Source organism: Tenuibacillus multivorans (genome assembly GCF_900103915.1).
GTDB classification, from domain to species: Bacteria; Bacillota; Bacilli; order Bacillales; family Alkalibacillaceae; genus Tenuibacillus; species Tenuibacillus multivorans.
Genome location: NZ_FNIG01000004.1, coordinates 229,282 through 285,630, shown reverse-complemented (window position 1 = coordinate 285,630; position 56,349 = coordinate 229,282). Strand labels below are relative to the sequence as shown.

The window sequence follows — 56,349 nt, the reverse complement described above, 5'->3', positions numbered from 1 at the left end:
AATGGCTGGGCCAGCTGGATTCGAACCAGCGCATGACGGTACCAAAAACCGTTGCCTTACCGCTTGGCTATGGCCCAACGAATGGCGGTCCGGACGGGACTCGAACCCGCGACCTCCTGCGTGACAGGCAGGCATTCTAACCAACTGAACTACCGGACCTTAAATCAAATTTTGACAAAAGAAAAATGACCCGTACGGGACTCGAACCCGTGTTACCGCCGTGAAAGGGCGGTGTCTTAACCGCTTGACCAACGGGCCATGTGGGTAAATGGCGGAGAAGGAGGGATTCGAACCCTCGCGCCGCATAACGACCTACTCCCTTAGCAGGGGAGCCCCTTCAGCCACTTGGGTACTTCTCCATGGCTCCAGCGGCAGGATTCGAACCTGCGACTAACCGGTTAACAGCCGGTGGCTCTACCACTGAGCTACGCTGGAATGTTATTAGATAATGCTTAACTCATAATTAATTTTTGAGAACTTGTCCTTTAACTAGCGACGTTAGATATCATACAATATCTTTTAGATGCTGTCAATTAGTAATTCGAAATTTATTGAATGAAAGTTATTTACTGATTTTAAAGAAAAACTTGGTTTGTCGCATAGTCTTAATGGCGAGATCCTAGCTTTACTTTAAATTAATGCTTTAACAACTTAGATACGAACTAACATCGCGCGAAATAAAATTTAACATGAATTCGTTAATGAAGTCAATATGATATCGCAATTTAATTGATTAATTTTAACTTTCCTCTGCACTTACCACATCGATATTTATTTAAATTGATTCGCCGCTTACGCTGATACTCCGTACCACACGTTTCACACTTGTATTTAATTCGTTTCTTTTGTTCCTCAGAAGGTAACATTCGACAAAACCTAGGTGAACCGGTCTTCCTTAGTAATTCTCTAAACTCCTTACTCCTATGGTTGTATGGTTTCCCGGCTATATGTAGGTGGTAATGACAAAGCTCGTGTTTAATAATACCGATTAGGTCTTCTTCTCCTAACTCATGTAAGTATTTCGGATTGATTTCGATTATATTTTGTGATGGGATATACCGTCCACCAGTCGTTCGAAGACGTCCATTAAACTTAGCATTACCAACAAACGGTTTATTGAAATATTCGAAAGAAATTTTTTCGATTAATGCTTTCAACTTTGAATCGTTCATTTACATTCTCTCCCATCATAATAATATACCTAGCATGAAATATTGAGAGCTCCATGCTAGGTATACCGTGGAATTTATTACTATGAGCAATTTTATCTCCCGTGCATATACTAAAACCAAAATAATCTCAAAAGGTGATTAAAATGCCAAAATGGTTTAAGCGACAAATGTTAAATGCATACGCCAATAAAGATGTTCGTCAAATCAAAATACTAAATCAATGCTGGTTTTTTTACCGTAATAGTAATGTCGATCCATCATAAGTTTAACTTTGTGCAGGAATCATCGTAAGCGCTATTCTTTCACGTTTTATATCAACCTCATCAACCCAAACTGTCACAATGTCCCCAACTGAAACGACATCTAATGGATTTTTAACAAACCGATTAGCAAGTTTAGAAATATGGACTAGACCATCCTGCTTCACACCAACATCAACAAATGCACCGAAATCCACCACATTTCTGACCGTACCTTGTAGTTCCATTCCAGGTTTCAAATCATCCATGGACATAACACTTTTCTTAAGCAATGGTTTTGGTAACTCATCACGTGGGTCTCGGTTTGGTTTTTTCAAGTCAGCCACAATATCTTGTAATGTTAAGTCTCCAACATCTAAACCTTCCGCCAATTGATTGATATCTTCTTGATTTAATCTTTGAATTAATTCGTCTGAGCCGATTTCCTCAGTGGATAAGCCTAGACGTTCTAATAGTTGGCGCGTTATATCATAGCTTTCTGGGTGAATAGAAGTACGGTCTAATGGTTCTTCACCTTCTAATACACGCAAGAAACCAATGGCCTGTTCGTAGGTTTTGGCACCTAAGCGTGAGACATCTTTAATTTGTTTTCGGTTTGTAATTTTGCCGTGATCTTCACGGTATTTTACAATATTGCTTGCTACGGTTTTATTCAACCCTGATATATATTGTAATAGCGAAGTTGAAGCTGTATTTACATTTACCCCAACTTGGTTTACAGCTGTTTCAACGACAAATTGAAGGGAGTCACTTAATTTCTTCTGACTTACATCATGCTGGTATTGACCAACCCCGATTGATTTCGGATCAATCTTGACAAGTTCACTCAATGGGTCTTGAACTCGTCGTGCAATGGAAACAGCACTTCTTTCTTCAACTTGTAGATCCGGAAATTCCTCGCGAGCTATCTTAGAGGCGGAGTATACACTTGCCCCCGCTTCATTAACGATTAGATAGGCTACATCCAGTTCATGCTTTTGAATCAGTTCAGCTATAAATTGTTCCGTTTCTCTCGAAGCTGTTCCATTACCTATAGCAATTAATTCTACAGGATATTGCTTCATCACTTCTAGAACCTTTTTTTCAGCTCCAGTTACATCATTTTTAGGGGCTGTTGGGTAAATGACATCAACATACTTCATATGTCCCGTTTCATCTATAACAGCTAGCTTACACCCGGTCCGAAAAGCTGGGTCAACTCCTAAAATCGTTTTTCCTTTTAAAGGCGGCTGTAATAATAAATTCCGTAAGTTTTTGGCAAAAATATCTATCGCATGGTCTTCTGCATCGTCCGTTAATGTTGATCGGATATCCCGTTCAATTGAAGGCTGAATTAATCGCTTATAGCTATCTTCAATCGCTCGGTTTAAGAAGCTTGTCTCCTCAACATCTCGCCGTTTGATAATGGAACGGTTTAAATAATCTAAAATAGGATCAATTGGCGGTTCAATGGTCACTTTTAATACCTTTTCTTTTTCACCGCGGTTGATTGCTAGCACACGGTGATGTGCCATTTTCGAAACGGGTTCATGATACTCATAATACATTTGATAAATTTGTTTCTCATCTTCTGCATTTGTCTTCTTCTCTGTATTAACTGTTCCTTTTGAGAAAGTTAAAGAACGAATTTTTTCTCTATACTTGGCATCATCAGATATCCATTCCGCGATGATATCGTTCGCACCTGTTAGAACATCATTAACCTCGGTTAATTCATGCTCTTCAGAGAAATATCGTTTAGCTTCTTCAACAAGATTAATACCAGATTGTTCCCATATAAGCTTTGCTAAAGGCTCTAAACCTTTTTCTTTAGCAATCGTTGCTCGTGTACGTCGTTTTTGTTTATATGGACGATATAAATCTTCTACCCTCTGAAGCTTATCAGCACTATGTATATTATGTTTCAATTCATCGGTTAATTTACCTTGCTCATCAATTAAGCGAATAACCTCTTCTTTTCGGTTCTGTAATTGTACTTGATAATCATATGTTTCTTTAATCGCTTGTATTTGGGTTTCATCTAAACCTTTTGTCTGTTCTTTTCGATAACGTGCAATAAAAGGGATCGTATTACCATCTTCAAGCATTTCAACTACTTTAGAAATGATTGAAGATGACAGGCCGACCTCTTTTGCAACAAATTGAATTAAGTCAGTATGTACCTCTGTCAAACCATTTTCCTCCTCGATTCATAATCTCCTACCTATTGTAACAAAAATCCAGCAAATAGAGAAAACACGCCTTAAAGCATGGTTGCATTTTTTAAAAGGGCATAAAAAAACGAGCCGACTATGATAGGGCTCGTCCTCTAAACTATCCTGTATATTTCATTGCGATTAAAGTTGTATCGTCCTTTAACGTCACTTCTTGTCTTAATGCAAACCATTCAATGGTTAAGGGCATCGATTGATTATTATAAAATTCTTTTGTTAGCTGCCTTTCATCAACCCCGTCAGAAAACATAAAAAATACAGTCCCGGGAGTAATGGCCCCACGTTGAACCTTCGTTTGAAACGGAATCCCAGATAAATAGCCCGAGACAGGAATATTTCGCTGTTTTCGACCTTCAGTTGGCATAACAATAATCCCAACGTTTCCTAAAGAAACATATGAATACGACTGTTTATGATAGTCAATCTTTAATATACCTAAAACAGATCCGCGCCTGTCATTCCCTAAAAATTCTTGATTACATTTACTTAGCAAATCGTCTATTGGGGAATAAACATGATCTTTAATAACATCAATAACTACTTCAGATGAAGCTTTCGCGACCTCACCACTTCCTAATCCATCCGCTAGCGCACATATAAAGAAGTCTTCACTCTCAAAATAGAAATAACTATCTCCCGAATAATCATTTCCGTCTTTCGGTTTTTGGAATGTCGAGACTTCCATATGATCATGGTTGTCAATCAAAATAATACCTCCATGTCTTCTTCGGAAATGGTGTCTCTTAACTTACGAAGGGCGCGGCGTTGCAATCTCGAAACATGCATTTGGGATAATCCTAGACACTCACCTGTTTCTTTTTGGCTTAGGTTTTCAAAGAAAATACATTTTAAAATTTGTTGTTCACGTTCTGATATTAATGGCATTAGCTTTTCAACTAATAATTTATAGTCTATTTGTTGATAGCCAGATTCTTGAGCACCAACTAAATCTAAAATCGTCACCGTACTACCATCAGAATCAGCTTCAATTTTTCGATCTGTGGATAGGGCATTATAGCTTTTCCCCATCTCCATAGCTTCTAGTACTTCCTCTTCAGTCACTTCCAGATATTTTGCAATCTGTTCAACTGAAGGTGAATCCTGATGTTCTGTTGTTAATTCCTCGACCGCTTTTTTAATTTTCGGCCCTAATTCTTTGATTCTTCTTGGAACATGTACACTCCATGTTTTATCTCGGATAAAGCGTTTAATCTCACCGATGATTGTGGGTATGGCAAACGATTCAAACGATTTGCCATATGACTCATCATAGCGTCTCACCGCTGCGATTAAACCTAACATACCGACTTGAACTAAATCTTCATGAATGGATGTGCTTTTAGAATACTTTTGAGCAATGGAATGGACCAAGTTTTCATACTTAAGCACAATCTGTTCCTGTATGTCTTCATTATCTGGTGCCTCATGCAGCTGTGCAATAAGTTGATAGATTTCATCATCGTTACTGTGTTGTTGAGATTTGGTCGTCATTTTGCCCCACCTCATTTTCATGCAAATACTTGGTCATCAGCACGACTACTCCGTGATTATTATTAATCTCGACTTTATCCATTAGGGCATCAATTAGAAAAAGACCAAACCCTCCTTCTTTCATGTTGTCTATAGGCATTTCACGATCATAAGGGCCTATGTCTTCCTTTATTTTTTCTAAATCAAAACTATCACCATAATCGGCTACCATCACTTCTAAACGATCTTTATACATACCAAAGCCTATCGTGACTTCACCTTGATCCTCTTCAAAATAAGCATGTTTGACAGCATTAGTAATGGCCTCTGAAACAGCGACCTTTAAGTCCTCAATATCTTCATAGGAAAATCCCAATCTATTAGCTACACCTGAAACGGTTAAACGAAGTACACCGACATACTCTGACTTAGCAGGCAGTTTCATTTCAACAAAATCAAAAGGTTTCCCCATTACTTACCACCTCTAATTGTATTATCGATATCCATAACTTCGTTTAGCCCGGTAATATTAAACAAGCGATAGACATTTTCCTGTAGATTAATTAATTTAAATGAGCGGTTTGTTTCATTTGCTGTTTTTAAAGCGCTAATAAAAACGCCAAGACCCGTACTATCCATATAATTAATTTTCTCCAAATCAACCATGACTCCGATTCCTTCTGTTTTAATTAATTCAAGTAGTTTTTCCTTTAATTGAGGTGCTGTATATGCGTCTATTTCACCAGCCAGTTTTAACACGTAAAGATCCCCATCCTTATAGTCATCGATATGCAAGTTCATATATGTCCCCCTCTACCGATTTAAAGCTATTTATATTTACCCCATCCATATCAAAATAAAACTGTTAATTATTTCTTTTTATGATGATGAGCGTAAAGTCATCTCTCATATTAAAATCCTGAAATCTCTCTAGGCTTTTGTAAACATTCTCAACGATATCGTTTGCGGGTAAATGTTTATTTTGCTTAATGATATCTAATACTTCTTCTCGTTCAATAAAGCGGTCCCCGCTCCGGCATTCTGTAAAGCCGTCTGTTAATAAAACAATCATATCACCATTATGAATATGGTTCACATACTGGCGATATTTCACATCATTCTTAACACCAAGCAAGAGTCCTTTAGCATCTATTTCCTCAAAGTAATCGTCTTCTGCTCGATAAATAAATCCAGGTTCATGACCAGCTGTTGCATAATAAAAATCGTGTCGATATATATCATATAACCCATAAAACATCGTGACAAACATACCCGATTCTACATTTCGTTCAACAACACGGTTTAACAATTCCAAAATGACTTTTGGGTACATTCTGTTTTCAGGAAAACTCTCCATCGCATACTTGATCATCGACATAAAAAAAGCTGCAGGAATTCCTTTTCCAATAACATCTGCAATGGCAACTCCTATATTCCCCTCATCATCTTGAACAAAATGGTAATAATCCCCATTCATTTGTTTAGCCGGTACTGATTTCGCACCGATATCAATATGTTCCACGTTTGGAATAGATGTGTTTAATAACGTGTCTTGCATATTAGCTGCAACATCAATTTCAGCACGAAGTTCAATTTGTTTTTCTCTTAAAACGTGATATTCTTGATAAGCTAAGCCATAACTAATCATCGTTTCAATTAAAAAATAAAATGAATCTTTCACACGCTCATCTAAATCCGGTATTAACTCTAAAATGGCTTGATAGTGTTCATTTATTATCTCATCAGGTGATATATTGTTTTGAATAGAGCTTTTGCTAAATTGCTCTGCTTCATAAAGTACCGCTTCATCCTTTGTTTTAATATATTGTCTTAATAGTTCTTTATAATCTCCGATGTCTGATCTTAATGAGCACAAGTTTTCTCACCCCACAATTACCTCAACCACATAATCACTGTTATCTTTGTTCCATCTCCATTAGATTCAACATCAAATTCATCCATCAAACGTTTTACACCTGGTAATCCAGCTCCTAATCCACCAGAAGTCGAATACCCATCCTCCATTACCCTACTTATATCTTTTATACCAGGCCCTGAGTCAGTTGCTATTATTTTTAATCCAACTTTAGTTTTCTCACAAACTTCCTCAAAAGAGATTTCACCATATTCTGTATATAAATAAATATTCCGAGCTAATTCCGATATCGTAGTAGCTATACGGGCTTGATTTACTGAGCCAAACCCTAGTTCCTTGGCAATGTTCCGTCCAGTTTGCCTAGCACCAACGATGTCCCATTCTTTAGAGATTGGCACTTTTGATAGGGACCCTTTCATCACTTCTCCTCCAATTCTTGTTTCAACTTAATTAATCCTTGTTCAAGATCTAACGCTGTTTTTACATTCTTTAAATGAATGCCAAGATCAATTAAGGTCATGGAAACTGCAGGTTGAATACCTGTTAAAACGACTTTAGCCCCCATTAATTCTGCCATTGAAACAACATCACCTAATACTTTGGCAATAAAAGACTCAATAATTTCAACAGAAGTTAAATCGACGACAACGCCAGTCGCTCCTGTTTCGTGAATTTTATTTAATAAATCTTCTTGAAATTCTATTGCCGTTTGATCGTCTAATTCCACTTGAATGGATACGAGTAAATAATTCTGTAGTTTTAATATTGGGATTCTCATCTCTTTCACTCCTTATCAATTGACTGCACCATATCGTCAATAATATCCGCATCCTTCTCTTTTACGTTAACAATATCTCGATTCGTCATTTCTAGAGCTTTTTCAAACCCTTTTTTCAAAGAGCTTTTAGTTGGGAATCTACTTAAATCAATACCTAAGTTGACAATGGTCTGAGCAATTTCCGGTCTAATCCCAACTAATATACAAGTAGATCCGATCAAACGAACAGCTTCTGCTGCCTGTACAATGTGATGTGCAACCATTGTATCCACCACAGGTACACCGGTTATATCGATTAAAACAACCTCTGCTCGAGATTTAATGACACCATCTAATAAATTCTCCATAATCAATTTCGCGCGATCCGTGTCAATCGTTCCCACTAGTGGCATGACGGTAATGCCTTCCATTACAGGAATTAATGGTACAGAAAGTTCTTGTAATGCTACTTTTTGTAATGAAATGATGTTATTCCAGTTATTTGAATACTCATTAATAAGCTGATTCTTAATTGGGTCTACCCAATTATTAACATCATCCATCACTTCTAGAAAAAAGGCCTCATCCTTATTATCTATTTGTTCTAGAATTGTCCGTATACAAATACTTCTGAAGGATTGCATGCCTTCTGTAAGATAAGCTAACGGCCAGCCTAAATTAACGATTCGTTCAGAGAATTGCTCTAATGATTCGTAGTTCACCCCATCTTTTAGCTTTGAGAAAATGAGATTTACAAATTCTCTGTTTACCTGTTCGATCAATTCATTTGACACCGTGGATTTGTATTCTTTCAGTTTATTGTCCTCTAAGTCGTCCATCCATTTTTTAATAATTTCGTCACTATAATCTAATAGAATATCTTTATATTCCGGATTCACTTTCATAAACCCCCCAATTTTAGTTATATACTTCAAATTTAACACTTCTAAAGAAATAGTGCTACATTTTTCAGAATACTTAAAAGGATTGTAAAAAACTTAGTTGCATCTATAATCTCCTATGAAAGTTGTTGAGCGCCCATCGTAGTGGCTGATTACCCATTGAAACGGATAATTCCCCAATGAACCATGGTGAATGCCCTATGACGGAAAATAATTCCCCCATTATAACCGGTAATTCCCCAATGGAGTTGATTTTTTGCCCAATGAAGAGCTCTAATTCCCCAATGTCCATCGTTAATTCCCCAATAAACCTCATGAATGCGGTTTTTTTAATCTGCATTATGAGTCTTATTTCCAGGTTGGCCCAAGACTCTTGCGGGAAAGTTAGCCATGAAAGACACCACAGAACGTAACGATAGTGGAGTTCGAGGAGGCTAGTTGATCGCCCCGTAGCTAGCGAGGACCTAACATGAGCCTAGTCAATAAGTTATCAGAAAATTGCCACCCCAACAAACATTTTAGAGCCAAATAAAAACACCTAGTGCACATCAAGACACTAGGTGTTAAACTATAAATCCATTAAACCTAAACTGATTTGTAGAGCTTCATCAACTTGTCTCATGAGATGCTCATCCAAAGTTGTAATTTTATCCGTTAAACGTTGCTTGTCTATAGTTCGGATTTGCTCTAATAAGACAACTGAGTCTCTTTCAAACCCATACTTTTTAGAATCAATTTCAACATGAGTAGGCAGTTTAGCCTTCTGGATTTGAGCCGTGATAGCACCTACAATTACTGTAGGGCTGAAACGGTTTCCGATATTATTTTGTATGATAAGCACTGGGCGAACACCGCCTTGTTCAGAACCTACCACAGGGGTTAGATCTGCATAGTAGACGTCGCCACGTTTTACGTACAAGTTAATTACACCCCACTCACTAAGCGCTCAAGAGTGGTTTCAGCCTCCTCTTCGGCTACAAATGCTTCTGATGCAATCCCTAAGTTGATATTTCTCATTTCGACATAACCACGGCGCATCTTTTCTTTAATTTTTCGTTTCTTCTCATCTTGAACGTACGCGTTGACCGCTTGCATAATTAGTGTTTCACGATCTAAATCATCTTGGTTTTGTACTAAGCTGTCACATTCGTTTAGTAAAGAAGTTGGTAATTTTACAACGATCTCTTTCGAAGATTCAGACATTCCTTACACCCCCAGCATTTTCACGCAGCAAATCTATACCCCATAATAGCATTATTCTCCACAATTCGTAAAGAAAAAACGGAAAAAAAGTCGTTTATGAAAGAATTTTAAGCCTTATATAGAAAAATGACAAAAAATATGATGTCTAGTTAATATAATAACGTGGAATGCGTTTCCCAAGTATACAAGGGATTTCATAGTTTATGGTTTCAAGATAATCTGCTACATCATCCATCGACACAACTCCCGTTTGGTCAGAACCAATTAATGTCACACTAGTTCCTATTTCATAAGGATGATCAAGACGTATCATACATTGGTCCATACAGATACGTCCAACTATAGGAAGTTTCTTTCCATGGATTAACACTTGAAAGTTTTGCAGTTTACGAATCCAACCATCACCATAACCAATGGGAATCGTCCCTATCCATTCATCTTGGTCTGCAACATACGTTTTTCCGTAGCTAATAGCATCTCCTTTGTTAATTCGTTTGACGTGAATCAGTCGGCTATATAAAGAAAATGCTTGCTTAAGATGAAGAGAGACATTTTCACTAACAAATTTTGAAGGGTATAGACCATACATGCCGATTCCAAAGCGTACGGCATCAAACATATCGTCTGGAAACCGCATAGCTGCAGCAGTATTTCCGATATGTATTACTATATTTTCTTGAAGGTACCGCTTCACTTGAATTAGCCATTGTTTGAATGCTGCGATCTGCTGACTGTAATAGTGATTACCTGGCTCATCAGCCGTTGCAAAATGAGTAAAAACACCCGTAATGAATATATTGGTATGTTTACATGCCTTAATTACATCATATGCCTCTTCAACACTTCTTATACCTATTCGTCCCATACCTGTGTCCACTTTTAGGTGAACGTTTAAATGTTCATCATTTAAATAGGAGCTAGCCTGTTTGATCCAATCCGATTGAAACGTCGTTAAGGTGATGTTGTGTTGAGCTGCCAATGCTACGTATTTGGGATCCGTCCATCCCATCACTAAAATAGGTATATCAGGGAACTTTTGACGCAAGCGTAACCCTTCATCAAGTACCGCAACTGCTAACCTTGTAGCACCCGATTCAAGCGCGGCTTCAGCCACTTCAATTTCACCGTGACCATATGCATCAGCCTTCACAACGGCCATAACCTCTTTATCCTTTAAATGATGGTTCATTGTTTTAACGTTATGTCTTATTGCGTCTAAATCTACCTCTACCCAAGTATCGCGATGATAAGCTGATTTATCCATGTCAAGACCCTCTTCTATTAAACATTTATTGTTGTTTATTATTATCCTAGGACAACTCTTGTATTGTCAATATAGCGATTATTGGAAATGGTCTAGACAAAAAAATTACCCATAATATCTTAAATATTACGGGTAATTTAGTCAGATTATGTTTCATTTTACTTCATCGCACGATCTTGTACAGATTTTGCTACTACAACCATTTCATCAACGGTTAAAGTGTCACTCGCCAACACGAAATTCATACCATCTTGTTGCCATTCTAGGGTGTTATTTGATAAATGACCCACTGTAAATCCTAAATCAACCATCTCACCCGAAGCATAGACTGGTACTTCTATATTCGTCGGATGTGATTGATACATCTCTTGAACCAATGTGAAATTTTTGTCACCTTCAAATGATAAGATTGACCGTTCTCCATTTTCAAATGAAACAACTTCTTCACTTGCTAGCTCAGCACCTTCTGGAAGGTTATCCGGGTAATAAACGGCCATAGACTGTTCTTCTAATTCAGCCATGGTTGGAACGCTAACAGTTCCTTCAGCTAAATTTTCTTCTGTATCAAATTCAGTATTTGCAATTTCTGGATTGAATTCAAAATCAGAGAAATCAACGTTAACCATTGGCTCGTTTTGTGAATTCAATACTTTGACAAGCGCTGGTTCTAATGATTTCTTATGGAAGTAAATTTCTTGATACGGTAACTGTTGATTGCCCTTATAATTTGTTTTCACTGTGAAGACGTAATAATTTTCAGTAACCTTAAACTCACGATCGGCATCATTATTAATATCCGATACGAGTGAGGTGAATAAATACGGCTGACTGTGATGTTTTGGCCAATCATTTTGGAACTTGTAACTTTTGTTGATGGAAGGAGTTAATACAAAAACACCTTCGTCATTGCGTAATATAACTTGATTTCCTTTATCATCTAATTGATTCTGCAGTACCACTTTGTAATAGTCATCTTTCTTATGCCAGACTTGTACATCAAATTGCTGTGGTTCTTCTCCTGTTTGGATTTCCATGGTCGCTGTTGTTTTAAAGCTTTCCATGTCTTGTTCTTTTTTGTTTAGTGAATTCACAACATCATCGACCGTATCTTCCCCGCAAGCAGCAAGTAGCCCTACCATTGACAAGAGTAAAATGAAGAGCACTAGTTTACCTTTCATTCAGACAACTCCTTCGCCTCATAATTCAATAGCTTATTCTAAGGAACAAGCAATCTATTCGTGTTGCGGTGACAATGTGCACATTGGATCATTTGTTACCCCGCAATACACTATATGTGACAACTTGTCTGAATATGCAGACTAGCTATCCAAGAAAATTTATTTTTCTATGATAACTTGTGCAATGGCATAAGTCTGACTATGAGAGATCGATAAATGAACGCTAGGATGCTGCTTATCATCTATGTATATTTTAGGTTGTCCCATATCATTCGGCATAATTTCAAATGATTGAAAAGAAAGATGTTGGCCGATCCCTGTTCCGAGTGCTTTACTGTATGCCTCCTTAGCAGCAAAACGACCTGCCAAAAATTCAACCTTTCGTTTATGATTTGATAATTGATTAAACCTTTCCCATTCATTAGTAGAAAGTATGCGACGAGGAAATTTTTTTTGTCTTAAAAGTAATCGTTCAACACGATCTAACTCTACAATATCTATTCCAATTCCTTGGATCATAAATTAGCCCTTCTTTCTCACTTTAATTGAAACTTTAAGCAATCATTAGTATTCTTATAGAAAAGTGTTAAAAGAAACGGTTATACTTTTGATGAAAGAGGCGTCCCATATGTTTTTTATTAGAACGGAAAGCTTTCGGCAATTCTTAAGATGGTATCCTATTATATCAACGATTGTCGCGATTCATCTCATCCTTTACATATTTACAGAATTCATTCCAATACCTTTGTTTATCGATATAAGATTTCTTATGGTCGGACAAAATCTACTCATTGAGTCTGGTGAATATTGGCGATTATTAACGCCTATATTCGTCCATGGTGGATTGATGCATGTCCTATTTAATAGCTTTAGCTTGGTCTTATTCGGACCTGCATTAGAGCACTTATTAGGTAAAGTCAAATTTATTTTAGCATACTTGATAATGGGCATACTTCCAAATGTTGCGTACTTGTTTTTAGGCAATCCTATGGCAGAGTACGTCGGGGCATCAGGAGCCATATACGGATTATTTGGTTTATATGCTTATATGATGTTTGCTAGAAAAGATCTTATTGATTCCCAAAGCAGACAAATTGTAACTGTCTTTATCATTATTGGTTTTTTAACCTCTTTTGGCCCACACATTAATTATATTGCACATATATTTGGTTTTATTAGCGGTGTTGCACTAGGGCCAATTCTGATTGATCGAATACGTATATCTTATTATTAGAGGTGTCTATAAATGGAGCAAAAACAAATCATGCCATACATCGCCGTTATCATTGGTGTCTTAACTGTATCAACATCCGCCATATTTGTCAGACTCGCCGATGCTCCCGCTTCTATCATTGCTAATTACCGCTTAGTATTTGCGGTTATTCTAATGCTGCCTCTCGTGCTAATCAAATACAGAGGTGAGATAGCTCAAATATCCAAAAAGGATTGGCTCTTTTCTATTGCAGCTGGGATATTTCTAGCGTTTCATTTCATTTTATGGTTTGAATCACTCAATCACACATCTGTTGCAAGCTCTGTTGTATTAGTAACGACACAACCAATTTGGGCATTTTTAGGTGGTTACTTTTTCTTTAAAGAAAGGTTTACAAGTGGTGCTGTCATTAGTATGATTATTGCCCTTACAGGTAGTGTGATTATTAGCTGGGGCGATTTTCAAATAAGTGGAATGGCACTCTTCGGTAACTTCCTCGCTTTAATGGGTGCCATTACGATAACAGGATATTTTTTATTTGGGCAAAATGTACGCCAGCGTTTATCATTAATCACTTATACATTTGTCGTTTATGGGATGAGTGCGATAACGTTAATCCTGTATAATCTAATACTTAAGGAACCATTCGTCGGTTACTCGACTGATACGTGGCTCTATTTCTTAGCTTTAGCGATTTTCCCTACTTTCTTTGGCCATACCTTGTTTAATTGGGCTATTAAATGGATTAATGCCTCTACCATCACAATGGGAATATTATTCGAGCCAGTTGGTGCTTCCATTCTAGCCTATTTCATTTTGGATGAATGGGTCACGTGGTCACAGTTCCTGGGTGGAACCATTGTCATTTTTGGGTTGATCCTTTTTATTTTTAGTACATCGAAGAAAAAGAAAGTCAAAGTGATTGAATAAAAAACATGTCTTTTAGGCCATACACTAATAAAAGAGGGTGAGTATATGTCATTTCAATTAATGGTAGATGGGGGAGCTGATCTACCAAAAGAATTAATCGAAAAATTCAACGTCAAAATTGTTCCGTTAAATATTCATTTTGCCAATGAGGAATACAAGGCTGGTGTCGACTTAAGCACAGAAGAATTTTATAAAAAAATGAAGGCCACAGATGAATTACCGAAAACATCCGCATCAAGTCCAAACGATTTCTACAATGCCTTTAAAGAGATCAATCCTGACATACCCATATTATTGCTGTCGTTAACTAAGAATTTAAGTGCAACCTATCAAAATGCAGAGCTTGGGAAAAATATGTTATTGGACGAGGAGCCTGACCGAATCATTGAAATTGTTAATACTAAAACCGCTTCATGCGGAGTAGCTTTACTATTAAATGAAGCCGTTAAATTAAAGCTGAAAGAAGTTAACTTTCATGAAATCGTTAATCATGTAAAAGCATCTGTTGAGCGTACGGCAACGCTATTTTCATTAAAAACTGTTGAAAACTTAATTAAAGGCGGTAGGTTGGATAAAGTTCGAGGTGCCATTGCCAAGACATTAAATATTAAACTATTGATGAAAGCATCAGATGAAGGCGACATCGAGGTGACTGAAAAGGTACGCGGGGAAAAGAAAGCCCTACGACGTTTAGTTGAACAGATTGGTGACTATACCAAATCACTAGAAGGAAAAACCATCGCACTCGCACACAGTAATTGTGAAGAAAAAGCCAAGAAGGTACTCGCATCAATTAAAGAGAAATATAACCCATCCGAGGAGCTTTTAGTTGAGATGGGGCCGTTAATCGCTACCCACGCAGGCGAAGGTGGACTCGTCATTTCCTTTCTGGAAGATAAGAAATAAGATAGATATTAAGAAGAGGGCTGAAACAAAACTTTATTAAAAACATAAAATCCGAACTAGATTCAATTATTCATGAATGAGTTCAGATTTTATTCACTACGTCAAAATGCTTCGCTTGCCGCGGGCACGGCTCGAGCCTCCTCGGCAGAAAAGCGCTGCCTGCGGGGTCTCGAGACTCGTGCTGTTCCCGCAGGCGTCTACGCATTTTGACTCCGTTCATTTTTAATGATATTAGATGATATTGTTCGCCTTTCATCACCCTCTAAATATTTTTGTCCCAGCCTTTTTATCTGTGGTATCTTTGATAATTAGGGGCTGGGGAGAACCAGGCTAATAGCATTGCTATTGCAGGGAATAATAACATCACGATCAAAATTTCACTAAATCCACCAAACCATTCAAAGAAATAACCAAATGGTAATGGCCCTAAAGCAGATCCTACAACCATAGCTGACTGTGCAATACTCTTAATACTTCCTAAATGCTCTCTGCCAAAATAATTCGGCCAAACAATATTTAGTGCTATTCGCTCAAATCCATGAGCTAATCCCCATATTACCCCATAAATAATGGCCCCTGTAGCACTCTGTACTAAGAACAACCAACTAATTGCTACGACATGAATTAGAAAGGTAATCGCTAAAATATGATTCACTTTAATCCGATCAGCTAAATAACCAGATATAAAGGTAACTGGAAATCCAATTATAGCCATTAAAGATAATATAATTGCCGAAAGCTCCATGGATAAATTTTTAGTTTCAAAAATTGAAACTAAGTGGAACGTAATCCCCGTATTCGTCATAGCTGGAATACTAACACAGAATAAAATAACCCAAAATGCTTTTGTTTTCGTGGCTTCTTTTAATGTCCAGCTAATCTCATTATCTTCCGTTATCATCTCCTTGACAGATGACTTTGGTTGATCGTCAATTTTTTCAACCCCGTTGGTCGTCTTAGATATATATCTTTTTCGCAAGACCACGATCAGTGCCATTAATGTTACAGCTAGTAATATTATACGAATAACCACACTAGGAAACCATACAAATGTGTTTAATAAATACTCATTGATGGTCGGTATTAAAGTTAGGACGATAAGAGTAGACAAACTGATCATGGTAAAGAGGGGCAAACGTGAAGTTTTTATGACCTTTACCTTTAAATCTTCTCTACCATCCATAATTTCGCCAATATCATCTGGTTTGTTACGAACGAAAATAATGACTAATGGTACAAAAATGACAAGTAAAGCGACTCCCCAAATAACCCATGTTATCCGCCAGCTAAACGTTTGAACTAAAAACACATTTAACGGCGGAAATAAAGCTGCACCTGCAAAGCCACCAATTGCCATAACACTTAACGCCCGGCCTCTCTTTCTTAGAAACCATTGCGGAACTAAAGTATTCGGTAGTAATGTCATCGATCCCTGGCCGAATATCCGTAGCATAAAAAAGCCGATAAACATCATTAGCGGCCCTATAATCATGGCATTCCAAAACGTTGCAAAAGCTAAGGCAAAACCAACGATGGTCATCATAAGTCGTTGACCGTATAGATCTGTTAACTTTCCTATTGTAAATAATAAAAAACCTGCTAGTAATGTAGCAGCAGAATAAAGACTAGATATGTAGGATGGGGAAAATCCAAAATCTTCGCGATAAACGTCAATAAAGACAGATACGGCATATGTTTGCCCTGGCCCCGAGAAGAAGACGCCTAAAGCTGAGACGAATACAATGACCCAACCGTAGTAAAAAGATGTATTGGTCACCTTATTCTTAATCATTAATTAACCCTCTTTCTACTAATCACTTGAAGCAATGCTTTTCATTTTATCATAAATAAATAAAAATAAAATATAAAAAAAGATCTTCCGAAAAAAATTCGAAAGACCTTAGAATTTCATCCCTTTAACAAAGTTGTTTAATGATTTGACCATCGGACCAACTTGAGCTGCTGTTTTCACAAATTGGTTAGTCGTGTTAATAACTTTGTCTATATCAACTTCCCCATTATCATCTTGAAAATATTGAATAAATGGTGATTGTTGATTTTGGAAATTTTGATATTGAGTCCCTTCATTACTTGGGACTTCGAAATATAACGGTTGGTTATAGTTATTATAAGGATAATAGTATGGTTGCTGTTGCTGCGTTGGATCGTAATAGGATGGATAGTAATAGTTTACTGGGTAATATCCGTTCTCATGTTGAGATTGGAAATGATACATCGTAAACACCCCCTAAAACATCATATGAAAAATAATCAAAAAAGGGTGTTTGTCTAAAAAAGTTTTATAAATCCAATTCAGATTTTAAACGATCATGTTGAACACCTTGAATACATTGATCACCAATGAAAGTTACAGGTGCAGCAAAAATATTGTGATTTTGAAGTTCCTTTAAATAGGTTCGGTTCTCAGTTACATTTTTCTCTTCAAAATCAACCCCCCAACGATTCAGCATTTTCCTTAATCGCTCTGACTTCGTACAATTTTCCCTAGTGTAAACCGTTATTTTTTGCTCCGGCAAATATGCTCACCTCTAAATTATTGTGTCCATAGAGCATTATACCCACTATAAGTTTTAAATAAACAATCATTTATGAATCTCTTAGCTTTTCTGCATGAACACCTAACTTTTTCAAAAGCTTAATCGCCTGTTGTTTTTCTTCACCCGATAATCCGGATACAATCCTTTGAATTTCTAGCCAATGCTCTGGAAAAATATCACCCAACAAGGCTTGTCCTTTATCTGTTATTTGAGCGTATGTGACCCTGCGATCATCCTCTGAGCGCACACGATCCAAATATCCTTTTTTCTCTAAACTATTAACGACATACGTAATACTGCCACTTGTCAACAGAATCCGGTCACCGATCTTTTGCAAGGGTTGTGGTCCCCTATGATATAATAGCTCGAGTGTTGCAAATTCGGTTGGGTTTAACCCATACCGCTCCATGTCCGTTTCAGCTAAATCCAATAATGTCCGACTTGCTTTTGATAAAACTACAAATAATTTTAATGAATCATCTTCTCTTCTTTGTTCATATATTTCTTTATCCATATCCACCATACCCTCCCATCTACCTAAGATAATTATAGAGTTTAGATTGTTTAGCGTCAAAATAGTTTCCAAATGAGTAGAAATTTGGCATAATTAAGTTGCTTTTAGGAGGGACTCAAACATGATTGAAGATACAGGTGAACGCGTCATTCCGAACCTAATGGATCCATTAAATCCATTACTACTCGAACATATTGCTCGCTATCAGTTCGCATTAAATTATTTATATGGAAGAGTTTTAGATCTTTCTTGTGGGGCAGGTTATGGCACACATATGATAGCAAAACGTCGCAAAAAACAAGTTAACGAAGTAATTGGAGTTGACCTTGATCCAAACATTATCCAATACGCCAACAATGAATACTACCATCCTAAGTCGTCTTATCATATTACTGATGCAACCGATCCGAATTTAAATCAATCATTTGGAACCTTCGATTGTATCGTTAGTTTTGAAACGATTGAACATATAGAGGATGAACAAGCTATATTAAATAACTACGATCGTTTACTCAAGCCAGGTGGGACTCTTATTGTATCAACACCTTTTGGTAAAGGTCGTGGTGAACCATGCGGGAATCCTTTTCACGTTCATCAGTTAACTCAGGAAGAATTTAAAGAACTCTTCACAAATGACTATCAACATGTTGAATTCTTTTACCAAAATGGTGTCGTCATGGAGCCTCATCAGCGTGAAGGAGTTAAATACCCCTTAGGCATCGCTGTATGCCAAAAAGGAGAAGCATGAAAAACGCTTCTCCTTAATCCATGAATCTATTTAAGACAATTTGGCTTCGAACATAGCCCAGCTCATTAAGCGATAAAATGGATAAATAAAGCATAAAAAGTAAGCTAAATAATTAACCTTTATCACAAAGGTAAACAGTAAAATGAGAAACACAAATACTAAAGCCATAGTTGTTCCTCTTTTACTATTGACTGGCAATGGATCATAAAACATCGTACCTCGTTGACGTTTTTCATCAATATGTTTATTAAAGCATTTTTTATGAAACGGTTTCAATTTAAATTTATTTGCGACAACTAAATCTGTCTTATCTTTAATCTCCTTATCACAACGATAACACGCTATTTTTTTATCGCCCATACAACATCACTTCCCCATGCATATCAATTGAAATTTTGTAATAAATATCAAACAATTATAATCATAACTTACTTATAGAAAGGTGTCGACAAATGACTATTCAGCTCAGTGTTTTAGATCAATCACCACTATTACAAGGAAACAATGAGCGAGATGCTTTAAAACAGACGATAGAGCTAGCTAAGCATGTTGATCAATTAGGATATAAACGTTTTTGGATGAGTGAGCATCATAGCACGAAAAGCTTGGCAGGATCTGCTCCTGAGATTTTAGTCTCATCAGTAGCGGCCAATACAAAACAAATCCGTGTTGGAACTGGGGGCGTTTTACTTCCGCATTACAGTCCATATAAAGTGGCAGAATCCTTTCGGGTATTAGAAGGGCTATATCCCGAGCGAATTGATTTGGGAGTAGGGCGAGCGCCTGGTGGAATGCCTGGCGTGAATTATGCTTTGAATCGTGGGAAATATCCGGATGTACATAGCTATCCGACTCAAGTGTCTCATTTAATTGATTATTTATTAGGGAAAGACCCTGAAGGCTATCAAGTTAAAGCCACACCACTCGGTGAAACGACGCCACCTGTACACATGTTAGGTTCTAGTGGTGGAAGTGCTTCTGTAGCCGGCCAGCTCGGAACTGGGTATACATTTGCACAATTTATTAACGGTGATGGCAGTCCAGTCGCTATTGACCGTTATTATAATAGTTTTATTCCTTCACCTATGATGCAAGAACCTTATGCCAGCGTGGCCATTTTCGCTGTTATAGGCGATACAGATAAGGAAGCTGAGTTTTTAGCCTCAAGCCTCGATCAAGCTCTACTTATGATCGAGCAAGGTCAAGTACGTGAATTTTTCCCTTCCCCTGAAGAAGCTAGCCAGCAAACGTACAATATGTATGAACAGGCACGCATTAATGAGAATCGTAAACGAATGATTATAGGAGACGTCCGAAGCGTTAAACAACAAATTGAAGACCTCGCTCATGCGTTTCAAGTTAATGAAGTGATGGTGAATGTAATTGTTAGTCCATTTGAACGTCGGTTAGAGTCGTATACAAAGCTCGCGAAAGCTTTTAATATGTAGATTTCATAAGGAGTGTCGAAAATGATTGCTTTTGATCATCTCGTTATTTTTTCTAATGATCCAAAAAGGCATCAGGAAATCTTCACATCATCACATACGCAAGTTGGTGTTCCAGGAGGTCAACACGATGATTGGGGAACCTTCAATTACCTCGCTTTTTTTAAAAACAATGCGTATATTGAGTGGCTCGGAATTGATGACGATGAAAAAGCCCAGACCTCCGAAAACCCGCTTATACAGCATACTGCTTTTGCAAAAGAAAAAGGTCAGGAAGGGCCAATCCAATTTGCGCTTCGAGTTGATCAAATGGAGAAATATCAACAACATTTTGATGAGAAAGGAATTGAGTATATCGGTCCCTTTCCAGGCAAGCGAACAAAGCCTGATGGCAGTGTTTTAGAATGGAAAATGCTTTTTCCAAAATATGATTTTGATGCAGAACCGCTGCCATTTTTAATTGAATGGAGTGGGGAAGGAAACAAACCCACTAGCGAAGCAGATATGAATGCAAGTGAGTTTAATAACGTCACGATTTTCTCAGAAAACCCCGATGAATTTGCTAACCAATTAAAACGCATTTATCAACTAGATGATGCCAAGCAATCTGGTACAACTTATGAATGGAAATTAGAAAACGGAAAATTGTTTGTTCAACAGGGTCGCGGTATAGAAGCGAGGTTTAAATTTAATTTAATCAAGTTTAGATCGATTTTTTAAGTGTGCACGTTCCCAGCTTAATCTGGGAACGTTTTTATTATTTCATATTACGAAATATTCTTTATCCGAAGTAATAATCATGGTATAATAATGACAATAAATTAAGAAAATTTTGAAGCTAATAGGAGGTCTTCACTGATGAGTAAAACAGCATACCCTATAGTCTGGGACTTAGAAGTCTTTTTTAAAGGTGGTAGTGAATCACCAGAGTTTCGTAAACATTTAGATCAAACTAAAGACCGCGTTCGTACATACGCAGAACAGTTAAAAGATTTTAAAACACCCAAATCAGCTTCTAAAGCTGATCAAGTTGCCGAAACACTAAATCAAGCAGCAGATATCTTAATGAGCGTAAGTCAAGCTGGAGCATTTGTCAGTTGTTTGGAAGCACAAGACATGAGTGACCAAAAGGCTAGTGCTCTCCGAAGTGAAATTACGGAAATGTCGGCACTATTTAATTCTGCCTTTAACATTCTAAAACAAAAGCTAGCCAAAACCGATGAAAACGTTTGGAACGAGCTTTTAAATCATGAAAAGCTTAGCGAGCTTAATTTTGTGCTGAATGAATGGCGTACACAAGCACAAGAGCAGCTTTCCGAGGATGAAGAGGCGCTTATTACTGCTTTATCCGTTGATGGCTATCATGCATGGGGACAAATGTATAACACCATTGTTGGTGGAATGACAGTAACCGTTAATGTTGAAAGTGAAGAAAAAGAATTATCAGTTGGCCAGGCCAACAACCTTCTTTCCCATGAAAATCCTGAGGTGCGTAAAGAAGTTTTTGAAAAGCTAGAAGCGACATGGAAAGAAAAAGAAAATCTATTTGCTAAAACTTTAAACCACTTAGCCGGGTTCCGTTTAAATACGTATCAAAAACGAGGCTGGGATAACGTTTTAAAAGAGCCACTTGATATTAACCGCATGCAACAGGATACATTATACGCCATGTGGGGAGCAATCTCTAAAAACAAAGACCCTTTTGTGGATTTCCTTTATCGTAAAGCTAAACTATTAGGTAAGGAAAAACTAGAGTGGTACGATCTTGGCGCATCGACTCAAAAGAATAAAAAGAAACTTTCATATGATGATGGAGCTGCCTTTATCCTCGAACATTTTGAGAAGTTTAGTCCGAAGATGGCAAACTTTGCGAAAACAGCCTTTGAAGATGCCTGGATTGAAGCCGAAGACCGTCCGGGTAAACGTCCAGGCGGGTTCTGTACAGGGTTCCCATTAAGCGAACAATCCCGTATTTTCATGACTTACAGTGGATCGATGTCTAACGTCGCAACGCTGGCACACGAGCTTGGTCACGCATTCCACTCTTATGCGTTAAAAGGTGTGCATCCATTAAATCGTCGTTATGCGATGAACGTGGCGGAAACAGCATCTACTTTTGCTGAAATGATTGTGGCAGATGCCTCTCTTAAACAGGCATCATCAGAGAGCGAAAAAGTGGCCTTACTTGAAGATAAATTACAGCGAAGTGTCGCATTCTTTATGAACATTCACTCTCGTTTCTTATTTGAAACAAGATTCTATGAAGAGCGTAAAAATGGTTTCGTTCCTGCTAGTCGCTTAAATGAATTAACAGATGAAGCGCAGCGTGAGGCTTATTGTGATGCTGTGAACTCAACAAGTCCAAGCTTCTGGGCTAATAAGCTACATTTCCATATTACGGGTGTTCCATTCTATAACTTCCCGTACACATTTGGTTACCTATTCTCCCTAAGTATTTATGCAAAAGCATTGGAAGAAGGTACAAATTATGAAGATAAATATATGGCACTTCTCCGTGATACAGCTGTTATGACTGTTGAAGATCTTGCCATGAAGCATTTAGGTGAAGATATTACAAAAGAATCATTCTGGGAAAAAGGCATTGAGCTTTGTAAAAACGATGTAAAAGAGTATTTAAGCTTAACTGAATAAAAAAGAAAAACTAAGGCTTATCGCCACGCTAATGGCGAAGGCCTTAGTTTTTTTATACCTAAATCCTTTTACAACGTTAAACATACCTAAAGTGTTATTAAAAGCACTCACTAATAGATGGCGAGTGCTTTCACTTCACTTCCCAACCACTTTTTCATAATAAACAAATGGTTCTTTATAATGTCCATGGCGTTCTGCTGTAACAAATGAATAGCCAGCCTTTTCGAATAAGCGTAAAGCTGCTTTATTGGCACCATTCGTATCTGTTCTGAGCGATGGTACCTCTCTATCTTTAGCTAACTCTTCTGCAAATTGATAAAATTTTAGCCCAATTCCTCGTTGGCGTGTCGTTGGATCGACAGCTAATCGCTTCATACATAAATAAGGTTTTATGGTTGTCTTCCAATCAATTTCATCATATTCAGAGTGACCTGTATCACTGATACAAGCTGCTCCAAGAATTCTTCCTTTTTCTTCGTAAACAAATAACCGACCATGACGTAAGTCGTCCTCGTAATGTTCACGTTTCGGATATGTATCATCCCATTGGTCATTACCTTCTTCAAGCATTTTTTCTTTAGCTCGTTTAACGAGACTTTCAATCTTGTCTAAATCCTTTAACTGCCCTTCTCGTATCATCCTCGTCACCTCTTTCATTAAAATTTTAATTGAAAAAAATAATCAATTCAATTCATTGACATTCAAACGACAATTTGAATATAATACAATCAAATGAATATTTGAATGAAATGAGGAATAGCTTATGAAGCTTCCAAACTGCACGTCAAATGTATCAGAGGATCAACTACAATCTGTTCATACATCCTTGAAGGAAGTCCCGGTTAAATCCGTCAGCCAGCTTTTTAAAATATTAAGTGATGAAACGCGGGTCAAGATTGCCCACGCACTCACGGTAGAAAAGGAACTTTGCGTATGCGATGTTGCAGCAATAACCGATTCATCTGTTGCCACAGCATCACATCATTTACGCACCCTAAAAAAACATGGCTTATCGAAAGTAAGAAAAGAAGGGAAAAACGTCTATTATTCGCTCGATGATCACCACGTCCATGACCTCATTAAAGTAGCTGTCGAGCACCAAGAGGAATTGGAGGGGTAACTATGGCTAGTGAAGAACAAAGCTTTTATGTGCAGGGCATGTCCTGTGCTAATTGCGCTAAAACATTCGAAAATAATGTTAAAGAAATTTCCACAGTCAAAAACGCCGAGGTTAATTTCGGCGCATCCAAAATTAAAGTCGAAGGTTCGGCTTCAATTGAGCAACTAGAAAAAGCCGGATCCTTCGAAAATTTAAAAGTCACCCAAGAGTATGAAAATACACCACAAAAATCATTTTTGGATTATGTTAAAGAAAACGGAAATGTTGTTGGCTCCTTTATATTACTTGTTACCGGGCTTATCTCACATTTTCAATTAGGTACAGACCATTCATTAACGCTTGGAGCATTTATCGCCTCTATTGTCGTTGGTGGACATCAACTATTTTTAACAGGCTTTCGTAATCTTGTACGTCTTCGATTTGATATGAATACATTGATGACCATTGCTGTCATTGGCGCTGCCTTAATCGGTGAATGGATTGAGGGGGCAGCTGTTGTTATTTTATTTGCGATTAGTGAAGCGCTTGAATCCTATTCTATGGATCAAGCACGGAACTCAATTCAGTCCTTGATGGGAATTGCACCGAAAACCGCAAATGTTATCCGTAATGGCGAAAAACAAGAGGTAAACGTTGAGGACATTCAAATAAACGACGTCGTAATGATTAAACCAGGCGAAAAAATACCAGTCGATGGTGTTGTCGTTAAAGGCGAAACTTCCATCAACCAAGCCGCCATTACCGGTGAATCAGTGCCCGTCTACAAAGCCTTGGATGATGAAGTTTTTGCTGGAACGTTAAACGAAGAAGGTTATTTAGAAGTTCGCACGACCAAACTCGTTAAGGATACAACACTTGCAAAAATTATTCATTTAGTTGAAGAAGCACAGAATGAAAAAGCGCCTGCTCAACAGTTTGTCGATCGTTTTGCGGCTTATTATACACCATTAATCATGTTAATCGCTCTTGGCGTGGCTATTGTTCCACCAGTATTTTTCGGGCTGAACTTCGAAACATGGTTATATCAAGGGCTTGCAGTATTAGTCGTCGGTTGTCCATGTGCCCTAGTCGTGTCAACACCTGTTGCGATTGTCACAGCTATTGGAAGTGCAGCCCGTAACGGTGTTCTTGTTAAAGGTGGTGCCTATTTAGAATCGCTCGGTCATATCAAGGCTATTGCCTTTGACAAAACCGGAACAATTACTCAAGGAAAACCTGTTGTCCAAAGCTATCGTATTTTTGATGAATCAATTCAAAAAGAGGAATTTTTCGGTATAGCAAGTGCACTAGAAAGTCAATCGCAACACCCATTAGCTAAAGCCATTATTGATTTTACAGAGAGTTTGACTATTAAGCAGTATGATATCAACGACTTTCAATCAATAACAGGCAAAGGAATTACGGGTTCAATTAATGGTGAAACCTATAAAGTCGGGAGTCCTTCAATGTTTGATTCTGTTAGTCCATACATTTCCGATGAGGTCGAAACCTTACAAGAAGAGGGGCATACAGTTGTTCTGATGAGTCAAAATGACAAAGTAATCGGTCTTATTGCCATTGCTGACGCGGTTCGCGACGTATCGAAAAACATGATAAACAAAATCCATGGACTTGGTATGAAACAATCTGTATTGCTGACGGGAGACAATGAAAAAACAGCTCGATCTATTTCGAATCAAGTCGGAGTTAAGTCGTTTCTAGCAAACCTTTTACCTAAAGATAAACAAACACAGATTAAACAATTACACGACGAGCACGGTCGGGTCGCGATGATTGGCGATGGTGTGAACGACGCCCCAGCCCTGGCTACTGCTGATGTTGGCATTGCAATGGGTAGCGCTGGAACAGATACAGCTCTTGAGACTGCGGATATTGCACTAATGGGGGACGATTTAGAAAAGCTTCCCTTCACGGTTCGATTAAGCCGACGCACCCTAAACATCATCAAACAAAATATTGCCTTCGCGTTAGGCTTAAAAGTGTTGGCCCTACTGCTAGTTATTCCTGGGTGGCTCACTCTATGGATTGCCATCTTAGCAGATATGGGCGCTACTCTACTTGTTACGCTCAACGCATTAAGGTTAATCAGAAGTAAGGAAACCAACTAGTGGGTTCAATGGGGAATTTATAGCAAACATTGGGCTATAAAGTAGACTCATCGGGGAATTATTAGCACTCATGGGGCAAAAATGCAGACTCATCGGGGAATTATTAGCACTCATGGGGCAAAAATGCAGATTCATCGGGGAATTATTAACACTCATTGGGTAATAAAGTAGGTTCAATGGGGAATTATTAGCACTCATGGGGCAAAAAAGTAGGTTCAATGGGGAATTATTAGAATAATCGATGTTCGGAAATAGAATTCCAACGTAATTAAATTAACCCTTCCAACAAAATGCTGGAAGGGTTTCATTTACTCCTTATGTTCAATTTTGCCTAAACCATATGCTACGAGTAGTCCAAGGATAAACGCAATTGCACTCAACACATTTCGCATGGATTCGCTCTCGAAGCCCGGGAAAATTACTACAAGCGAGCCGATAACAAGTCCAATGATTAGGGCATAGGTTTGATAATAGAAGCGATGAAACAAGTAAGTTAGTATTTTACTCATAATAATTAGTCCAAGTGCGATACCTAACCCTAATGGAATTAGAGCATCGATTACCAATTCTTCGATCGCATAAGTAAATGTCGGATACATACCAACCAATAATAATAAGAACGACCCACTAATGCCGGGTAAGATCATAGCCGAACTAGCTAACCAACCTGAAAAAAACAGTAGAATATATGTTTTGGCATCAAATGAAGTCATAGCACTTGTATCAGAGCCTTCACTAAAGAAAGCCATGGATGCAACAAACAATGTAGCTAAGATAAATAAAATATAATGCGTGCCCCCAAAGGTCTGCTTATATTCTGATTTCCTTACCAATAGTGGTATAACACCGGCAATTAATCCTAAAAATAAAAATTGAACTTGATTTGGGTAGTATTCAAATGCCCAATTAATCGCACCAGCTAGTAACCACATGGCGAAAACGACACCGACACCTAAAGGAATCAAAAATGCGAAATGTCTTTTCCATTCCTTTGTAAAAACGCCATTGATTGCTTCAATAAACCGTTCATATATGCCTAAGACAACAGCAATTGTTCCACCACTGACACCCGGAACAATATCACTGGCCCCCATAATCATGCCTCGATATAAATTTCTCCATTCAATCATGCAGCTTCCCCATTTCATTAATTTTTCTACTACCCATTATACTAAACAAGCCTTGAATTACGAATAAAAATTTATAATAAAATTTGGGGAATATTTAATGTTGGATGCTGTATAATCTCAGGGTTCGTATGATACACTTTTTCAAGCGTTTCTGAGGTGATGATATCACGACTAGTACCAATGTTAACAATCTGGCCCTCATCCATTAAAACTAACTCATCGCAGAATTGGGCAGCCAAATTCAAATCATGAAGCACCATCATGACCGTTAAGCCATCACGTTTTTGCCAATCTTTTACTAACTTTAAAATATGTTTTTGGTGTCCAATATCAAGAAAGGTCGTCGGTTCATCAAGTAAAAGTAATTGTGGCTGCTGGACCATCGCCTTAGCAATGGCCACACGCTGTTTTTCACCGCCACTTAATGTATCAAGCATTTGATCACGAAAATCGGTTAAGCCTGTAATGTTAAGAACTTCATCAACTTGACCGTAATCGCTTTTACTTTCCCGCTCAAAAAATCCTAAGTGCGGATAGCGTCCCATTAACACAGCATCGAAAACCGTTATAGGATAAGGATCTAATCCTCCCTGAGTTAAGACAGCGATGTGTCGCGCTAACTTTTTAACAGTCCAATCTTGAACATCTTTTCCGATAAACTGAATGCTACCACCTGAAGGTTTTTCTAAGGCTGAAACGAGTTTAACCAACGTTGATTTACCAGCACCATTAGGCCCAATCAAGCCAACGCAGCTACCTTTTTGGACAGAAAAGGTAATATCATTCACGATTGTTTTACCCTCAATTGATTTACTGACGTTCTGTAAATCTAGCACTGTTGACTCCTCCTCCTAAAAATAGCCCCGCTTAGCTCGACGCAGTAAATACCCAAAAAACGGAGCCCCTAAAAAGGCGGTAATGACCCCTAAAGGAATTTCACGTGGCGCTAAAATTGTTCTCGAAAACGCATCGGCTCCGACAAGGAAAATCGCACCGCCGACTATTGATAGTGGCAAAATGACACGGTAATCAGCGCCAAATAGTAATCGAATAATATGCGGAACGACTAAGCCGACAAAACCAATCGCGCCGGAAACAGACACGGCCGCTCCAGTTATAATTGATGCTAAGACTAACAATACAAACCTAGTACGTTGGACGGACACTCCACTATGATGGGCGACTTCTTCACCTAGTCCTAACATATTAAGCTCTTTGACAAAAAACAGTGATAGCACGCCAACCATTAAAATAATTGGAAAAATAATTTGGTTATAGCTCCAATCCGTTAATGCTAAGCTACCCATCATCCAAAAAACAATCGTCTGAAGCTGTTCGTTTGATAAGGACAAAACAAGAGATAAACAAGCCCCAACAAAAGACTGCACGACAACCCCGGCTAATATAATCGTTTCCAAACGCACTTTATGATTAACCCGCGATAAAAAATAAACAATGAGTAAACTGACAAATCCTGAAACAAATGCAACAGCCGGAAGTGTGAAACGGCCTAGCAACATGAGTTGCCATCCAAAAACCATCACAAGAGATGCACCAAAAGAAGCACCTGATGAAACGCCTAAAATAAACGGATCAGCAAGAGGGTTACGTAACACACCTTGATAAATAGCTCCTGCTAATGCCAAAGCTGCACCAACAAGCGCACCCAATAACACTCGGGGCATACGGATATCCCATACGATTGTTTCCGCTGAGTCACTCCAGGTCACATCCACCCAATCGCTTAACCAAGGTATTTTTGAAAAGATTATTTGCCAAACAAGCTGCCAATTAATATTGGCAGCTCCTAATGTGACAGAAAAACTCATGGTAGCCATTAATATTAATAAAAAAATAGGCAACCACAACCATAATTTATGATGTTTACTGTTCATCATTGTGACTTCCTTTTACTCAAAGTGGTCTGGATAGAAGGTTTTAGCCAGCGTCTTAAGCCCTTCAGTTAAACGCGGCCCAGGACGTGTTAACATATCACTGTGTAAATCATAAACTTGTTCTTCTTTAACCGCTGTGACATTTTGCCAATTTTCACGAGCTAATACCTGTTCAACTGAATTATCGATATAGTATCCGTATGTTGTAATAATGACATCTGGGTCTTTTTCTAATACAATCTCTTCACTAACCTGTGGCCAACCCTCTTGGTCGCCAATAATATTAATGCCGCCTGCTAAATCAATCATCTCATCTATAAATGATCCTTCACCGCCAGAAAACAGTTCTGGACCAACCTCAATCCACACTTTTTTCTTCTCATCTTCACTCAAACCACTAACGACTTCTTGTACCTCTTCAACATCAGCCTTCATTCCGCTAATAATTTCATCGGCCTGATCTACATGACCTGTCGCTTGACCAACTAGCTTAATATCTTCATAAACCGCCTCTAAATTTTGTGCACCTAAAACAAGTACGTTTAAGCCTGCCTGGCGTAGTGCGTTGATATCCTCACCATTATTGACATCAGCTACGACTAAATCTGGTTCGAGCGATACAATTTTTTCAATATTGAGTTGTAATCCGCCTACTCTTTCGATGTCTTGAACGTCTTCTGGATAATTGGCGTTATCCGAAACACCTACGACTTGTTCACCCGCACCTACGGTAAATACTGTTTCTGTTGCACTAGGAATAACTGATACGATACGTTCAGGTAGTTCTTCAATGGTTACTTCTGTACCTGATTTATCCGTTAACGTTACAGCTTCAAATCCATCACTTGATGATTCATCAGATGGTTCTTCTTCCTGACTGCTGTTATCGTCTCCTTGTTCTTCTCCTGATTCCTCGGTTTGATCCTGGTCATTTGTCTCTTCACCTGTGGAATCCCCTTGACATGCTGCTAACCCGACAGCAAGTAACATAACTAAAACGATTAACCATTTTGACCAAAATTTTTTCTGCATCTCTAAACTCCCTTTCTTGTTATAAAATAAAAATGCCCTCGTTTCCTAAGGATTAAGAAAACGAAGGCATATTGCCAATCTACGACCACAAATCTATCATAGCCTTTCCTTTTAACCCGAAGGAAAACGAACTAAACAACAAGGCAGGTCTCCTGGCTTAGGATAATCGCTTCTAATCCCTTCCCATCCATTCAGACAGTGGTTGATTAGTCGCTACCCATATACAGTGGCGGGACCGCGTCGGATTCGCACCGAACTTCCCTTTTAAGCAAACACCAAAATGTTTACACCTTATTGCTTCGACATATTTTTTTGATAATTTCATATTAATCTTAAATTGTAATGAAGTCAATTATCACAAATTTAATATTTTTCCAGTCTATAATAATCAACAAAATAATGGTAAAATTTGATGTAGAAGGAAAGTTAAGGTGATACTCATGGATTTAGGAGCCATCATACAATATTATCGTACCAAGCAAGGATTAACCCAAAAAGAACTAGCCAATGGCTTATGTTCGGTTTCCTACTTAAGTAAAATTGAAAGCGGAGTCATTGAACCTAATTTAGACACCATCAAATTGCTTCTCAATCGCCTAAACATGGACTATGAGAAGCTGACCTCTTATGATGAAGTCGCCATTGATCATCGTATAGATGAATTAAACCAAAAAATTAATGACAAACAGTTAGACGAAGCCAAAAAAATTGTTAATGAACTTAAGGAAGTTATTACACCTTTTCATCATTCCGACACTCAAAATTACTTTCAACTGAATTACTTTTATTACTTAATTTCGAAAGAACCATCCAAAAGGTACAACATTGACATTCAAGATCTTCTTACTTTAGAAGGTACGTTTTCAGGAAGAAAGCTTTACTATTTTTATAAGGTTATTGGCTTTTACTATAGCTGCCATACCAACTCTAAATTAGCTAATCAATATTTTCATAAAGCTAAAGAAATCTTAGATTCACAGAGTATACATGACCCAGAACTATACTACCTATTAGCCTTGTCATATATGGGAATGCGACAACCTGTATATTCAAACTACTATTGTGGTATGGCCTTAGAACAATTCGCCAACGACCTTCTCTACAATCACGTAACAGATTGCTATCACTTACTTGGCATTAACTATTTGAATTTAGGTGCTTATGATATTTCGGAAAATTATTTTAATCAAGTGCTACAATCCAAACCAATGGGAAGATCACCTAAAGTCCGATCACGAGCGACTCATAACTTAGGTATTCTTCACTTTCGAAAAGAAGAATACGAGAAAGCATTAGCTTGTTTACACGAAGCACTAGAAAATCATGAAAAAGTATATGATATTCTCTATTCTATTTATGTGATCGCAAAAATTCATTACTTACAAGGCGATAAAGATAAAGCATTGAAATATATCAAACGGGGTGAAGAGATTCTTAAAAGCGATAATATTGTTAAGCTTCGTTATCGTTATTACATTCTTCGTCACCAAATCCATAACCAAACCCATGATGAAGAATTTTTAAACAAGGCTAAAAATGTCATTCTGCCCTATTATCATACGATTGGCGAAAACCATTTTATTAAAGAATTAAATGAATTACTTGCAGAAATTTATAGCAAGAAAGGAGATTATAAACAGGCTAGTGAATACTATAAGAAGTTAGCCAATATAATGATTCAATGAGGTGATGAAATGGGAGAAACCGTTCAAGTTAAGCAAAAAGGACCTGTAACAACTATTACCTTAAATCGACCAGACCAGTTAAATGCAATGGACGAACAGTTACTTGAAGAATTAGCTGAAATATTACAACAGGTTGAACAGGATGAATCTAAAATCGTTGTATTAACAGGGGCTGGAAGAGCTTTTTCCGCTGGCGGGGATATGAAAACGATGCTTCAATCCGATGACCCAGAAGGTTTTAAACGTGTGATGGAAATTATTAAAAAAGTTAGTACTACATTTTATGCCTTACCGAAAGTAACTATTGCAGCTATTAATGGAGCCGCGGCTGGTTTAGGGCTAAGTCTAGCTTTAGCTGCTGACTATGTAGTCGCGCAAGAGGATGCTAAAATAGCGATGAACTTTATTGGTATTGGACTTATTCCTGATGGTGGCGGGCATTTCTATATGGAACAACGTCTCGGAACTGTTAAGGCTAAACAAGCCATTTGGGAAGGACAAACGATGATGGCACAAGAAGCCGAAGCAATCGGTCTTATTGATGTTACGACTGATGAGCTCAAAGAAGATTTGGAGGAACATCTAGTCAAATTACAACACTTACCTTTACAAGCTATGATTGAAACGAAGCGAATTCTAAATTATAAACAATTACCATTATTGGAAGAAGTCCTCGATCTAGAGACAAAAGGACAATCAAAAATGCGTCAAACCCATGACCATGAAGAAGGTATTCAAGCATTTTTAGATAAGAGAGAACCAAACTTTAAAGGCAAATAACTAGAATTAAAAGTTTTACTTTACCTTACCAAACTATGATTCAATATTGACAATAGACTGGCTTCGGATAAGGGGCTGGGTAGCACTGTTGATCTTCCGCTAGTCTTCGTTGGGAGACTTCCTGAGGAGGGAGGTGCTTGCCTATGGACATTGTTAGTACACTAACGCTCAAGATATCCTTCGGGATGTTAGTAGCGTTTATCGTTTCTGATAATAACCATAAAAAACAACCCCTCATTATGCGTTCTAGCAGGCGCTGAGGGATTATTTTACCTAAAAGCTGCCTAGCCCCTCTTGATGGGGTTCGGTCTATTGCGGCCGCCCCATGTAACAACATGGGCGGTCTTTATTATTTTATGATCTTTCTACATATATTATACCACGAATTTTATGAATGTACACATCTTTAATAGAATAAGACCTAAGACCTTTACGTTTTTGTGTTACCATAAAAAGCTCCTCTTGACAATAAGGAATCTAAAGGGCCAAAGGGGTAAATGGTGCAACTTTTAATAAACGGTACAACTTTACTTCAAAGCAATAGCTATCATTAACAGTTTGTGAATTTATAAATTAGAATGATTAAAATCATAACCGTCTAAAATGTCATGGCTGATATCTAAATATTTATAAAGAACTCGGGTTAGTTCTTTAATTCGCATGATGACATCTTCATCAATAATCTCATTTGTATGTGAAAAATGGTTCGTATGTGTATAAACATAATTAGGCGTCATCAAGCTACGGAAATAGTCTAATATCGGTTTTAATTGATTAACGACAGCTAAGTGATGTTGAAACGTACCACCATTAGCCATAATTGCAATTGGCTTATAACGCATAGCTTTTGGAGAAATCAGATCAAATAAGTTCTTCAACACCCCAGGAATAGACCCCTGAAAAACGGGCGTCGCTACAATATAACCGTCGGCCGATTCCATTTCATCTATTAACCGCGACGTATCCTCATTATATTCACTTTTTAGACGACCATTGGCAAATTCCATTTGATAATCTTCTAAATGAATCGTTTGAATTTCATTTTCAGGTATATATTCAATCAAATGCTTTTTAGCTTCATTTAATAGCACCTTAGTTTTCTCTCCAACAATGGTGCCATTTATTAATAAAATCTTCAAAGCAGATTACTCCCTCCTGGATCAATACTGCATCTAATATCACTTTATTGTGTCTACCAATAAATCGTGCGTACACTATTCATTATTGTAAAACGATAGAACGTCTTGCCGTCAACCGGAATGCTTAATACCTGAATTATGGCGTTTTTGCAAGATGAATTTTTTCCTAAATCATTTATCGTACAAATGTAACATAAATGTTATATCTGTGTTCATGCATTGTAATTGACTTGTGATTTTTAGCTGATATACTACATGAGGGTAAAAAGAGTTCTAATCCTTTTTTACCACTACCAAAGAACGAAATCTACTATGGAGGGTAATCAATGAATAAACTTCTATTTAGTATGATCAGTATCTGTTTCATACTAATGATGTTTTGTTCTCCATCTATGGCAGCTACGAAAACAATCGATGAAAATACAGGTGAAGAAAAGCATCTTGTGCAATTTCTTTCAACATCTAAGAGTCAACTAGATTATAAAGAAAAATTAACGTTCATGGAGCCTAAAACTGGACAGGCCCAAACTAATTCATATACTGAAGAACAGAACGGCATTCAACAAGTCAGTGAAACGAATGAGGGAGAAACGATGTATGTGACCGCTACCGCTTATACTGCTTACTGTGATGGCTGTAGTGGAACGACGTATACAGGTATCGACTTGCGTAATAATCCCGATAAAAATGTTATTGCCGTTGATCCCGATGTGATTCCACTTGGATCTAAAGTTTGGGTGGAAGGCTTCGGGACAGCAACTGCTGCTGATATTGGCGGGGCAATCAAAGGTAAACGGATTGATATTTTTATGCCTACTAAAAAGGAGGCCCTGCGCTATGGGGTACGCCAAGTCAGAGTTAAAATATTAGATTAAAAAACTCCGAGGGGATGCTCCTCGGAGTTTTTACGCTTACTTCGCTTTTGCTTCTAATTCGACGTTGACATTATCTCTTGTTGCCTTAGAATATGGGCAAACTTTGTGAGCTTCCTTAATTAGATTATCTGCCTCTTCTTGAGAAACGCCACTCATTTCGGAAATGAGCTTCACATCAATCTTAAAGCCACCATCTGATTCGTCCTTCATAAAGCTTACTTCTGCTATTGTAGTCGAATCAATATCCTTATTGTTATTTTGTGCGACTAAGTTTAATGCCCCATCGAAGCAAGCTGAATACGCGGCTGCAAATAGTTGTTCAGGGTTTGTCCCTTCCTTATCCGTATTTTCCGTAGGCATGACTACATCGAGATCGATGATGCCATCATCAGATTTGACATGGCCACCACGACCACCTTGTGCCGTTGCTTTAGTTGTAAATAGTTTACTCATAGAATTCACACTCCTTAAAATGGTTAATCCTATTATCTGCTTACCCTAATAACTTGTCCTTCATTCATTATTTTACCAATTAAGATTGTTTTTTCATATGTACTTGCTTAAAATCATATGGAATACAACATTTCAACATGTGGGATACCATCTTCTAAAAATTCATCAGAAATCGTCTCAAAACCACATTGACTATAAAACGCTTGTAAGTGAGCTTGAGCTTCGATTTTAACATCACAATTTTCCCAGTTTTCATCGATAAAATCCATGGCTTCCTGTAGCATTAACGACCCAATCCCAGTACGTCTTTCACTCGGATGTGTAATGACGCGTCCAATGGAAGCTTCTTTAAATTTAACACCTGGTGGAATCATCCGACAGTAAGCCAAGATTTGTCCATCTTTTTGGTAAAAAAAGTGCCGTGCTTCTCGGTCGAAATCATCAATTTCAGGGTATGGACAATTTTGTTCCACGACAAAAACATCAACACGAAGCTTCAAAATATCATAAAGCTCATCGTTACTTAATTCATAAAAAGATTTGTTCTCCCAATTCATGCTGAACACCCTTCCTCAAGATATGAAAAAAACGCACGTAAATGAGATTTACGCACGTTTTTATAGTAAGCATTCAATTATTATTGAGCGACAACATTAGCTGCCTGTGGTCCGCGATCGCCTTCAACGATTTCGAACTCAACTGTTTGACCTTCAGCTAAAGTTTTGAAACCCTCTGCTTGGATAGCTGAGAAATGAACGAATACGTCATCTCCGTCTGGACGTTCGATAAAACCAAAACCTTTTTCAGCGTTAAACCATTTAACTGTACCTGTCATCTGAATGACCTCCTTTTAAATTACTACAAAACAATTGAATCTTGTTACTTAGACTTCCTTAAAAGAGGTCAATCAGTAAACATCGATCTCAATTACTTCGTACATTCTTACTTTACTCTTTTCAATTAAAAAAAGCAAGTGATTTTATAAATATTACAATTTAATTTCAATACATGTTATAGCTTGTCCTGTTTGGTATTAGTGTGCTACAATTCATACTCGAAACTAATTTTCATCAAAGGGTGTGTATGAATAATGAAGAAGATTTTATTAGCAAGTTTAATTGTGATGTTAACAGCTATCTTGGCTGCTTGTACAGATAATGGTGAAGAAGACGAAGGTGATAACCAAGAACAAAATCAGGAAGAGCAAGGCCAAGAAGAGCAAAACAACGATGAGCAAAGTGAAGATGGTGAAAATACAGGAGAAGAATCGGCCAATGGACAAGAAAGTTTAACAGCAGATCTTCCTGAGGATGAAGTTGTTGCAACCGTCAACGGTGAAGAAATTACAAATGGTGAACTATTACAAAATGAAACATTCGTTAAACAACGTTATCAAATGTTCGGCATGCAACAAAGCGCAGAACAAATTCAACAACAAGCTTTAGATCAATTAATTAACACAGAGCTTGTCTTACAATCTGCTGAAGAGGCAGGAATTGAACCAACCGAAGAGGAAATTAATACAGAATACGATAATATGATTAGTCAACTTAAAGAACAAAATCAGACAGACGATGTTTCACAAATATTTGAACAAGCCGGTACAACCGAGGAAGAAGTTAGAAATGACATACGTACTCAACTTACAACAGAAAAATATCTAGATCAGAACACTGAAGAAGTAACTGTTTCTGATGAAGAAATTCAAGAGGCTTATGACAATTATACAGCACAACTAGAACAAGCTGATCAGGAACCACAATCACTTGAAGATATGCGCGGACAATTAGAACAACAAGTTAAAACTCAAAAAGAAGGCGAACAAACACAACAATTACTCGATCAATTACGTGAAGACAATGATGTCGAGATATTAATTTAACATTGGAAAGCTGCCGACCTTAATCGGCAGCTTTTTTACTTTGGCTCAGAGTGATTTCTTAATCATAAAAACTGTTATAAAGGTTAAGGCTTGACGCAGTTCTACAGGTAATGAACTTATATGCTTTTCATCTACACCGCGTTTAAAGACGTATTCCTGATCAAGAACCTCTAGCTCTTGCTCTTCAACAATCTTTGTAAACTCCCAAGGCATCATCGTATTCATAATCACATTTTCGCCATATAACCGTTGGTAGCTATTGACACGTGGTGCTGCTGTCGGACCTAACACCCCGATACACATAAACCCACCAGGTTTGATAACTCTGATCAATTCTTCTAAAGCTTGGATTGGAACCTCAGCCCACTCCAACGCATTAATTGCCATTAGAGCATCAAATTCATTCTCATTAAACGGAAGATCAAGCATATCCGCCTGTAAAAATTGAAGCCGCTCCATGTCATCCGTTTGACGTTGTTGACATAATCGAACCATCTCATCAGACAAATCAACTCCTTTAACGTCATAGCCTTCACGCCAAAGCTTATAAGAGCCATATCCATCGCCACATCCTAAATCCAATACCTTAGATTCGTCCGGAACATGCTTTTTGAAAAAAGGAACAATCGATTTACGACTGCCGTTATCCCACATTTCTTGGCTATTAGCATGCCAAAAAGAGGCACGCTCATTCCACTTTTCCCTTGCGTCTGAATGCCAATTAGATTTCACCACAATCATCACCTTAAAAGTTTATTTTTAACTCCATAATCTAATAAAGCTTCGTATGGATCACCACTTAATTCTAAAAGCTTACAAAAGGCAGGTTCAGTCTTATAGCCTTTCGTTTTTAAATCATATATTTTCTCTTTTAACTCTGGCCGTTGCTTTAAAATGCTGTCTTCAATCACCATATGTAGATAAGCATATTGTTTATGAATAGGTTGTGGTTGACCAAACAATTCAAATTCAAAACCCCTAAAATAAAAATTCGCTTTAATAGTCGAGACACCGCGAACAGTAAAACGTTTAACTCTAAACCCTTCTTCCCGACTATAAAGGCGTGTTAGTTTTTGTTCAAACTCATCGAAATCATGAACCTCTATCACCATATCTAAGTCCGATCCTTCTATATTAATCCCAAGCGGAACCGTCCCACATAACGTTGGTTGATACTCCGATAAATCCTCTAAAATATGGAGTTCTGTTATCGCTTCAAGCGCTGTCGTTGAATATCGTCTCCATATTGTAAATCTTTAATATCTAACAAAGTCATCCACCTCTTCTCGTTCATAAGCGATAACCTGTTTATACATTTTAAATCCTCCGTAATGTTAAATAAATGTTTTGAATATATAAATGAAAAGGGGAGTGTTCGTATGAAAAATTTATTAACGATTGCTATCATCCTAACAGCATTATTCTATATTTTCTTTCGTCCAAGTACGTCTTTTGAGTTTGAGCTCTTTTTAAAAGTTCTACCTATAGCTTTTATAATTCTTTACGCTATATTGAACATGCCTAAAAGTCGGCACCTAATCCATTACTTAATCATTATTGGACTCGTTTTTGGTGCTGTTGGCGATGTCACACTCCATCATTTCACGATTGGTTTAACAGCATTTCTTATCGGCCATTTATGTTATGTAGTGGCATTTATGACACAATGGTGCTCATCATTCATGCGAGCAACATCGATAGTACCGATCATCCTCTTCAGTTATATTATCGGTCATGGCTTAATCACATCGATTGTAAATAGCGGGAAGCAATCGTTAATCATGCCAATTATATTATACATCATGGTCATCTCATTTATGGTGTGGACAGCAATTATGACTCGGAATCTTTTCGCTGCTATAGGTGCTATACTTTTTTTAATTTCAGATGCCATTCTAGCTTGGAATATGTTCGTTGTTGAGATCCCCTATGCTAGTGTACTCGTTATGCTGTTTTACTACGGAGCGCAATATTTAATCGCAAAAAGTTTAAAAGATTTTTAGGATGGTGACCATCAATAACATCATTAAAACCTCTTAAAAGTGAAAACAGACCGCCATTTAGCGGTCTACTTCAACTCTTTTATTCTACTTTTAATGTCATCACGGACGTCGCGAAAGACTTGATTGACTTCTGCTTCTGTTCCTTCGGCTTTCGCTGGGTCAACTAATCCCCAATGTTCAGATTGCACATTTGGCGGTAATGTCGGGCAATTGTCGCGTGCATCGCCGCACAAAGTAATGACTAATTCTGCCCTGTTTAGAGCATCAAGATCAATGGTTGAGGACTCTTGATTTGAAATATCAACCCCAACCTCGTCCATCATTTCAACCGCTTTAGGGTTTAAGCCATGTGCTTCAATACCTGCACTTCGGACATCCCAGTTGTCACCTAATACTTCTTTTCCAAAGCCTTCTGCCATCTGACTACGGCATGAATTTCCTGTGCATATAAAGTATAAAATCGGTTTTTCTGCCACTATCAATCCCTCGCTTTATTATATTAGTAGTATCGAAATATATAATCCTAACAAAGTAAAGAATAACACGGGGATGGTTAGGATAATCCCAACTTTAAAGTAGTATCCCCATGAAATATGAATCCCTTTTTTCGATAACACATGTAACCATAACAGTGTTGCTAAAGAACCAATTGGGGTTATTTTTGGTCCTAAATCACTTCCAATGACGTTAGCATAGATCATCGCTTCTCGAATAGTGCCTGTTGTATTTGTATTCGTAATGGCAATAGCGTCAATCATGACTGTCGGCATATTATTCATAATGGATGATAAAACAGCTGCGATATAACCCATAGAAATCGTCGCGATAAATAAGCCTTGATCAGCCGCTGCATCCAATACCTGAGCCAGTAAGTCAGTTAAACCAACATTTCTTAACCCATAAACGACGACATACATACCGATTGAGAAAAAGACAATATCCCACGGTGCCCCTTTCACCACATCCATCGTCGGAACAGCCGGACTTCGTTTAGCCATCCATAAAAAGAAAATTGCAATAATACCAGCCACAATAGAAACCGGTACTTCAATAAACTCACTAACAAAATAACCAATTAATAAAATCGCCAAAACAACCCAGGATAGACGGAACATCTTATGGTCTTTTATCGCTTCATGTGGCTTTTTTAAATATGCTAAATCATAATCCTTTGGTAACGATTTTCTAAAAAACATATAAAGAACGGTGATACTAGAAACGATCGAAAACAGATTGGGAATAATCATCCGAATTAAATATTCCGTAAACCCAATTCCAAAAAAGTCCGCGGAAACTATATTAACTAGATTACTAATAATAAGAGGCAATGAGGTTGTATCGGCAATAAAACCACTCGCCATAATAAATGGCAGAATCATCGCCTCTTTAAAATTCAACGCTCTAACCATCGATAATACAATCGGAGTCAAAATAAGCGCTGCACCATCGTTCGCGAATAACGCCGCTACGGCTGCGCCTAATAACGTCACCAATATAAACATCTTAAGGCCACTGCCATTCGCTAAACGCGCCATATGTAGGGCAGCCCATTCGAAAAATCCAATTTCGTCTAAAATTAAAGAAATTAAAATAATAGCAACAAATGCAAGTGTTGCATTCCAGACCAAATCTGTTACGGCAATGACATCGCCAAATGTGACAACACCGAATAATAGAGCTAGTAATGCCCCTCCACAAGCGGTCCATCCGATCCCTAAGTTTTTCGGTTGCCATATGACAAGTGTGAGTGTGGCCAAAAATATGATCATAGCTACAGTAATGTCCAAGTCGAAACTCCCTCTCTAATCACAAATAATACGCATATTCTGATTCGATAACTCTTCTATTTCTTTTTTCCCGTCTGGTAAATGCCCTAAAATTCCGTTGATGATTTCAGATGCTGGGTGATTCATATTCTTTGAATAAAACACCCAATTTCCCTTACGTTTTTCGTTGACTAGTCGAGCATCCTTTAATTTCCGTAAATGTTGACTAATAGATGGTTGTGATAAATTTAACAACTCAACTAACTCGCACACACAACATTCATCAACTGAAACATAACGCATAATGTCTAGTCTTGTACGGTCGCCTAGTAACTTTAAAACTGTTGATAACTCTTCAATACTTAAATATGTCTTTTCCATGTACATGAATCACCTCATATAATCATATGCTTATATTATAATATAATGATTTAATTATATTTTGCAAATATAAAATCACGCGTAGGGAAAACGCGTGATTTATTTATAATTCAGTCCATTCGACTGTAAGCGACCCTTCGATATTATGGCCATAGTAAATTAAATCTAGTGTTCCATTCGCTTTTGCTTCAAATTGATAAATCCAATCCGATTTTTGCTTCATATCACCAAGTTCTTCTAAATTTGGATTGACACGCATACCATAACCCGATTCACTTGGGATGCTCCACATGATATCAATATCATATGTTTTCCCTTCTTCAACAGGGATGTTGATTTCCTCAGTACCATTTAATTGTTCAAACTCGGCTGTGTATGTTTGATCACTGTAATCACTTGTAAATCCTGATTTAATAGTTGGGTTAATGATTAGAAACGAGACGAGTATAATTAAAGCCGGGAAACCAACTATAATGATTCGTCCCCAAGACTGGCGGATGGCATTTTCGATTAAATAATATCCGATAAACGGAAAGACCGTAAACATGCTTCCATACAAGACGACATAAATATAACCTGAAAAAGAATTCATTAAAACGGGAATAAATAAGACAACCCATATAAAAACACCAGCTAATATGTATGCATTAATATAGCTCCATTTTCGGCTTGTATTAAATTTATGTAAAATCCGGTCAATAATATAAGAAGCAATAATTAAATACACACCATAGATAGTCCAGTTCAAAGGACTTATCACCAGATTATAAGTATCAGGAATGTGCATGTTTGATAATAAGAAGTAAACCAATACTAAACCAAAAAATGCTGCAAATGATGCCGCATATTTACTCATAATTTTTTGTGTAAATGTCATTATGACAACCTCCTGTCGACAACAAGTATACATTAAGTCATAAAAATTTTAAAAAATAATAATTCGTATGTTTTTCTTTCTAGTAGAATAAGTACTATAATCTTTTTTAGTAAGCTATAATCTTCACAAATGTCTGATATTATTGTAGGTGAAATGGATGGACAAGAAGAACGAAAATTTAATGCTTTTTGCTTGGATCGTGGCCTTTGTTGCCACATTAGGTTCACTTTACTTCTCAGAAATCAAGTTATACGAACCGTGTAAGCTTTGTTGGATTCAGCGTATTTTCATGTATCCAATGGTTATTATCTTACTTATTGGTATTGCGATTAAAGACCCTAAAACCGTCTATCATACAACGGTATTTTCCATAATCGGTTTTCTTATTTCAAGCTATCATTACTTGATTCAAAGAATTGAGGCTTTAGCGGAAGCATCCCCTGCATGTGGACGGGTATCCTGCACAGGTGCTTATATTGATCGGTTCGGATTTATCTCCATTCCATTTCTAGCAGGAACAGCATTTTTAATCATTTTGATCACGTCAATTATCGTTTGGAAACGAATGAAGGAGGAATAATATGAAAAAGTTGATCATATTTGGAGCGACAATAATTGTCCTGTTTATCGCTGTAGCCATTTTAACCAATTTGGCACAAACTGAAACTGTAGGCGGTGATAACCCATATGGTAAGGAGTCACTTAATTCATCAACAGCTGAGTTATTAGATAACGAGCATTATCAAAACATCATTTTACCTGATGAATTGCAAGAAAAATTAGATGCTGGAGAAGATGTCACGGTTTATTTCTTCAGTCCTGAGTGTTCACACTGCCGAAACCTAACACCTCGACTCATGCCATTAGCTGATGAAATGGGTGTGGACGTGAAGCAATACAACCTGTTAGAGTTTGAAGACGGTTGGAATGACTACCATATTGAAGCAACACCTACCCTTATTCATTTCGAAGACGGCGAAGAAGTCGATCGTATTGTTGGTGATCGCGAAACAATGGACGAATTTGAGACTTTCTTTAATCAAAACGCTTTAAATTAAATTCAAACCGGACGCCTTAATTAGGCGCCCGGTTTTTTAAATTTTAAATGAACATATCTCATACCAAGGGTGTTGATGATTATGAACAAAGACTGTTTCACCATCTAGGACTTGATAAGGACCGTCTATACTGTTCTTCGTGTGTTTAATCCAATCGGTCAGATTTATATTTTCATAAGCGATGTGCGTATCAAAGTTATGACCCTCTGTTAATTCAATCACCATTCCACTTTTGGACCTTAAAAAAACGATCTGTTCACTATTCCATTTTAGTGTATTAATAATATTCATCTGACACTGCTTTTCAAAGAATTCAACCGCTTGTTGTAAATTTTCAACCTCAAAACCTATATGATGAATGTTCATGATGGGTCATCACCTAAAATTAAATGCAGGTCACCAAACTCATGCCACAAAAACTGTCGTTCAATGGCCTCATGATACAAAGCTGTGATTTCATCTTTTGATAGCCAAGATGTCAACATATCTAAATGGCTCGCCTCAGGCTCGTGCAAGCCCGTCAGTAAACTATCGACCACTTTTCGTTCATAACGTTCATTAACATAAAGATCGGTATATTCATTATTCTTCTCAACCACATCACCCAGCTTCCCGGCTGATTCAAGAGCTCGAACGACTGTGGTTCCAACAGCGATGACTCGATTCCCTTTTCGTTTTGCTTGATTGACCAAATCCGCAACCTCTTTTGATACACAGAAGCGTTCAGGGTGATTAGAGGGATTCGGCCAACGGTCTTTTTCATAATAGCTTAGGCCTGTAAAGAGTTGAACAAAGCCAACCTTAGCACCCTTTTCTTTTAACGTGTTGATGATTTGCCATGTAAACGCTCGACCCGCAGATGGCATTTCCATCGAACCTGGAACCGATCCATAAACCGTTTGATATGTGTTGATTGGAAAAGGTTGATAAATATAATCATATCGAATCGGCTCGCCAACCGAGAGAATTTCCATGATGGTCTCCTGGGTGTTCAAACCACTTTCTAACTGTAATAACGGCGCTTCACTTCCTTGACCCATGACTGCGAACGTAAGGTTTGATGACACTATAAGTCTATCACCAATATTCACATTCTCTTTTAATACAATCCCTTCCCAAATCAAGTTATCGATTTGCTGAGAGAGACGAATTTCTATTATTTTATCTTTCCACTCAACTTTTAGACTCGCAGGTATGGTTCGTGTATTGTTAAAAATCAAAACATCACCCGGTTGTACATAGTCAGATAAATTTTTGAATGACGTGAAGGTCGTTTCCCCTGCTTCAGTTACCATCATTTTTACCTGATCGCGAGAACCATTTCGGTACTCTGCTGGAAGAGAAGCGTTTAGATCTTTCGGTATCTCGAATGTTTTAAGAGCCATGTTGAGATACCTCCAAGAGTTCTTCAGCGGTTAATCGAATATCGTTAAACTGTTTGGATTCTGAAGCTAAATACACAATTGCTTTGGCAACATCGTTTGGATCTGCTAACTCATAATCACAATCCGGAACAGCCAAATCGTGCATGGCAGTATCCATTTCACCTGGATCAATCATGTGGACATTTATATTAGATTCCTTTAATTCAGCTGCCCAAATTTCAGTCAAACCTTCGAGACCAAATTTAGATACACCATAAGCACCCCAGCCAGGATAACCATGATGACCCGCTTCAGAAGTGATATTAACAATTAATCCCTTATCACGCTGTAACATTCCCGGTAACACTCTTTGCGTCATAAGAAGTGGATTCATCACATTAACATCCATGACTTCTTTAAATTGATTAATCGGATAATCCGCCAATAAGGTCGGACCGGATCCGTAAATCGAGGCATTATTAATTAGAATATCAATATGACCCCATTTGGCTTCTACACTGGAAACAAACCTCTCGACATCAACTTCATTTGCAACATCAGCCTGAATAGCTAGAACATGCGCTCCTAACTCATGCAGCAATATTTTCATATCGTTAAGCCCCGCTTCATTCCGTGCGCATATGGCAATGGCATCTCCCTCTTTTGCAAAAGCTAAGGCTAGAGCTTTTCCTAAACCTTTCGTTCCTCCAGTAATTACAATTTTTCTATTCATTTAATAATCTCCTTTTCATGTGTTGCCTTTATCGTATAATGAACAACACACCAATACATCGGAGATTTTGTGTAAGTTTTATCCGTAAAAAGATAGAAATATGTATACGACTTTTGGAGTAGAGACTGAAGATTTAACAAGTAGACGACTTCCTAAAACGCCCATAATTAAAGAAAAACTCTGCTACGAGAGCAGAGTTTGCAAACTAACTATTCTTTTCTTCTTTATCATCTAACTTCGAGTCATCTGGTAACGGATCAATCTTATGCTCATAGGCATAACCTTTCGAAATAGCAAAAACGGATAGTGCTAATACCGCGATAATAATTACTATGGACAATATTAATACTTTAAGCATATTCATCCCCCATCATGACTATTTATTGATTCGGGTTTCTACGTTTGCGGTTTCCTCTATTCCCTCTGTTGTTAGGGCGTCGATCATCACGTCGACGACCACCGCCACGGTTACGGTTCTGGCCGCCACCACGTCTGTTATTATGTCGCTTGCGGTTCCCGCCACCTTTTCCTTGTCGCACTTTCTTCACACGTAAAGGTGACACGGCTGAAAGTTTTACTGGTGTACGGTCTGGCTCTTTAGCTAATAGCTTTAAAGCAGCAGCAACCACATCAACCGAATGATACTCATCCAATAGATTTTCCGCTACACGTTTATACTTCTGGAAATCTTGATCCTCTAAGGCATTCAGTAAATCATCACGTGTCGCTTTTTGGATACCTTCGAGCACATCATCGTAAGAAGGAATCTGTTTGCGCGTCATCTTGTGTTTCGTTAGTTCCTCAATGTTTTTTAAATGTTCAAACTCACGCGGAACGACAAAGGTAACGGCTTGGCCTTTATTACCAGCACGACCCGTACGGCCAATACGGTGAACATAGCTTTCAGGGTCTTGAGGTAAGTCAAAATTATAAACGTGTGTCACACCTGAAATATCTAAACCACGTGCTGCTACATCCGTTGCCACTAAGATGTCGGTTGTTTGATTCTTAAATCGTTTAATCGCACGCTCACGTTTGTTTTGCGTAATATCACCGTGTATTCCCTCAGCAGAATAACCACGTTTTAATAGCCCTTCCGTTAATTCATCGACACGTTTCTTTGTCCGTCCAAAAATAATGGCTAAATCAGGTGATTCAATATCTAATAATTTACAAAGAACATCAAATTTTTGGGGTTCTTTGACTTCTAAATAAAATTGCTCGATATTTTCAACGGTTAACTGCTTCGCTTTTATTCGAATAACTTCCGGTTGATCCATAAAACGCTCGGCTAAACGTTGAATACGTTGTGGCATCGTCGCTGAAAAAAGTAATGTTTGGTATTCAGACGGGATTTCAGCTAAAATCGCCTCAATATCCTCAATGAATCCCATATTTAACATTTCATCCGCTTCATCTAAAACAACGGTTTGAATTTCATCTAGTCGAATCGTACGTCGACGAATGTGGTCTAATAAACGCCCTGGCGTCGCGACCACAATCTGTGGGTGTTTTTTCAAAGCTTTAATCTGCCTTTGAATATCTTGGCCACCATAAACCGGAACTGTTCGAACCCTTTTGTGCTGGCCGATTCGATTTAATTCTTCACCTACTTGAATGGCTAATTCGCGTGTCGGTGCGATGACCAGACCCTGTACTTTTGACTGATCCAATGTTATCTTATCAATCATCGGTACCCCAAAAGCCGTTGTTTTACCCGTACCTGTTTGAGCTTGTCCAATCATATCCCGTCCCTCTAAGGCAACGGGAATCGCTTTTTCTTGAATGGGGGTTGGGTTTTCAAACCCCATATTCGATAAAGATTTGATAATATCTTCACCGATCTGAAAATCTTTAAATGATGTCAATCTTGCTCCTCCTAAATATATATGAAAATTTTATCTTATAATCGAAAAACTCGTCTTCACTCAGCCTCCAAGCGTGGGGCTGGAGACGAAGTTTAATACTATGGCTTAGCTTTCCATGTTCACTATGATTTTATCCAAATTTAACTAAGCGATAAGAATGACCGAACTTTTCCTAAGACAATTCAGTATAACTGTTTCAGGAATTAAAAGTCAACTTTATGTTTATCACATAACCCTTATCATCACTAATCTAACAAACTTGAAGCCAATTGTTCTAATACAAGATCATCCATTGGTGGATTGTGTAGGCCAGCGCGCACATCACGGTAATAGCGCTCAAACGGATAATCTTTTGATAGGCCGCGGCCACCTGCAATTCTCATAGCGAGATCAACAATTTTATTTGCATCGTTCGTCGTTGTAACTTTAACAGTCGCTAAATCTTTGGAGAGTTCCCCGCGTTTTTCGGGAAATTGGTCCCATTCCTGCGCAATACTAAATAAATAATGACGAGCTCGCATTAACAGCATTTCCATTTCACCGATTTTTTGTCTAATATGAGGCACTTTCGCTATCGGATGCTCTAAACTATTAGGTTGAAATTTTTTTGCAAATTTTACTGCATCGTCTATGGCAGCTTTTGCAATTCCTAAGTAACAGGCTGGAATATGCAACAACCACCCCTTAGGAACTGACTTTTTACTTTTACGTTCTACTAAGCTATCTTGACTCACGTTCACTTGATCTAAAACTAAATCATCACTCGCCGTCCCACGCATACCTAATGTGTCCCAAGTTGGATCAACCGATACACCCTCTGAGGTCATATCAATCACGAACCATCCGAGAATTTCTTCGTCTTCTACCCAAGCAGATACAACGGCATAATCAAGGACACTAGCCATGGTCGTAAACGTTTTCCGTCCATTTAAAACATATCCATCTCCACTTCGAGTTGCTACCGTTTCCGGACGGCCTCCACGCGTTGGGCTACCGGTATTTTTCTCTGTGGAAGCACGATTGAATAATTTTTGCTCACCTGCCTCTTTCGCCACCCAAGCGAAATCTTCTTCCGACCAAACGTCATATTCCTTTAGATCCATTAACAACCCATTATGCCAACCGACAGAAAGAGCCGTTGGTGCGTCACCCTCTGCAATTTTCTCTTGCATAAGCAACCATTCATATAAAGATAAGTCCTCACCGCCGTATTCCTCTGGTAATATAATGGATAAATAGTGATGATCCTTTAGAGTCTGCACCGTCTCCGATAAAAAACGCGCTTCCTGATCCGACTCTTTTACATATTGCTTTAATTGATCAGAAAGCTCAGTAGCCTTTTTATATAAATCAACATGACGATCATTTTTAAGAAAAATATTTTGTTCTTTTGTCATGATTGTGCTCCTTTCGCAAGTATAAGATATCATATGTATTTACTAGGATTTAGCATAATACATATATACTTATTTTTGAAATGTTTAGGATGAAATATGTCTAAGGAAAATATTTTGAAGGAGGCGTTCTGCATGAAAGTGTTAGGTATTATCAACCATTTAATTAGTATCCTCTTTGGTATCGTTCAGTTTATTTTGGGCTTGCGTATCATTCTACGGTTTTTTGGAGCATCTGAAACGGCTTCATTTGTTGAATGGATATATGGTATAAGCGAACCTTTACTTCGTCCATTTAAAGGCACATTTTCAAATAAAGTGTTAGATGAAACATACGTCATTGAATTCTCCTCCATATTTGCCCTATTGATCTATACAATGATTGGCTATATGCTAACGGCTTTGGTGGTTGGCTTCGACCGGAAGTGGAACAAAAAATAAACGCACGGCTATGCTCGTACGTTTTTGAATCGTTGCTTATTCGACAATAAAATTAAACCAGCCATGAGCAAAACAAGACCAAATCCAGATAGTAATGTCAATTTTTCTCCGAGTAAGAATAACCCTAATATCGAAGCTGTCAGTGGTTCAGCTAATGCGAGGGTAACGGCTGTTGAGGCCGCTACTCCTTTTAATCCGCGTGCGAATAAAATATAAGATAAAGCCGTTGCAAGGATTCCGAGGTGAAGAACTGATAACATGCCTGACCATTGTAATGTCCAGCTTAAATCGGCTGTGAATAATAACGGCAAAAGAAAAACGGCAGCTGAGCTAAAAACAAGCGCAACAACTACATCAGGTGGATGTTCAGCAACAAGACTTTTACTAACAAACGTGTAGATTGCAAACGACAAGCCCGCGATTAACGAAAACAACACACCTAATGGATCAAAAACAATACTTTCCTCCGACTGAAAAAGCAGTAAACATCCGATAACTGCTAGAATTGTAGATAAGCCCCACACCCAGTCTGGAAGTCTATGATAAATAAGCCATTCGATCAAGCCAGCAAATATGGGAGCACTACAAATGGCAACCACCGTCCCAATCGCAACTCCTGTCATATGAACACCTGAAAAGAAAAACGGCTGATATAGAGCCATGGCCAGCGCACTAATGAATAAAGCTTTCTTAGGGATACCTTTAATTGTAAAATTACGTTGAAAAGCGATGTAAATAAGCAAGGTGCCACCACCAATTAATAGGCGCAAGGCACCGATAACTAACGGTGAAGCGTTAGTTGGGGCTAGCGCCTGTGCTGTTCCCGTCGTCCCCCATAAAATAGCCGCCATTAAAACAAGAAGGACACTTAATTTCATATCATCACCACAGTACTTTTATATTTAAAATGGATTGGTTGCCCACTGTAGTGATTGTTTAATAAATATGCGTTGGTTTAATTTCAACTGGGACACCATAAATTCGGCTAGATCTTCCGGTTGCATATATTTGTTTTCATTTTTTTGTTCTAATTGGTCACCAAAGACAAGCTCCGTTGCCACCAAACTCGGATTCATCGTGAATACGCGAATGTTATATGGACGAACCTCCTGCATCAATGCCTCACTCATTCCTTGTACCGCAAATTTGGAAGCACTGTAAGCGGACGATCCAGCCGTTGCCTTCAGTCCATTACTAGACGAAATATTAATAATATCACCTTTATTTTTCTCAATTAAGTCCGGTAATACAGCTCGTGTGACGTGATAAGTTCCAAATACATTAACCTCAATTGGTCGCTTCCATTCTTCAGGTTCGGCGTCAACTAGGTTACCTTTAGATCCAACACCTGCATTATTTATTAAAATATCGGCTGAACCTAAGTTTGCTCTCAGTTGATCGATAGCTTGATTGACTGCGTCTATATCTGCTATATCAACCGTTACATAATCTGCTTGCACACCGTAAGCTTTGACCTCTTCAGCGACATATTGCAACTTACTCTCGGTCCGTGCAATTAACCCTACGTGTACACCTTCTTTGGCTAATTCAATTGCTGTCGCACGACCAATTCCTGATCCAGCTCCTGTAATATAAGCTATCTTACCTGTCAAATCTTGACCCATCATACCATCCTTTCTTTTCAAAACATCTCGTTTTATTCTCAATAAATCCTATATTTTTCTAATGGTCATTCTGTAACTTAAAGCCGCGACCATAAGCGCGGCTTTATAAAATTAATCGATAGGTTTTAATTTTCCTTCAATTTCTTCCCGACGTGGTTCTAAAAACGGCGGTAATGCCAGCGATTCTCCCAAATGTTCAGCATCCTCATCCGTATCAAAGCCTGGTCCATCCGTAGCCAACTCAAATAAAATACCATTGGGCTCACGGAAGTAAACAGAACGGAAATAGAAACGATCGACAAAACCAGAATTTCCAATGCCAATCTCATTTAATTGTTCCAGATATTCACGAATCTTCTCTTCATTTTCTACACGGAACGCGACGTGGTGAACGCCGCCTCGACCAAGGCGCTCAGGGGGTAAGTCTGTACGCACGTGAATATGCAATTCAGCACCCGTTCCACCTTCACCTGTTTCAAACACGATAACCTCTTTGCCTGTGCTATGGTGCTGATACTCACCTGCACGTCTGAAGCCCATAAGCTTCGTTAAAATGGCTTCAGTTGGCTCAAGGTTTGGTATTGTTAAATGAATCGGGCCTAAGCCAATAATGCCATACTTCGGATCAGCAGCACTTTTATTCCAAGGTGTCCCACCAGCAACGCCTCGATTTTGTTCGTCTGAAACTAAAATTAATCGTTGATTCTCAAAATCTTTAAACGGTAAAACCTTTCGTCCATATTGCTCGACAATTCCCTCATGCTCAACGTCATGTTCCGTTAATCGTTGTTCCCAGTACTCTAAGGCTTCATCATTCGGAACTCTTAAGGATGTTGTCGAGATACTTTGATTCCCATTATGATTTTGCCCAGCACGTGGTATTTCAAAGAATGTTAATTCAGTACCAGGATGACCGATTTCATCACCGTAAAATAAATGGTAGACTGACGGGTCATCTTGGTTTACCGTTTTCTTAACCATCCGCATGCCTAATATTTTTGTATAAAAATCTACATTACCCTTTGCATCGGCTGTCATCGCTGAGAGGTGATGTATACCTAATAAATCCATCAAATGGCTCCCTTCAAAAGCATATTAGTTATCCTTATGTTACCAAAAATATGTTGAATTCAAATTAATTTGCTCATGCTGTTGGCCCTTAATAAAAGTAGCCAAAATACACCAACAAATCCTAATAGAATCGCTGTTAATAAGTACAATGTCCCTAAACTTAAGTAATCCACAATCACGTAACCAAATAGAGGACCGAAAGCTGCCCCTAAATCAACTGCTACCGTGTAGGCAGTCATTAACCCTACCTTAGACGTTTGAGTAGCGACATCGGACGCTAATGAATCTGAAACCGTAACCAATATAGTAGACATCAATTGAAATGTTAAAAGTAGGATAAGCAAGAACCAAAATGCCACTTCTAGTGTAAATAGATAAAATGTTAATCCTGATACCAGGAAAGCTAGAATGAGAATCTTAATCCGACCGAATTTTTCATCAGAAACCTTACCTACAAGCGGGGCGAGGAATGGGTCCCATCCCCATTTAATGGCTTGAATAAAACCTGCAACAGTTGCTGCTCCTATGGTTATGCCTAACCATACGAAACTTTCATTCATTTGAACATCTAACAAACGACTTAACGTCGATAAAAAGATACCGAAAATTACCATCGCCATCATAAACCCAGTTCCAAGGACCGCCCAAGTCTCTTTTCTTCTCCAGAAGGATAAATCGTTGTCATTATTTTTCGGTTGAGATTGTGACCCTTGTTTAGTTCTAGGGATATATCGAAAGGCAAATAGTAGACTGATGATTGATATAGTGGCGAATAGTGTTGCAACAAGCTCCAAACTAAATACATCTACGAACAGGCCTCCAACAAGCATACCTGTTAGACCACCTAGTCCCCAAAGTCCATTATATTTACCCATTAACCTTCCTCGTGTCTGATCATTCGAAACTTCTATGACTGTTAGAAATCCACCTAAACGAAGAAGCGACCAAGCAACGCCCCAAACGCAACGCATCAGGAGAAGAAGCCAAAAACCTTTCAACCAGCCGTAAGACAGCGTTGATACCGCTGCTAGAATAATCGCTAGGATAACCCCTGTTCGTTTTTCCATATGCTGATAAAACCAGCCGACTAAAGGGTTAATCGGTAGACGGATTAATCGATTAGCTGATAATAACACACCTACCTGCCATAAAGCTGTCAGCCCAAAATCGCGCCAATAAATCGGCATGACAATAAACAGCATGGCATCCCCTAAAATACACGCAGCTGTAATGAGAGCAATTACGGTCACTTTTCGTTCTCTTGTATTTCCCATATTACACCTCTAATTACTGTAAATTATTATAGAATATCATAGTACTAGAGGAAAAAATAGACTTTTTTCATAAAAAATAATACCTAAAAAAACTGTTAGCCATCCAAGAACTAGAGCTTCAACACAGAAAAATTCAGGAAGAAATCGACCTTACATGGTGTTCAAATAGGAAATCAAACAAAGAAGATATTTAATTATTAACACACCTTATATCACTAGCGTTGCATTAATTAAATCTTTTAATTCAAAATACTCATAATGTTCAAAAATTTAGTGTTCAGCCCATAAAAAAATCCTTTACAATGGAAAGTACAGGTGGTTCCTGTCCAAATCCAAAAGTAAAGGAAATCAGTTATGGACAAGAATACACGACTTTCATCATTTGGTAAATGGGTTTCACCCATAAATTTTGAAAAACTTTATGAACAAACCGAAATATTCAAATCAGATTATTACACCAAGAAACTCACTACCAAGGCCTACATTTTATTTATGTTGTACGCACATTTACAAGAATCTGAAAGCCTACATGCTATGAGTGACACTTTGTTGGATGAGGATTTGCAGGATGCCCTGGGTTTACAGTCGATTAGTGCATCGCAACTATCACGACGTCATAATACCATGGATACCCAGATTCTAACTGACATCTTTGTCAACCTTGTCACGAAAATCAAACAACATCATGCGGGGCAACGCGGATCTAACTTTCCGCTGAAGATCATTGATTCCAGCACGTTGCCGTTAAATCTCACGAAATACCCGTGGGCGAAGTTTCGCAAAACCAAGTCTGGTGTTAAACTTCATTTACGTTTAGTTTATATGAATAAGGATACCGTCTATCCAGACCAAGCGGTTATCACAACTGCTCATGAACATGATCGAAATCAGCTTGAAGTACTGGTCGATGACCGGGAAGCCATGTATGTCTTCAATCGTGGCTATATCGACTATGAACGATTTGATCGCATGACCGATGATGGTTACTTCTTCGCCTCACGCCTTAAGAAAAATGCTGTCATTCGTGAGGTTGCTTCTTTTGATGTCGCAAAAGATGCATCGATCCTATCGGATCGAATGGTTTACATTGGCACGACACAAAATCGAGCAGAAAACGTCTTTCGTCTAGTTGAAGTCATTGATACGCAAGGCAAGATACTACGGATCATCACCAATCGGTTCGATTTAGATGCGATGGCCATCAGTGAAGTTTATCGCTCACGATGGGCAATTGAACTCTTCTTCAAATGGTTGAAACAACACGTTGAAATCAAACACTTTTATGGCATGAGTGAGACAGCTGTTCACAACCAAATTTACTTAGCACTCATCGCTTATTGTTTAAATGTGTTAGTTCAACTGGAAACTAAGGGTCGAAAATCGTTACTACGCATCACACGCTGGCTGAAAGCCGCGATCTGGAAACCTGCTTACGTATGGGTTCGGCGTTTTGATGGACGAGCAAGTCCTTGATACTAAAACTACTGTTGATGTTTAGTTGTTGGACATAAATGTATATTTTTACCAAATGGATAGTGCCACCTTCGGGTTAGCATTAGCTTTTTTGCTCATTTGGTAAGGATATAAGAAAACTGAATATTCCAACTACATTTATGCAACGCTAGTGACCTTATATATAATAAAGTGTAAGTATCACCTTTATCATAAGAAGAAAGGAGATAATTAAATGGTAAGTTTTTATCTTTTTGTCCTTATGTGTATTTTTTTTATTATTTTACCGGGTCCCGACATTGCAATTGCTACAAAAAATACTGTCACCACTGGGAAAGTCGGGGGGCTTAAAACAGCTTTAGGTATTTGTTGTGCTCTTCTTATCCATACTTCTGCTGCTGTATTAGGTCTCTCAGCCATCATTGTGAAATCCGCGTTATTGTTCTCTATTATCAAGTATGTGGGTGCTGCTTACTTAATTTATTTAGGCGTTAAGACATTATGGTCTTTGAAGAAAAAGGATGTAGCTACGAGCAATGAGATGAATACAAAAGGCAAGTTTGTAAACACATCTTGTTTTAAACATGGTTTTCTTACAAATCTCCTAAATCCCAAAGTTGCGGTCTTATTCTTAACCTTTTTTCCTCAATTCATTGACGCTGGAAGTCATTCTTTTTCGCCGTTTCTTATAATGGGTGCAACTTATACAGTAATGACTGCCGTATGGTTTTTCCTATATGTATATTTGATAAATTATATTAGTGCCATTATGAAAAAACCTAAAACACAAAATATTATTGAAGGAATCACGGGCACAATACTAATCGGTTTTGGAATAAAACTATTTTTTGAAAAGGCTCATAATTAGATTTTCTTATGATTAAGTAAGCCCCTTGATTTTCCTAAATCGAAGGGGCTATATTTGTGTGTGACATTAAAGATTAATTGAGCTTTCATAACAAAATCATACATTCACTTGTCTTTAATTTACAGATTAGCTAGGGTTACAATTCAATCCAATAACGTTTGACCACATTTCCATCCTCTTCAACAAAGGATTGACCTTCCACGCCTCCGTTATTAAGAATAACCTTCTTTGAAGCAATATTATTTTCATTACATGTGATCAATGCTTGTTCTACCCCCATATTTTTAACCTTCAACAGGGCTAGCCTTAAAATTTCTGAGGCATATCCTTTTCCCCGCTCAGTTGGTCTGACACCATATCCAACGTGTCCTCCGATATTTAGAAGTGTTTCGGTTAATTCATGGCGAATGTGGCACGCTCCTAAGATTCTTTGATTGTCATTAACAAGTAAATAAGTTGAATTAGCCACCCATCCTTCGGGAATCCCGATGCCCCGTTCGGCTAATAATAGTTTTTCAATAAATACTTCAAAATTGTCTCCTGGTCTTCTTAGGACAGTTGGTACAAGCTTCTCACCATACTCTTTCCATTCATTAATATAATCATTAAAAGCCTCTTCTAATGCAATCGTTGGTTTTACTAATTGATTCCCCATATACTCACCCCCTAGAAAATTTGAAAACTATTATATCAAAAATAATAGGAGATGCTCTCCGTCTCAAGGCGTATATTTAGTGAAATGGTATCCAAGGAATCTTCCAGACACCATTGCTGTTTTTGACCACTCGAAAACTTAGCGGATTTCCTTCCGTAG

At 38.0% G+C, this 56,349-nt stretch carries 66 protein-coding genes, 5 tRNA genes, 1 pseudogene and 1 riboswitch (1 of these 73 only partly in view); of the genes and pseudogenes, 20 read left to right on the top strand and 52 right to left on the bottom strand.

Features of this window, described 5'->3' with window-relative positions; genetic code table 11:
• Positions 1-2: 2 nt before the first annotated feature.
• The 6 genes from BLP77_RS08685 to BLP77_RS08660 form a co-directional block, all read right to left on the bottom strand.
• A tRNA-Gln gene (locus tag BLP77_RS08685) sits at positions 3-77 on the bottom strand.
• A gap of 5 nt (positions 78-82) precedes the next feature.
• Positions 83-159 (bottom strand) — tRNA-Asp (locus BLP77_RS08680).
• A gap of 27 nt (positions 160-186) precedes the next feature.
• Positions 187-258, bottom strand: a tRNA-Glu gene (locus BLP77_RS08675).
• 11 nt (positions 259-269) lie between these two features.
• Positions 270-359: transfer RNA gene (locus tag BLP77_RS08670), tRNA-Ser, on the bottom strand.
• A 1-nt stretch (position 360) separates the two neighbouring features.
• Positions 361-435: transfer RNA gene (locus BLP77_RS08665), tRNA-Asn, on the bottom strand.
• Between the two features lie 290 nt (positions 436-725).
• On the bottom strand, positions 726-1,172 hold the full coding sequence (locus tag BLP77_RS08660) for a SprT family protein (protein WP_093856723.1): 447 nt from the start codon (positions 1,170-1,172) through the stop codon (positions 726-728).
• A gap of 143 nt (positions 1,173-1,315) precedes the next feature.
• Here BLP77_RS08660 and cmpA point away from each other — a divergent pair, with 143 nt between their 5' ends.
• Positions 1,316-1,435: a cortex morphogenetic protein CmpA gene (cmpA, locus tag BLP77_RS08655; protein WP_093856722.1), complete on the top strand. Its 120-nt coding sequence runs from the start codon at positions 1,316-1,318 to the stop codon at positions 1,433-1,435.
• A gap of 2 nt (positions 1,436-1,437) precedes the next feature.
• Here the strand turns inward: cmpA and BLP77_RS08650 are convergent, their stop codons facing one another.
• The 14 genes from BLP77_RS08650 to acpS all read right to left on the bottom strand — a co-directional run bounded on the left by BLP77_RS08650 (position 1,438) and on the right by acpS (position 12,814).
• Positions 1,438-3,603, bottom strand: coding sequence for a Tex family protein (locus tag BLP77_RS08650; protein ID WP_093856721.1), 2,166 nt, complete (start codon positions 3,601-3,603; stop codon positions 1,438-1,440).
• Between the two features lie 142 nt (positions 3,604-3,745).
• Positions 3,746-4,351, bottom strand: a complete 606-nt coding sequence (locus BLP77_RS08645; protein ID WP_245686835.1) for a SpoIIE family protein phosphatase — start codon at positions 4,349-4,351, stop codon at positions 3,746-3,748.
• Positions 4,348-5,136: an RNA polymerase sigma factor SigB gene (gene sigB, locus BLP77_RS08640; protein WP_093856720.1), complete on the bottom strand. Its 789-nt coding sequence runs from the start codon at positions 5,134-5,136 to the stop codon at positions 4,348-4,350. Before sigB ends, BLP77_RS08645 begins: the two co-directional genes overlap by 4 nt.
• Entirely contained in the window at positions 5,108-5,587 is a 480-nt protein-coding gene (gene rsbW, locus BLP77_RS08635) for an anti-sigma B factor RsbW (RefSeq protein ID WP_093856719.1), read from the bottom strand. Before rsbW ends, sigB begins: the two co-directional genes overlap by 29 nt.
• Positions 5,587-5,916, bottom strand: a complete 330-nt coding sequence (locus BLP77_RS08630) for an STAS domain-containing protein (protein ID WP_093856718.1) — start codon at positions 5,914-5,916, stop codon at positions 5,587-5,589. Before BLP77_RS08630 ends, rsbW begins: the two co-directional genes overlap by 1 nt.
• 64 nt (positions 5,917-5,980) lie before the next feature.
• On the bottom strand, positions 5,981-6,991 hold the full coding sequence (locus tag BLP77_RS08625; protein WP_093856717.1) for a PP2C family protein-serine/threonine phosphatase: 1,011 nt from the start codon (positions 6,989-6,991) through the stop codon (positions 5,981-5,983).
• 17 nt (positions 6,992-7,008) lie between these two features.
• Positions 7,009-7,410: an anti-sigma regulatory factor gene (locus tag BLP77_RS08620; protein WP_093856716.1), complete on the bottom strand. Its 402-nt coding sequence runs from the start codon at positions 7,408-7,410 to the stop codon at positions 7,009-7,011.
• On the bottom strand, positions 7,410-7,769 hold the full coding sequence (locus BLP77_RS08615; RefSeq protein WP_093856715.1) for an STAS domain-containing protein: 360 nt from the start codon (positions 7,767-7,769) through the stop codon (positions 7,410-7,412). Before BLP77_RS08615 ends, BLP77_RS08620 begins: the two co-directional genes overlap by 1 nt.
• Before the next feature lie 5 nt (positions 7,770-7,774).
• Positions 7,775-8,647 (bottom strand): STAS domain-containing protein, encoded by an 873-nt coding sequence (locus BLP77_RS08610; RefSeq protein WP_093856739.1) that lies wholly within the window; start codon positions 8,645-8,647, stop codon positions 7,775-7,777.
• Positions 8,648-9,218: 571 nt separating this feature from the next.
• Positions 9,219-9,569 (bottom strand): type II toxin-antitoxin system PemK/MazF family toxin, encoded by a 351-nt coding sequence (locus tag BLP77_RS08600; RefSeq protein WP_093856713.1) that lies wholly within the window; start codon positions 9,567-9,569, stop codon positions 9,219-9,221.
• Positions 9,570-9,574: 5 nt separating this feature from the next.
• The gene (locus tag BLP77_RS08595; protein WP_093856712.1) at positions 9,575-9,853 is read right to left on the bottom strand and encodes an antitoxin; all 279 of its coding nucleotides are present in this window, start codon (positions 9,851-9,853) and stop codon (positions 9,575-9,577) included.
• 145 nt (positions 9,854-9,998) lie between these two features.
• Positions 9,999-11,117, bottom strand: coding sequence for an alanine racemase (alr, locus tag BLP77_RS08590; protein ID WP_093856711.1), 1,119 nt, complete (start codon positions 11,115-11,117; stop codon positions 9,999-10,001).
• A 158-nt stretch (positions 11,118-11,275) separates the two neighbouring features.
• Positions 11,276-12,295 (bottom strand): LolA family protein, encoded by a 1,020-nt coding sequence (locus BLP77_RS08585; protein WP_093856710.1) that lies wholly within the window; start codon positions 12,293-12,295, stop codon positions 11,276-11,278.
• A gap of 159 nt (positions 12,296-12,454) precedes the next feature.
• Entirely contained in the window at positions 12,455-12,814 is a 360-nt protein-coding gene (gene acpS / locus BLP77_RS08580) for a holo-ACP synthase (RefSeq protein ID WP_093856709.1), read from the bottom strand.
• A 109-nt stretch (positions 12,815-12,923) separates the two neighbouring features.
• Here acpS and BLP77_RS08575 point away from each other — a divergent pair, with 109 nt between their 5' ends.
• The 3 genes from BLP77_RS08575 to BLP77_RS08565 are packed head-to-tail and all read left to right on the top strand — an operon-like array spanning position 12,924 to position 15,344.
• Entirely contained in the window at positions 12,924-13,529 is a 606-nt protein-coding gene (locus tag BLP77_RS08575) for a rhomboid family intramembrane serine protease (RefSeq protein ID WP_093856708.1), read from the top strand.
• 12 nt (positions 13,530-13,541) lie between these two features.
• Positions 13,542-14,438 carry a DMT family transporter gene (locus BLP77_RS08570; protein WP_093856707.1) on the top strand — a complete coding sequence of 299 codons (897 nt, stop codon included), beginning with the start codon at positions 13,542-13,544 and terminating at the stop codon, positions 14,436-14,438.
• Positions 14,439-14,483: 45 nt separating this feature from the next.
• On the top strand, positions 14,484-15,344 hold the full coding sequence (locus tag BLP77_RS08565) for a DegV family protein (protein WP_093856706.1): 861 nt from the start codon (positions 14,484-14,486) through the stop codon (positions 15,342-15,344).
• Between the two features lie 286 nt (positions 15,345-15,630).
• Here BLP77_RS08565 and BLP77_RS08560 read toward each other — a convergent pair whose 3' ends face one another.
• The 4 genes from BLP77_RS08560 to BLP77_RS08545 all read right to left on the bottom strand — a co-directional run bounded on the left by BLP77_RS08560 (position 15,631) and on the right by BLP77_RS08545 (position 18,416).
• Entirely contained in the window at positions 15,631-17,136 is a 1,506-nt protein-coding gene (locus tag BLP77_RS08560; RefSeq protein WP_093856705.1) for an MFS transporter, read from the bottom strand.
• A gap of 108 nt (positions 17,137-17,244) precedes the next feature.
• Entirely contained in the window at positions 17,245-17,580 is a 336-nt protein-coding gene (locus BLP77_RS08555; RefSeq protein WP_093856704.1) for a YppG family protein, read from the bottom strand.
• A gap of 64 nt (positions 17,581-17,644) precedes the next feature.
• Complete coding sequence (locus BLP77_RS08550; RefSeq protein WP_093856703.1) at positions 17,645-17,881, bottom strand: glutaredoxin family protein; 237 nt, start codon at positions 17,879-17,881, stop codon at positions 17,645-17,647.
• Positions 17,882-17,951: 70 nt separating this feature from the next.
• On the bottom strand, positions 17,952-18,416 hold the full coding sequence (locus BLP77_RS08545; RefSeq protein WP_093856738.1) for a MarR family winged helix-turn-helix transcriptional regulator: 465 nt from the start codon (positions 18,414-18,416) through the stop codon (positions 17,952-17,954).
• Between the two features lie 121 nt (positions 18,417-18,537).
• Between BLP77_RS08545 and BLP77_RS08540 the strand changes: the two genes are divergently transcribed.
• Positions 18,538-19,164: a class I SAM-dependent methyltransferase gene (locus tag BLP77_RS08540; RefSeq protein WP_093856702.1), complete on the top strand. Its 627-nt coding sequence runs from the start codon at positions 18,538-18,540 to the stop codon at positions 19,162-19,164.
• A 30-nt stretch (positions 19,165-19,194) separates the two neighbouring features.
• Here the strand turns inward: BLP77_RS08540 and BLP77_RS08535 are convergent, their stop codons facing one another.
• Positions 19,195-19,524 (bottom strand): hypothetical protein, encoded by a 330-nt coding sequence (locus tag BLP77_RS08535; protein ID WP_093856701.1) that lies wholly within the window; start codon positions 19,522-19,524, stop codon positions 19,195-19,197.
• Between the two features lie 92 nt (positions 19,525-19,616).
• On the opposite strand from BLP77_RS08535, the gene BLP77_RS08530 reads away from it, so the two are divergent.
• The 3 genes from BLP77_RS08530 to BLP77_RS08520 all read left to right on the top strand — a co-directional run bounded on the left by BLP77_RS08530 (position 19,617) and on the right by BLP77_RS08520 (position 23,261).
• Entirely contained in the window at positions 19,617-20,612 is a 996-nt protein-coding gene (locus tag BLP77_RS08530) for an LLM class flavin-dependent oxidoreductase (RefSeq protein ID WP_093856700.1), read from the top strand.
• A 21-nt stretch (positions 20,613-20,633) separates the two neighbouring features.
• Positions 20,634-21,329 carry a VOC family protein gene (locus BLP77_RS08525; protein WP_093856699.1) on the top strand — a complete coding sequence of 232 codons (696 nt, stop codon included), beginning with the start codon at positions 20,634-20,636 and terminating at the stop codon, positions 21,327-21,329.
• A gap of 138 nt (positions 21,330-21,467) precedes the next feature.
• Positions 21,468-23,261, top strand: a complete 1,794-nt coding sequence (locus BLP77_RS08520; RefSeq protein WP_093856698.1) for a M3 family oligoendopeptidase — start codon at positions 21,468-21,470, stop codon at positions 23,259-23,261.
• 135 nt (positions 23,262-23,396) lie between these two features.
• Here BLP77_RS08520 and BLP77_RS08515 read toward each other — a convergent pair whose 3' ends face one another.
• Positions 23,397-23,900 (bottom strand): GNAT family N-acetyltransferase, encoded by a 504-nt coding sequence (locus BLP77_RS08515; protein WP_176753013.1) that lies wholly within the window; start codon positions 23,898-23,900, stop codon positions 23,397-23,399.
• 124 nt (positions 23,901-24,024) lie between these two features.
• Here BLP77_RS08515 and BLP77_RS08510 point away from each other — a divergent pair, with 124 nt between their 5' ends.
• The gene (locus BLP77_RS08510; protein ID WP_093856696.1) at positions 24,025-24,381 is read left to right on the top strand and encodes an ArsR/SmtB family transcription factor; all 357 of its coding nucleotides are present in this window, start codon (positions 24,025-24,027) and stop codon (positions 24,379-24,381) included.
• A 2-nt stretch (positions 24,382-24,383) separates the two neighbouring features.
• Positions 24,384-26,489, top strand: a complete 2,106-nt coding sequence (locus BLP77_RS08505; protein ID WP_093856695.1) for a heavy metal translocating P-type ATPase — start codon at positions 24,384-24,386, stop codon at positions 26,487-26,489.
• A 308-nt stretch (positions 26,490-26,797) separates the two neighbouring features.
• Here the strand turns inward: BLP77_RS08505 and BLP77_RS08500 are convergent, their stop codons facing one another.
• The 4 genes from BLP77_RS08500 to BLP77_RS08485 all read right to left on the bottom strand — a co-directional run bounded on the left by BLP77_RS08500 (position 26,798) and on the right by BLP77_RS08485 (position 30,546).
• Entirely contained in the window at positions 26,798-27,619 is an 822-nt protein-coding gene (locus BLP77_RS08500; RefSeq protein WP_093856694.1) for a DUF368 domain-containing protein, read from the bottom strand.
• Between the two features lie 71 nt (positions 27,620-27,690).
• Positions 27,691-28,455, bottom strand: coding sequence for an ABC transporter ATP-binding protein (locus BLP77_RS08495; RefSeq protein WP_093856693.1), 765 nt, complete (start codon positions 28,453-28,455; stop codon positions 27,691-27,693).
• Between the two features lie 15 nt (positions 28,456-28,470).
• Positions 28,471-29,514, bottom strand: a complete 1,044-nt coding sequence (locus BLP77_RS08490; protein WP_093856692.1) for a FecCD family ABC transporter permease — start codon at positions 29,512-29,514, stop codon at positions 28,471-28,473.
• A gap of 15 nt (positions 29,515-29,529) precedes the next feature.
• A complete protein-coding gene (locus BLP77_RS08485; RefSeq protein WP_093856691.1) occupies positions 29,530-30,546 on the bottom strand; it encodes an ABC transporter substrate-binding protein in 1,017 nt (338 codons plus the stop codon).
• A 125-nt stretch (positions 30,547-30,671) separates the two neighbouring features.
• A riboswitch (cobalamin riboswitch) is annotated at positions 30,672-30,855 on the bottom strand.
• A gap of 131 nt (positions 30,856-30,986) precedes the next feature.
• Between BLP77_RS08485 and BLP77_RS08480 the strand changes: the two genes are divergently transcribed.
• Positions 30,987-32,231 (top strand): helix-turn-helix domain-containing protein, encoded by a 1,245-nt coding sequence (locus BLP77_RS08480; RefSeq protein WP_093856690.1) that lies wholly within the window; start codon positions 30,987-30,989, stop codon positions 32,229-32,231.
• A gap of 9 nt (positions 32,232-32,240) precedes the next feature.
• Entirely contained in the window at positions 32,241-33,011 is a 771-nt protein-coding gene (locus BLP77_RS08475) for an enoyl-CoA hydratase (RefSeq protein WP_093856689.1), read from the top strand.
• Positions 33,012-33,577: 566 nt separating this feature from the next.
• On the opposite strand, the gene BLP77_RS08470 is transcribed toward BLP77_RS08475, so the two are convergent.
• Positions 33,578-34,150, bottom strand: a complete 573-nt coding sequence (locus tag BLP77_RS08470; RefSeq protein ID WP_093856688.1) for an NADPH-dependent FMN reductase — start codon at positions 34,148-34,150, stop codon at positions 33,578-33,580.
• Positions 34,151-34,746: 596 nt separating this feature from the next.
• Between BLP77_RS08470 and BLP77_RS16030 the strand changes: the two are divergent.
• Positions 34,747-35,025 (top strand): annotated as a pseudogene (locus BLP77_RS16030) (3D domain-containing protein); the annotation flags it as partial.
• 36 nt (positions 35,026-35,061) lie between these two features.
• Here BLP77_RS16030 and BLP77_RS08460 read toward each other — a convergent pair.
• The 3 genes from BLP77_RS08460 to BLP77_RS08450 form a co-directional block, all read right to left on the bottom strand.
• Positions 35,062-35,478: an organic hydroperoxide resistance protein gene (locus BLP77_RS08460; protein ID WP_093856686.1), complete on the bottom strand. Its 417-nt coding sequence runs from the start codon at positions 35,476-35,478 to the stop codon at positions 35,062-35,064.
• Positions 35,479-35,591: 113 nt separating this feature from the next.
• Positions 35,592-36,035 (bottom strand): GNAT family N-acetyltransferase, encoded by a 444-nt coding sequence (locus tag BLP77_RS08455; RefSeq protein WP_093856685.1) that lies wholly within the window; start codon positions 36,033-36,035, stop codon positions 35,592-35,594.
• Positions 36,036-36,115: 80 nt separating this feature from the next.
• Positions 36,116-36,313, bottom strand: coding sequence for a cold shock domain-containing protein (locus BLP77_RS08450; protein WP_093856684.1), 198 nt, complete (start codon positions 36,311-36,313; stop codon positions 36,116-36,118).
• A 255-nt stretch (positions 36,314-36,568) separates the two neighbouring features.
• Between BLP77_RS08450 and BLP77_RS08445 the strand changes: the two genes are divergently transcribed.
• Positions 36,569-37,360, top strand: a complete 792-nt coding sequence (locus BLP77_RS08445; protein ID WP_093856683.1) for a SurA N-terminal domain-containing protein — start codon at positions 36,569-36,571, stop codon at positions 37,358-37,360.
• Between the two features lie 45 nt (positions 37,361-37,405).
• Here the strand turns inward: BLP77_RS08445 and BLP77_RS08440 are convergent, their stop codons facing one another.
• Together BLP77_RS08440 and BLP77_RS08435 are read right to left on the bottom strand one after the other, a co-directional pair.
• Positions 37,406-38,095, bottom strand: coding sequence for a class I SAM-dependent methyltransferase (locus tag BLP77_RS08440; RefSeq protein WP_093856737.1), 690 nt, complete (start codon positions 38,093-38,095; stop codon positions 37,406-37,408).
• 5 nt (positions 38,096-38,100) lie between these two features.
• Complete coding sequence (locus tag BLP77_RS08435) at positions 38,101-38,556, bottom strand: DUF4269 domain-containing protein (protein ID WP_245686839.1); 456 nt, start codon at positions 38,554-38,556, stop codon at positions 38,101-38,103.
• A 183-nt stretch (positions 38,557-38,739) separates the two neighbouring features.
• On the opposite strand from BLP77_RS08435, the gene BLP77_RS08430 reads away from it, so the two are divergent.
• Positions 38,740-39,363 (top strand): lysoplasmalogenase, encoded by a 624-nt coding sequence (locus BLP77_RS08430; protein ID WP_093856682.1) that lies wholly within the window; start codon positions 38,740-38,742, stop codon positions 39,361-39,363.
• A gap of 65 nt (positions 39,364-39,428) precedes the next feature.
• On the opposite strand, the gene arsC is transcribed toward BLP77_RS08430, so the two are convergent.
• The 4 genes from arsC to BLP77_RS08410 all read right to left on the bottom strand — a co-directional run bounded on the left by arsC (position 39,429) and on the right by BLP77_RS08410 (position 42,387).
• On the bottom strand, positions 39,429-39,839 hold the full coding sequence (arsC, locus tag BLP77_RS08425) for an arsenate reductase (thioredoxin) (RefSeq protein WP_093856681.1): 411 nt from the start codon (positions 39,837-39,839) through the stop codon (positions 39,429-39,431).
• A gap of 18 nt (positions 39,840-39,857) precedes the next feature.
• Positions 39,858-41,132: an arsenic transporter gene (locus tag BLP77_RS08420; protein WP_093856736.1), complete on the bottom strand. Its 1,275-nt coding sequence runs from the start codon at positions 41,130-41,132 to the stop codon at positions 39,858-39,860.
• A gap of 33 nt (positions 41,133-41,165) precedes the next feature.
• Positions 41,166-41,510 carry an ArsR/SmtB family transcription factor gene (locus BLP77_RS08415; RefSeq protein ID WP_245686834.1) on the bottom strand — a complete coding sequence of 115 codons (345 nt, stop codon included), beginning with the start codon at positions 41,508-41,510 and terminating at the stop codon, positions 41,166-41,168.
• A 103-nt stretch (positions 41,511-41,613) separates the two neighbouring features.
• On the bottom strand, positions 41,614-42,387 hold the full coding sequence (locus tag BLP77_RS08410) for a hypothetical protein (protein WP_093856679.1): 774 nt from the start codon (positions 42,385-42,387) through the stop codon (positions 41,614-41,616).
• Positions 42,388-42,544: 157 nt separating this feature from the next.
• Between BLP77_RS08410 and BLP77_RS08405 the strand changes: the two genes are divergently transcribed.
• Entirely contained in the window at positions 42,545-42,967 is a 423-nt protein-coding gene (locus BLP77_RS08405; RefSeq protein WP_093856678.1) for a disulfide oxidoreductase, read from the top strand.
• Position 42,968: 1 nt separating this feature from the next.
• Positions 42,969-43,445 carry a thioredoxin family protein gene (locus BLP77_RS08400; protein WP_093856677.1) on the top strand — a complete coding sequence of 159 codons (477 nt, stop codon included), beginning with the start codon at positions 42,969-42,971 and terminating at the stop codon, positions 43,443-43,445.
• Positions 43,446-43,481: 36 nt separating this feature from the next.
• Here the strand turns inward: BLP77_RS08400 and BLP77_RS08395 are convergent, their stop codons facing one another.
• From BLP77_RS08395 to BLP77_RS08370, 6 genes are all read right to left on the bottom strand, one after another.
• Complete coding sequence (locus BLP77_RS08395; protein WP_093856676.1) at positions 43,482-43,811, bottom strand: VOC family protein; 330 nt, start codon at positions 43,809-43,811, stop codon at positions 43,482-43,484.
• Positions 43,808-44,830 carry an S-adenosylmethionine:tRNA ribosyltransferase-isomerase gene (locus BLP77_RS08390; protein ID WP_093856675.1) on the bottom strand — a complete coding sequence of 341 codons (1,023 nt, stop codon included), beginning with the start codon at positions 44,828-44,830 and terminating at the stop codon, positions 43,808-43,810. The genes BLP77_RS08395 and BLP77_RS08390 overlap by 4 nt, the downstream gene beginning before the upstream one ends.
• Positions 44,820-45,542, bottom strand: coding sequence for an SDR family NAD(P)-dependent oxidoreductase (locus BLP77_RS08385; RefSeq protein ID WP_093856674.1), 723 nt, complete (start codon positions 45,540-45,542; stop codon positions 44,820-44,822). The genes BLP77_RS08390 and BLP77_RS08385 overlap by 11 nt, the downstream gene beginning before the upstream one ends.
• A gap of 205 nt (positions 45,543-45,747) precedes the next feature.
• Entirely contained in the window at positions 45,748-45,900 is a 153-nt protein-coding gene (gene ytzI, locus BLP77_RS08380) for a YtzI protein (protein WP_093856673.1), read from the bottom strand.
• Between the two features lie 22 nt (positions 45,901-45,922).
• Positions 45,923-47,410: a degradosome RNA helicase CshA gene (gene cshA / locus BLP77_RS08375; RefSeq protein ID WP_093856672.1), complete on the bottom strand. Its 1,488-nt coding sequence runs from the start codon at positions 47,408-47,410 to the stop codon at positions 45,923-45,925.
• Between the two features lie 245 nt (positions 47,411-47,655).
• Positions 47,656-48,807, bottom strand: coding sequence for an acyl-CoA dehydrogenase family protein (locus BLP77_RS08370; protein ID WP_093856671.1), 1,152 nt, complete (start codon positions 48,805-48,807; stop codon positions 47,656-47,658).
• A 132-nt stretch (positions 48,808-48,939) separates the two neighbouring features.
• On the opposite strand from BLP77_RS08370, the gene BLP77_RS08365 reads away from it, so the two are divergent.
• Positions 48,940-49,245: a YggT family protein gene (locus BLP77_RS08365; RefSeq protein WP_176753011.1), complete on the top strand. Its 306-nt coding sequence runs from the start codon at positions 48,940-48,942 to the stop codon at positions 49,243-49,245.
• Positions 49,246-49,253: 8 nt separating this feature from the next.
• Here the strand turns inward: BLP77_RS08365 and BLP77_RS08360 are convergent, their stop codons facing one another.
• From BLP77_RS08360 to BLP77_RS08345, 4 genes are all read right to left on the bottom strand, one after another.
• Entirely contained in the window at positions 49,254-50,123 is an 870-nt protein-coding gene (locus tag BLP77_RS08360) for an EamA family transporter (protein WP_093856669.1), read from the bottom strand.
• A gap of 24 nt (positions 50,124-50,147) precedes the next feature.
• Positions 50,148-50,870 (bottom strand): 3-ketoacyl-ACP reductase, encoded by a 723-nt coding sequence (locus BLP77_RS08355; RefSeq protein ID WP_093856668.1) that lies wholly within the window; start codon positions 50,868-50,870, stop codon positions 50,148-50,150.
• A gap of 111 nt (positions 50,871-50,981) precedes the next feature.
• Entirely contained in the window at positions 50,982-51,941 is a 960-nt protein-coding gene (locus tag BLP77_RS08350) for a ring-cleaving dioxygenase (RefSeq protein ID WP_093856667.1), read from the bottom strand.
• Positions 51,942-52,000: 59 nt separating this feature from the next.
• Positions 52,001-53,215, bottom strand: coding sequence for an MFS transporter (locus tag BLP77_RS08345; protein WP_093856666.1), 1,215 nt, complete (start codon positions 53,213-53,215; stop codon positions 52,001-52,003).
• A 354-nt stretch (positions 53,216-53,569) separates the two neighbouring features.
• On the opposite strand from BLP77_RS08345, the gene BLP77_RS08340 reads away from it, so the two are divergent.
• Both BLP77_RS08340 and BLP77_RS08335 read left to right on the top strand, forming a co-directional pair.
• Positions 53,570-54,688: an IS4 family transposase gene (locus BLP77_RS08340; RefSeq protein WP_093856665.1), complete on the top strand. Its 1,119-nt coding sequence runs from the start codon at positions 53,570-53,572 to the stop codon at positions 54,686-54,688.
• Positions 54,689-54,902: 214 nt separating this feature from the next.
• Entirely contained in the window at positions 54,903-55,535 is a 633-nt protein-coding gene (locus tag BLP77_RS08335; protein ID WP_093856664.1) for a LysE family translocator, read from the top strand.
• A gap of 136 nt (positions 55,536-55,671) precedes the next feature.
• Here the strand turns inward: BLP77_RS08335 and BLP77_RS08330 are convergent, their stop codons facing one another.
• Positions 55,672-56,190, bottom strand: coding sequence for a GNAT family N-acetyltransferase (locus tag BLP77_RS08330; protein WP_093856663.1), 519 nt, complete (start codon positions 56,188-56,190; stop codon positions 55,672-55,674).
• Positions 56,191-56,266: 76 nt separating this feature from the next.
• Positions 56,267-56,349 carry the final stretch of a hypothetical protein gene (locus BLP77_RS08325; RefSeq protein WP_093856662.1) on the bottom strand. The gene runs 649 nt beyond the window's last position, so the window shows 83 of its 732 coding nt (coding positions 650-732); its start codon lies beyond the right edge, outside the window; its stop codon occupies positions 56,267-56,269.

What these genes read in the sequence shown, in the direction of transcription:
- BLP77_RS08460 (WP_093856686.1), bottom strand. Translation starts at nt 35,478, where the DNA reads ATGAGTAAACTATTTACAACTAAAGCAACGGCACAAGGTGGTCGTGGT.
- BLP77_RS08330 (WP_093856663.1), bottom strand. Translation starts at nt 56,190, where the DNA reads ATGGGGAATCAATTAGTAAAACCAACGATTGCATTAGAAGAGGCTTTT.
- BLP77_RS08565 (WP_093856706.1), top strand. Translation starts at nt 14,484, where the DNA reads ATGTCATTTCAATTAATGGTAGATGGGGGAGCTGATCTACCAAAAGAA.
- BLP77_RS08400 (WP_093856677.1), top strand. Translation starts at nt 42,969, where the DNA reads ATGAAAAAGTTGATCATATTTGGAGCGACAATAATTGTCCTGTTTATC.
- BLP77_RS08405 (WP_093856678.1), top strand. Translation starts at nt 42,545, where the DNA reads ATGGACAAGAAGAACGAAAATTTAATGCTTTTTGCTTGGATCGTGGCC.
- BLP77_RS08575 (WP_093856708.1), top strand. Translation starts at nt 12,924, where the DNA reads ATGTTTTTTATTAGAACGGAAAGCTTTCGGCAATTCTTAAGATGGTAT.
- BLP77_RS08355 (WP_093856668.1), bottom strand. Translation starts at nt 50,870, where the DNA reads ATGGGTCAAGATTTGACAGGTAAGATAGCTTATATTACAGGAGCTGGA.
- BLP77_RS08430 (WP_093856682.1), top strand. Translation starts at nt 38,740, where the DNA reads ATGAAAAATTTATTAACGATTGCTATCATCCTAACAGCATTATTCTAT.
- acpS (WP_093856709.1), bottom strand. Translation starts at nt 12,814, where the DNA reads ATGATCCAAGGAATTGGAATAGATATTGTAGAGTTAGATCGTGTTGAA.
- BLP77_RS08415 (WP_245686834.1), bottom strand. Translation starts at nt 41,510, where the DNA reads ATGGAAAAGACATATTTAAGTATTGAAGAGTTATCAACAGTTTTAAAG.
- BLP77_RS08335 (WP_093856664.1), top strand. Translation starts at nt 54,903, where the DNA reads ATGGTAAGTTTTTATCTTTTTGTCCTTATGTGTATTTTTTTTATTATT.
- BLP77_RS08505 (WP_093856695.1), top strand. Translation starts at nt 24,384, where the DNA reads ATGGCTAGTGAAGAACAAAGCTTTTATGTGCAGGGCATGTCCTGTGCT.
- BLP77_RS08360 (WP_093856669.1), bottom strand. Translation starts at nt 50,123, where the DNA reads ATGAAATTAAGTGTCCTTCTTGTTTTAATGGCGGCTATTTTATGGGGG.
- BLP77_RS08340 (WP_093856665.1), top strand. Translation starts at nt 53,570, where the DNA reads ATGGACAAGAATACACGACTTTCATCATTTGGTAAATGGGTTTCACCC.
- ytzI (WP_093856673.1), bottom strand. Translation starts at nt 45,900, where the DNA reads ATGCTTAAAGTATTAATATTGTCCATAGTAATTATTATCGCGGTATTA.
- BLP77_RS08450 (WP_093856684.1), bottom strand. Translation starts at nt 36,313, where the DNA reads ATGACAGGTACAGTTAAATGGTTTAACGCTGAAAAAGGTTTTGGTTTT.
- BLP77_RS08660 (WP_093856723.1), bottom strand. Translation starts at nt 1,172, where the DNA reads ATGAACGATTCAAAGTTGAAAGCATTAATCGAAAAAATTTCTTTCGAA.
- BLP77_RS08630 (WP_093856718.1), bottom strand. Translation starts at nt 5,916, where the DNA reads ATGAACTTGCATATCGATGACTATAAGGATGGGGATCTTTACGTGTTA.
- BLP77_RS08525 (WP_093856699.1), top strand. Translation starts at nt 20,634, where the DNA reads ATGATTGCTTTTGATCATCTCGTTATTTTTTCTAATGATCCAAAAAGG.
- BLP77_RS08545 (WP_093856738.1), bottom strand. Translation starts at nt 18,416, where the DNA reads ATGGATAAAGAAATATATGAACAAAGAAGAGAAGATGATTCATTAAAA.
- BLP77_RS08345 (WP_093856666.1), bottom strand. Translation starts at nt 53,215, where the DNA reads ATGGGAAATACAAGAGAACGAAAAGTGACCGTAATTGCTCTCATTACA.
- BLP77_RS08500 (WP_093856694.1), bottom strand. Translation starts at nt 27,619, where the DNA reads ATGATTGAATGGAGAAATTTATATCGAGGCATGATTATGGGGGCCAGT.
- BLP77_RS08515 (WP_176753013.1), bottom strand. Translation starts at nt 23,900, where the DNA reads ATGATACGAGAAGGGCAGTTAAAGGATTTAGACAAGATTGAAAGTCTC.
- sigB (WP_093856720.1), bottom strand. Translation starts at nt 5,136, where the DNA reads ATGACGACCAAATCTCAACAACACAGTAACGATGATGAAATCTATCAA.
- alr (WP_093856711.1), bottom strand. Translation starts at nt 11,117, where the DNA reads ATGGATAAATCAGCTTATCATCGCGATACTTGGGTAGAGGTAGATTTA.
- BLP77_RS08530 (WP_093856700.1), top strand. Translation starts at nt 19,617, where the DNA reads ATGACTATTCAGCTCAGTGTTTTAGATCAATCACCACTATTACAAGGA.
- BLP77_RS08395 (WP_093856676.1), bottom strand. Translation starts at nt 43,811, where the DNA reads ATGAACATTCATCATATAGGTTTTGAGGTTGAAAATTTACAACAAGCG.
- BLP77_RS08445 (WP_093856683.1), top strand. Translation starts at nt 36,569, where the DNA reads ATGAAGAAGATTTTATTAGCAAGTTTAATTGTGATGTTAACAGCTATC.
- cmpA (WP_093856722.1), top strand. Translation starts at nt 1,316, where the DNA reads ATGCCAAAATGGTTTAAGCGACAAATGTTAAATGCATACGCCAATAAA.
- BLP77_RS08535 (WP_093856701.1), bottom strand. Translation starts at nt 19,524, where the DNA reads ATGGGCGATAAAAAAATAGCGTGTTATCGTTGTGATAAGGAGATTAAA.
- BLP77_RS08485 (WP_093856691.1), bottom strand. Translation starts at nt 30,546, where the DNA reads ATGCAGAAAAAATTTTGGTCAAAATGGTTAATCGTTTTAGTTATGTTA.
- BLP77_RS08370 (WP_093856671.1), bottom strand. Translation starts at nt 48,807, where the DNA reads ATGACAAAAGAACAAAATATTTTTCTTAAAAATGATCGTCATGTTGAT.
- BLP77_RS08555 (WP_093856704.1), bottom strand. Translation starts at nt 17,580, where the DNA reads ATGTATCATTTCCAATCTCAACATGAGAACGGATATTACCCAGTAAAC.
- BLP77_RS08520 (WP_093856698.1), top strand. Translation starts at nt 21,468, where the DNA reads ATGAGTAAAACAGCATACCCTATAGTCTGGGACTTAGAAGTCTTTTTT.
- BLP77_RS08585 (WP_093856710.1), bottom strand. Translation starts at nt 12,295, where the DNA reads ATGAAAGGTAAACTAGTGCTCTTCATTTTACTCTTGTCAATGGTAGGG.
- BLP77_RS08570 (WP_093856707.1), top strand. Translation starts at nt 13,542, where the DNA reads ATGGAGCAAAAACAAATCATGCCATACATCGCCGTTATCATTGGTGTC.
- BLP77_RS08475 (WP_093856689.1), top strand. Translation starts at nt 32,241, where the DNA reads ATGGGAGAAACCGTTCAAGTTAAGCAAAAAGGACCTGTAACAACTATT.
- BLP77_RS08560 (WP_093856705.1), bottom strand. Translation starts at nt 17,136, where the DNA reads ATGATTAAGAATAAGGTGACCAATACATCTTTTTACTACGGTTGGGTC.
- BLP77_RS08385 (WP_093856674.1), bottom strand. Translation starts at nt 45,542, where the DNA reads ATGAATAGAAAAATTGTAATTACTGGAGGAACGAAAGGTTTAGGAAAA.
- BLP77_RS08480 (WP_093856690.1), top strand. Translation starts at nt 30,987, where the DNA reads ATGGATTTAGGAGCCATCATACAATATTATCGTACCAAGCAAGGATTA.
- BLP77_RS08510 (WP_093856696.1), top strand. Translation starts at nt 24,025, where the DNA reads ATGAAGCTTCCAAACTGCACGTCAAATGTATCAGAGGATCAACTACAA.
- BLP77_RS08350 (WP_093856667.1), bottom strand. Translation starts at nt 51,941, where the DNA reads ATGGATTTATTAGGTATACATCACCTCTCAGCGATGACAGCCGATGCA.
- BLP77_RS08595 (WP_093856712.1), bottom strand. Translation starts at nt 9,853, where the DNA reads ATGTCTGAATCTTCGAAAGAGATCGTTGTAAAATTACCAACTTCTTTA.
- BLP77_RS08455 (WP_093856685.1), bottom strand. Translation starts at nt 36,035, where the DNA reads ATGAATTGGGAGAACAAATCTTTTTATGAATTAAGTAACGATGAGCTT.
- BLP77_RS08410 (WP_093856679.1), bottom strand. Translation starts at nt 42,387, where the DNA reads ATGACATTTACACAAAAAATTATGAGTAAATATGCGGCATCATTTGCA.
- BLP77_RS08540 (WP_093856702.1), top strand. Translation starts at nt 18,538, where the DNA reads ATGATTGAAGATACAGGTGAACGCGTCATTCCGAACCTAATGGATCCA.
- BLP77_RS08620 (WP_093856716.1), bottom strand. Translation starts at nt 7,410, where the DNA reads ATGAAAGGGTCCCTATCAAAAGTGCCAATCTCTAAAGAATGGGACATC.
- rsbW (WP_093856719.1), bottom strand. Translation starts at nt 5,587, where the DNA reads ATGGGGAAACCTTTTGATTTTGTTGAAATGAAACTGCCTGCTAAGTCA.
- BLP77_RS08365 (WP_176753011.1), top strand. Translation starts at nt 48,940, where the DNA reads ATGAAAGTGTTAGGTATTATCAACCATTTAATTAGTATCCTCTTTGGT.
- BLP77_RS08490 (WP_093856692.1), bottom strand. Translation starts at nt 29,514, where the DNA reads ATGAACAGTAAACATCATAAATTATGGTTGTGGTTGCCTATTTTTTTA.
- BLP77_RS08390 (WP_093856675.1), bottom strand. Translation starts at nt 44,830, where the DNA reads ATGGCTCTTAAAACATTCGAGATACCGAAAGATCTAAACGCTTCTCTT.
- BLP77_RS08420 (WP_093856736.1), bottom strand. Translation starts at nt 41,132, where the DNA reads ATGATCATATTTTTGGCCACACTCACACTTGTCATATGGCAACCGAAA.
- BLP77_RS08615 (WP_093856715.1), bottom strand. Translation starts at nt 7,769, where the DNA reads ATGAGAATCCCAATATTAAAACTACAGAATTATTTACTCGTATCCATT.